This window comes from Actinomycetospora soli (assembly GCF_021026295.1).
Lineage (GTDB): Bacteria > Actinomycetota > Actinomycetes > Mycobacteriales > Pseudonocardiaceae > Actinomycetospora > Actinomycetospora soli.
In genome coordinates this window covers 55821-110726 of the sequence record NZ_JAJNDA010000010.1, presented here as the reverse complement: position 1 = coordinate 110726, position 54906 = coordinate 55821, and the positions used below count along the sequence as shown (strand labels likewise).

The following is a 54906-nucleotide window of genomic DNA, read 5'->3' as shown; positions in this document are numbered from 1 at the left end:
ACGGGCGCGGGACGTCGCGGCACGTGCACGACACGCTGCAGGTCGGCGACCGGGTCCGCCTGCGCGGGCCGCGCAACAACTTCCCGCTCGCGTGCTCGCGGCGCTTCCTGTTCATCGCGGGCGGCATCGGGATCACCGCCCTGCTGCCGATGATCGCCGCCGCGCACGCGTCCGGCGCGGACTGGCACCTCGTGTACGGGGGTCGGCAGCGCGCGTCGATGGCGTTCCTCGACGAGCTGTCGCGCTACGGGAACCGGGTGACGGTGGCCCCGCAGGACGAGGTCGGGCTACTCGACCTCGACACCCTGCTGGGGACACCCCGCGAGGACACGCTGGTCTACTGCTGCGGACCGGAGCCGCTGCTCGCGGCGGTCGAGGAGCGGTGCGCCGGCTGGCCGGAGGGCGCGCTGCACGTCGAGCGGTTCAGTCCGAAGCCGGTCGGCGACCCGCTGCGGACCGAGGCGTTCACCGTCGAGCTGGCGCGCACCGGCGTCACGCTCGAGGTGCCGCCGGAGCGGTCCGTGCTCGAGGTCGTCGAGGAGGCGGGCGCGACCGTCGTCTCGTCGTGCGCCGAGGGCACCTGCGGGACCTGTGAGACCCGCGTGCTCGACGGGGTGCCCGACCACCGCGACTCGGTGCTCGACGCGGCGGAGCGGTCGCGCAACGATTGCATGATGATCTGCGTGTCCCGCTCGTGCACCGCGTCGCTGCGCCTCGACCTCTGACCGTGGCCCGGCGCATCCGTCTGGAGGACGTCGCCGCCGAGGTCGGCCTGTCGCGGGCCTCGGTGTCGATGGTGATGCGTGGTGCGCCGGGGCCTTCGGCGGACACGGTGGAGCGGGTGCTCGCCGCCGCCGACCGGCTGGGCTATCGACCCGACCGCGCCGCGGCCGCGCTGGCGTCGCGCCGCAGCCGGATGATCGGCGTGGTGCTGGAGGTCCGGTCGACCTTCCACGCGGAGCTCGCCGAGGAGATGCTCGCCGCGGCCGACCGGATCGGCTACGACCTGCTCCTCGGCCCGCGGACCCCGCACCGCGACGAGGCGCGGGCCGTCGAGTCGCTGCTCGACTCGCGGTGCGAGGCGCTGGTCCTCATCGGCACCGAGGCTCCGGTCGAGCGGCTCGTGGCCCTCGACCGGCAGCTCCCGGTCGTCACGGTCGGGCGCCGGATTCCGGGCGCGGAACTCGACGTGGTGCGCCTCGACGACTACGCGGGGGTGTCCGAGCTGGTCGGACACCTCGTCGGGCTCGGCCATCGTCGGATCACCTATGTCCGAGGGCATGACGCGGTGATCGCCGCCGACCGCGAGGCCGGCTACCGGTCGGCCATGGCGGCGGCCGGGCTGGAGCCGCACGTCCTCGCCGGCGGCAAGGACGCCGACGACGGCGTGGCCAGCGCCCGCGTGATGCTCGCGGACGACCTGCCCACGGCCGTCCTGCTGTTCAACGACCAGGCGGCGATCGGCTTCATGTCCGAGCTCACCCGCGCCGGGGTCGACGTGCCCGCGCAGGTGTCGGTGGCGGGCTTCGACGACTCCCCGCTGGCACGCATGGGCCCCGTGGGCCTCACGACGATCCGCCAGGACGTGCCCGGCCTGACCCGACACACGCTCGACCTGATCGGCGAGCGCCTCGACGGCGGCCGGACGGCGCGCCGGGACGTGGTGATCCGACCGGAGGTCGTGATGCGGTCGTCGGTGGGCGCCGTGGCAGGAATCTGACGCTTCTCGTCGTTCCTGCCACTCGTTCTCGACGGCGGGTCCCGTCAGGCTGGATGGCATGCGGATCGAGATCGTGGTGTTCGACGGCTTCGACGACCTGGACGCGCTGGGACCGCACGAGGTGTTCTCGCACGCCTCGACGCGGCTGGACGGCTGGTCGTCGACGCTGGTCGCAGTGGATGCGCCGGGCACGGTGACCAGTGCGCACGGCATGGTGCTGACCGTGTCGGAGGTGCTCGGCGAGCCCGACCTCGTCGTCGTGCCGGGCGGCGGGTGGTTCGTGCCCGGCAGCGGCGCGCGGGCCCAGGCCGATCGAGGCGTGCTGCCTCGGCGGGTCAAGGAGCTGGCCGACTCGGGCACGCTCGTCGCCTCCGTCTGCACCGGCGCGATGATCCTGGCGACGGCGGGCCTGACGACCGGGCGACCCGCCGTCACGCACCCGAGCGCGATGGACGCGCTGGAGGAGTCGGGGGCCATCGTGCGGCGGGACGCCCGCGTGGTCGACGACGGCGACCTCGTGACGGGCGGCGGGGTGACCAGCGGCATCGACCTGGCGTTCCACCTGGTCGCCCGGGAGGCCGACCCGGAGACCGCCCACGCCGTCGCGGCGCACATGGTCTATCCGCTGCAGGTCGAGCTGCCGGTCTCCCGTTGAGCGAAGGGCCCCTTCGCTCGAATAGGCCAGCCGTGGGCGCCCACCGCCACCACCCGCCGTCGTGAACGAAGGGCACCCCCGGTCGGTCTATTCGACCGAAGGTGCCCTTCGTTCAGTAAGGGCCCGCCGGCGTGAGGGGAGGATCCGAGCGCTCTTGTGGCACCAGGGTTCCCCTCACGCCGAAGAGTGGGTCAGGCCAGGTCCACCCAGCCGCGCTTGTCCATCGACTGCGCGACCGCGTCGAGCACGCGCGCCGCGGCGAGGGCGTCGTCGATCGTCGCGCCAGGAGCGACCTCCCCACCGGCGACACCGCGCAGGAACGCGTTGGCCTCCGACACCTTGAGGTCGTCCAGCGACGTCGGGTTGCCTGCGCCGGGCTGGAACAGCGCGAAGTCGCCGTCGCCGGGAGCGGCCGCGACCACGGACGACGCCTGGTCCACGTAACCGTCACCGGACGACACGAGCAGCTCCCCCGGGCGCCGGAAGTCGAACGACACGAGGCCCTGCGTCCCGTGGATCTCGAACCCGTAGTCGTTCTGGTCCCCGACGGCGACGCGGCTCGCCTCGAGCTGCACGAGCACGTCGTCGGCGGTCCGCCCGAGCACCGAGACGTAGTCGAGGTTCTCGACGTCCCCGTACACGTCTCCCCCGCGCGAGTACTGGCTCGCACCCGCCGCCACGACCGGGCGGCGCGGGATGAAGCGCTCCCCGTCGGCGACGACCGTGCGGGGTTCCCCCACGAGGAAGCGGATCAGGTCGACACCGTGGACGGCGAGGTCGTTCAGCACCCCCGACCCGCCCTGCGCCCGCGTGAACCGCCAGCTCAACCCGCCGTCGGGATGGGCGGCGAAGTCGGTGAGCAGCCGGAAGCGCGCGTGCGTGAGCCGGCCGATCGCCCCCTCGGCGAGCAGTCGCCGCGCCCGCGCGATCGCGGGCACCATCCGGTAGTTGAAACCGATCGTCGAGGTGACGCCCGCGGCGTGCACGGCCTGCGCGACGGCGGCCGTGTCGGCCGAGGTCAGCCCGACCGGCTTCTCGATCCACAGGTGCTTGCCCGCCTGCGCGACCGCGACGCCGATCTCGCGGTGCAGCCCGTTCGGCGCGGCGACGCTGACCGCCTCGACGGCCGGGTCGTCGACCACCGACCGCCAGTCGGTGGTCGCCCGCCCGAAGCCGTAGCGCGCCACGAAGTCGTCGGCCGCCGCGGCGACCGCGTCGGCCACCGCGACCAGCCGCGGTCGGTCCGCGAGCGCCACGTGGTGCGGCAGCCGGGAGTACGCCCGGGCGTGGAGATGCCCCATCCACCCCGCACCGACGAGCCCGACCCCGGTCACGGCGTCTCCCACGCCACGGCGCCGAAGTGCTTCCCGACGAGGGCCGTGATCGTGTCCCGGTCGCGGGTCACCACGTCGAGCGCGCGCTCCTCCCACCCGAACACGCAGTGGGTGAGGGTGCCGTCGAAGCCCGCCGTCGCGAGCGCGGCGAACACCTCGTCGAAGTCGACCTCGCCCGCGCCCATCGGGGCGTGCTGGTGCACCCGGACCGTCGACCCCGGCGGGTTGACGATGTAGCGCAGGCCGCCGGACGCGGTGTGGTCGAGGGTGTCCGCGAGGTGCACGTTGGTCACACGGGACCCGGCGTGGGCGATGATCCCGGCCGCGTCGTTCCCCTGGTGGAACGTGTGCGGGGTGCAGTAGAGGAACGTGATCCAGTCCCGATCGAGCCCGGCGATCATGTCGACGGCCGCGTGGCCGTCCTCGATGAAGTCGTCGGGGTGCGGCTCGAGCACGAGCCTGATGCCCTCGCGCTCGAAGTCCGGGGCCAGCTCGTCGAACGAGCGCAGGAACATCGACTCCGCGTGCTCCGCCGCCTCCGGCCGGCCGTTGAACTCGGTGTTGATCGTGTCGACGCCGAGGTCGACGGTGATCCGGATGGCCCGCCGCCAGGCCCGCACGGCCGCCTGGCGGGCCTCCTCGGACGGCCCCGACCAGCGCAGCACCGGCAGCACCGACGAGATGCCCACGCCCGCGTCCGCCGCGCGGCGGCGCAGCGTCGCGACCGTGGCGGAGTCCACCCGCGGGTGTGCGAAGAACGGGATGAAGTCCTCCTTCGGGGAGAGCTCCATCCACTGGTAGCCGGCACGGGCGACGGCGTCGGGCAGGTCGACCACCGGCGTCGTCCGGTGGAACATCTGCGCGTCGAGGGCGAGCTTCACCGCTGCTCCATCCCCGTCTCCACCCGGACGTTCTTGACGACGGCCGCCACCCCGGCCTCGCAGATCGCCGCGGCCGCGTAGCCGTCCCAGCTGCCCGGGCCGTCGACCGCGTCCCCGCCGGAGGCGATCCCGGCGCGGGCGGCGTCGGCCCAGCGCTGCATCTGGTCGTCGTAGGCCTGCCCGAAGCGCTCGACGAAGCCCGGGGTGATCGTCCCGCCCCAGGTCCCGCCCGGACGCTTCACGACGACGTTCTGGTCCAGTCCGATCGTCGCCGACCCGCGCTCGCCGACGAGCTCGGTGCGCACCTCGTACGCGACCCCGGTGCGCACGAAGATCTCGATCGTGACGAGCGCGCCCGACTCCGCCTCGAACAGCACGAGCATCGGGTCCGACGTCCCGGCCGGCGCGGTCGAGGTCGGACGGCCCTTGACCACGCTGACCGCGGTGATCTCCTCGCCGAGCAGGAAGCGGGCGGTGTCGGCCTCGTGGACCACCGAGTCGCGGATCATGAACTGCGAGTCGAAGAAGTCCGGCACGTCGGGGTTGCGGTGCGTACAGTGCAGCATGAGCGGCGCGCCGAACTCGCCGGCGGCGGTCATCCGCTGCAGCTGCGCGTACTCGTGGTCGAACCGGCGCATGAACCCGACCTGGATGAGGCGGCGGCCCAGCTCCGACTCGCGGCGGTACACCTCGAGCGAGGTGGACGCCTCGACGGTGAGCGGCTTCTCGCAGAGCACGGGCTTGCCGGCCTCGAGGCAGGCGAGGACCTGCTCGTGGTGCGCGGCACCGGGGCTCGCGAGGACGACGGCGTCGACGTCGTCGGCGTGGATCGCCTCGAGCGGGTCGGCCACCACCCGGGCGCCGATCGGGTCGCCGACCCGGTGGGCCTGCTCGTCGACGAAGTCGCTGACGACGGTGACCCGGGCCCCGCGCGTGCGGTGCGTCAGGCTGTCGACGTGGAAGGCGCCCATCTTGCCGACGCCGAGGACGGCGACGCGGAGTTCGTCGGTCATGGCGTGGCTCCTAGGCGGTGGTGAGGGCGGCGGGGCCGACGGCGACCGCGCCGCCGCAGCCGGCGAGGTAGGTGCGGGTGCGCTTCGCGATCGGCAGCGGCTGGTCGGGCGGGCACGGGTACATGTCCTGCTCGACGATCGCGAAGACGTCCGGGTTCACGGGGAGGACGGCCTCCTCGACGGCGCGGAGCACGTCGGGCATCGACGGCACACCGTGCGGCGGCTCGATCATCGCGCCGGCGCGGACGGCGTCGGGGAACGGCAGGTCCTCGGCCTCGACGCGGGCGACGATCGCCGGGTCGACCTGCTTGAGGTGCAGGTAGCCGATGCGCTCCGGGTACTTCCGGATGATCGCGACGTTGTCGCCGCCGTAGTACGAGACGTGGCCGGTGTCGAGGCACAGGTTCACGTAGCGCGGGTCGGTCGACTCGACGAAGCGCTCGATCTCGCGCTGGTAGCCGACGTGCGAGTCGGCGTGCGAGTGGAACTGCACGCGCAGGCCGTACTCCTCGAGCACGCGGCGGCCGAGGGTGTCCATGCCCGTGGTCAGGCGGCCCCAGGACGCGGCGTCGAGCTCGCGGGGCTCCTTCGGCGCGCCGGTCTTGTGGTCGCGCCACGGCTCCGGGATCACGACGAGGTGCTCGCCGCCGACCGCGCGGGTCAGGGCCGCGACGTCGGCGACCTGGTCCCAGACGTGGTCCCACGAGTCGGGCTGGTGCAGGTGCTCGAACACGGTGCCGGCCGAGACGGACAGGCCGTGCTCACGCAGCGCGTCGGCCAGCGCGGTCGGGTCGGTGGGCAGGAACCCGTAGGGGCCGAGCTCGATCACGTCGTACCCCGCACCGGCCACCTCGGCGAGGAAGCGCTCGGGGGTGGTCTGCTCCGGGTCCTCGGGGAACCAGACGCCCCAGGAGTCGGGGGCGGAGCCCACGCGGATGCTGCTCACTGCGATCTCCTCGATGAGAGTGGGGCCGAACGGGGACAACGCTAGGCAGTCGCCCCGGCTTTGTACAGACATACCGTCAAGATATTTAGAGCGCTCTAGATGGGTGTCGGAGCCGCCCGGGCCGAGATCCACGTCAGGCAGACCCCGACGCTGCGGGGCCTGCCTGACGGACACCGGGCCGTGCTTCAGGCCGGCGGCTTGACCGCCAGGACCGGCACGGGCGACTCGAGCAGCAGGCGCTGGGAGATGCTGCCCAGCAGGGCCTTGCTCACGGGCGAGCGGCGGCGCACGCCGATCACGAGCCGTTGCACGTCACCGCGTTCGTCGATCTCGTCGAGCACGGCCTCGGAGGGGTCGCGGTCGCCCGCGCCGTGCCGTTCGACGACCTCCGCGCCGGTCGGCACGAGCGCCGGGTCGAGTGCCGACAACGACAGGTTCACGACGACGAGCTTCGCGTCCAGCAGGGCCGCCTCCGCGGCCCCCGCCGCCAGGGCGTGCGTGCCCTCCGTCCCTTCTCCGACCGCCACGAGCACACTCATCGGACACCTCCTGCGGATCGGAAGTCGGCCTCGAGCTCCTCGAGCGACCGCCCGCGGGTCTCGGGCACGTAGCGGTGGGTGAACACCAGGGCGACCAGGCCGAGCACGACGAAGATGAAGAACGTCGGCGCGATCCCGATCGCCTCGACCGTCGGCGGGAAGACCAGCGCGACCACGGCGTTCGCGATCCACAGCACGAACACGCTGATGCCGATCGCGAGGCTGCGGATCTTCAGCGGGAAGATCTCGGAGAGGATCAACCACACCAGGGGGCCGATCGTGCCCTGCATGCAGAACACGAACAGCACGACGAACACCAGGATGAAGTAGGCCTTCGCCGTCCCGTCGGGCAGCAGCAGCGCGGAGAGCCCGACGAGCAGGTGGAACGTCGTCGTCAGGGCGAAGCCGCCGAGCAGCATCGTGCGCCGGTCGATGCGGTTGATCAGCAGGATGCCGACGGTGATGCCGAGGACCGAGAACAGGCCGTTGAGGGTGTTCGCGATGATCGCGGCACTCGCGGAGAACCCGGCGTCGCCGAGAAGCTGGGTGCCGTAGTACATGATCGAGTTGATGCCGGTGAACTGCTGGAACACGCCCAGCCCGGCGCCGATCAGGATGAGCCGGCGGATCCAGCGCACCGACAGGTCGGACGCCCCGCCCGTGCGGGAGAGCTCCTCCTCCTCGGCGAGGCGGTGCACCTCGGCCATCTCGGCGCGCGCCCGCTCCGGGGTGCGGACCTGTTCGAGGACCGCGAGGGCCTCGTCGTCGCGCCCCTGCCCGACGAGCCAGCGCGGGCTCTCCGGCATGCGCAGCATCCCGATGAACAGCGCGATCGCCGGCAGCAGCGCGACGACGAGCATGACGCGCCAGATCGCGTCGATCTCGCCCCAGATGTTGAAGATGACCGCGTTGATGACGAACGCCGCGAACTGGCCCGAGACGATCATGACCTCGTTGCGGGTGACGAGCCCGCCGCGGCGCTCGGCCGGGGCGATCTCGGCGAGGTAGACCGGCACGGTGGCCGAGGCCCCGCCGACCGCGAGCCCGAGCACGAACCGGAAGAGCGCCAGGATCTCCCAGTTCGGGGAGACGACGCAGCCGATCGTGCCGACCATGAAGACGACCGCGAGCAGCAGGATGTTGTGCCGGCGGCCGTACCGGTCGGAGAGCCGACCGCCGACCATCGCGCCGATCGCGGCGCCGAAGATCAGGATGCTGACGACGATGCCCTCGGTGACCGACGTCAGGCCGAGGTCGCGGGTCAGGGGCTCCAGGGCGCCGTTGATGACGCCGGTGTCGTAGCCGAAGAGCAGGCCGCCGAACGTCGCGACGACGGCGATGAGGCCGAGCCGCGAGGAGTGCGGCCCCTTCGTGTCGGGCGGCAGATCCGGTGGTGCCGCGGAGTCGGTGCTCATGAGCGCTCCTCCCCGATGAGGGCGTCGTGGGGCGGCCCGACGGCGGACGTGGTGTCACCCGCCGTCGGGAAGGGGGGTCAGGCGTTGGTGGGGAACCCGAGGTTGAGTCCGGCGTGGGACGGGTCGAGCCAGCGGGTGGTGACGACCTTGCCGCGGGTGAAGAAGTGCACGCCCTCGGTGCCGTGGGCGTGGGTGTCGCCGAACAGCGAGTTCTTCCAGCCGCCGAAGGAGTAGTAGGCCATCGGCACGGGGACCGGCACGTTCACGCCGATCATCCCGACCTCGACCTCGTTCTGGAACCGCCGCGCCGCGCCGCCGTCGTTGGTGAAGATCGCGGTGCCGTTGCCGTACGGGTTGGCGTTGATGAGGTCCACGGCCTCGGCGTAGGTGTCCACGCGCACCACCGAGAGCACCGGGCCGAAGATCTCGTCGGTGTAGACCGACATGTCGGTGCCGACGTGGTCGAGCAGCGTCGGGCCGACGAAGAAGCCCTCGCCGTCGGCGTCGAAGTCACCCTGCCGGCCGTCGACCACGACGGTCGCGCCCTCGCGCTCGCCGGCGTCGACGTAGCCCGACACCCGCTCCTGCGCGGCCTTCGTGACCAGCGGGCCCATGTCGCACGACCGGCGCCCGTCGCCGGTGCGCAGCCCGCGGGCCCGCTCGGCGATCTTGTCGACGAGGGTGTCGGCGATGTCGCCGACCGCGACCAGCGCCGAGATCGCCATGCAGCGCTCGCCGGCGGAGCCGAACCCGGCGTTGATCGCCTGGTCGGCGGCGAGGTCGAGGTCGGCGTCGGGCAGCACGACGGCGTGGTTCTTCGCCCCGCCGAGGGCCTGCACGCGCTTGCCGTGCGCGGTGCCGGTCTCGTAGATGTAGCGCGCGATGGGCGTCGACCCGACGAACGAGATCGACTTGACGTCCGGGCTGGTCAGCAGCCCGTCCACGGCGACCTTGTCGCCGTTGACGACGTTGAACACGCCGTCGGGCAGGCCGGCCTCGCGCCACAGCTCGGCGATCCACAGCGCCGCGGAGGGCACCTTCTCGCTCGGCTTGAGCACCACGGTGTTGCCCGCCGCGATCGCGATCGGGAAGAACCACATCGGCACCATGGCCGGGAAGTTGAACGGCGAGATGATCCCGACGACGCCGAGCGGCTGACGCACCGAGTGCACGTCGACCCCGGTCGAGGCGTTCTCGGTGGCGCCGCCCTTGAGCAGGTGCGGCATGCCGCACGCGAACTCCACGACCTCCTGGCCGCGGGCGACCTCACCGGCCGCGTCGGAGAGGACCTTGCCGTGCTCGGCCGTGATCAGCTCGGCCAGCTCCGGCGCGCGGGCGTTGAGCAGCTCGCGGAACCGGAACAGGATCGTCGTCCGCTTCGACAGCGAGGTGTCCCGCCAGCCGGGGAAGGCGGCCTTCGCCGCGGCGACGGCGTCCAGGACCTCCTCGGCCGAGGCGAACGGGACGTGCTTGGTGACCTGGCCGGTCGCGGGGTCGGTGACGTCGCCGAAGGTGCCGCTCCCGCCCGGGGCGGCCTTGCCGCCGATCCAGTGGGTGAGCTCGGGAACGCCGCCCTCGGTGGGGGTGGTGGCGGTGTCGTCCAGCGTGCTGGTCATCTCGAATCTCCGGATCAGTGCTTCTCAGCGGGCGCGAGGAACGGGCGCTGCCTCGCCTTGTGGGCGTCGTAGGTGGCTCGGGCGGACTGCGTCGAGGCGAGGGTGGAGGTCTCGCTGACCGGCACGTCCCACCAGGACCGGGAGTCGGGTGCCCCGATTAGCGGGTCGGTCTCGACGTGGATCACCGACGCGTGGGCGTCGGCCTTCGCGGCGTGCACGGCCGCCGCGAAGTCCTCGGCGCTGCGCACCCGGCGGACGGGCACGCCGAGGGACTCGGCGTTGGCGGCCAGGTCGACCGGCAGGTGCGAGCCGTCCAGCCGACCGGACGAGGAGCGGTAGCGGTAGCTCGTGCCGAACCGCTGCGAACCGAGCGACTCCGACAGCGAGCCGATCGAGGCGAAGCCGTGGTTCTGCACGAGCACCACGATGACCTTGAGGCCCTCCTGGACCGCGGTGACGAGCTCGGTGGCCATCATCAGGTAGGAGCCGTCGCCGACCATGACGAACACGTCGCGGTCGGGCGAGCCGAGGGCGACGCCGAGACCGCCGGCGACCTCGTAGCCCATGCAGGAGTAGCCGTACTCGACGTGGTAGCCCTTCGGGTCCCGCGTCTGCCACAGCTTGTGCAGGTCACCGGGCATGGAGCCGGCCGCGCAGACCACGACGTCGCGTGGGTCGGACAGGTCGTTGACCATGCCCAGGACCTCGCCCTGGGTGAGCAGGCCGTCCGCGCCGCCGTTCGGGGTCGTCGGGTGGTAGGCGGCGTCGACCGTGGCGGCCCACTCGGCGTCGAGGGCGCGGTACTGCTCGACGTAGGACGCGTCCACCGCGTGCCCGTCGAGGGCGGCGGCCAGCGCCTCCAGCGTCTCGCGGGCGTCGGCGACGACCGAGACGCCCGAGTGCTTCACCGCGTCGATCGGGGCCACGTTGACGTTGACGAAGCGGACGTCGGGGTGCGCGAAGGCGGTGCGGCTCGCCGTCGTGAAGTCGGAGTACCGGGTGCCGATGCCGATCACGACGTCGGCCTCGGCGGCGACCGCGTTGGCGGCGGTGGTGCCGGTGGAGCCGATCGCGCCGAGGCACTGCGGGTGGTCCCATGCGAGCGTGCCCTTGCCGGCCTGCGACTGCCCGACCGGGATGCCGGTGGCCTCGCAGAACGCCGTGAGCGCCTCGACCGCGCCGCTGTAGTGCACGCCGCCGCCGGCGACCACCAGCGGGCGGCGCGCGGAGCGGATGACCTCGGCCGCCCGGGCGACCGCGGAGCGCTCCGGGAGCGGGCGGGCGACGTGCCAGGTGCGCTCGGCGAAGAGCTCGACCGGCCAGTCGTGCGCCTGCGCCTGCACGTCCTGCGGGAAGCAGACCGTGACCGCACCGGTCTCGACCGGGTCGGTGAGCACGCGCATCGCCGAGAGCAGGGCGGCGGGCAGCTGCTCGGGGCGCCACACACGGTCGAAGTACTTCGAGACGGGGCGGAAGCAGTCGTTGACGGTCACGTCGCCGGCGCTCGGGAGCTCGAGCTCCTGCAGCAGGGGCGAGGCCGAGCGGTCGGCGAACGTGTCGGCCGGGAGCAGCAGCACCGGCAGCCGGTTGATGGTGGCGAGGGCGGCGCCGGTGACCATGTTGGTGGCGCCGGGGCCGACGCTGGACGAGACGGCCCAGGTGCGCAGGCGGTCCTGCGTGCGGGCGTAGGCGACGGCGGTGTGCACCATCGCCTGCTCGTTGCGGCCGAGGACGTAGCGCAGCGCGTCGGGCTCCTCGAGCTCGGCCTGCAGCAGCGCCTGGCCCAGCCCCGCCACGTTGCCGTGGCCGAAGATCCCGAAGCACCCGGCGAACAGCTTCTGCCGCACGCCGTCGCGCTCCGAGTACTGCGCGGCGAGGAAGCGCACCGTCGCCTGCGCGACGGTGAGCCGGATCGTGTCGGCCATCATTGCCCTCCCAGACGAGCGTCGATGCTCTGGTCCGCCCAGGTCTCCCGCACCCATGCCTGCTCGGGGTGGTCGGTGATGCGCCAGGCGCGCTCCGGCCCGGGGCCGGCCATGACGTTGAGGTAGTACATGTCGTGCCCGGGGGCGGCCATGCACGGTCCGTGCCAGCCGAACGGGACGAGCACGGTGTCGCGGTCGCGGACCTCGACGAGCACGTCGATCTCCCCGGCCTCCGACGTGGAGGTGCGGTGGTAGCCGATCCCCGGGGTGCCGTGCGGCGAGGCCGCGATCTCGAAGTAGTAGATCTCCTCGAGCTCGGACTCGTGCGGGCCCGCGGTGTCGTGCTTGTGGGCCGGGTAGCTCGACCAGTTGCCGTTCGGCGTGATCACCTCGCAGGCGATCAGCGACGCGGTCTCGAACACCCCGACGGTGCCGAAGTTGCGCACCTGCCGGCTGGCCTGCCCGGCCCCGCGCAGCTCCACAGGGACGTCGGTGGCAGGGGCGTACCGGAACGGGAGCTGCTGGTCGGTGCGCGCGCCGGTCAGCGCGAAGCGGCCCTCGCCCCGCACGGTCACCTCGGCGTCCACGGGCAGGTAGACGACGTCGGTGGGGCCGGCGAACACGCCGGAGCGGCCGCGCAGCTCGAACGTCGTGCTCCCGAGGGTGACCGCGCCGGAGCCGGCGAGCGGGACGACGAACATCTCCTCACCCGCCGTCGGGACGGTCCGCTCCTCCCCCCGGCCGAGCGTGAAGGTGCGCAGCGAGGAGTGGCTCCAGCCCGCGACCTCGGGCGTGATCAGGGTGTCGAAGCCGTCGGCGGCGGTGCTCCCCGACGGCAGGTGGAGCTCGTCGCCGAGCACGGTGCGCGTCATGCCGCGGCCTCCTTCGGCGGGCGGACCAGCGATACGGCGGTGTCGACGGCGGCCGCGACGTCGTGGTCGGGCGGGTAGAGCAGGGACCGGCCGACGACGAGCCCGCGCACGCCGGGCAGGGCGAGCGCCTTGCCCCAGGACGCGTAGGTGTCGTCGGGGTGGCCCGCGGGGTCGCCGCCGAGCAGCAGCGTCGGCAGCGTCGTCGCCGCCATGACCCGCTCCATGTCGTCGATCACGGGCAGCTTGAGCCACGTGTGGGCGCTGGAGGCACCGAGACCCTGCCCGATGTGCACCGAGCGGATGACGGCCTCCGGGGAGAGGTCGTTGACCACGCGACCGTCGACGCGGCGGGAGATGAACGGCTCGACCATCGCGACGATCCCGGCGCGGTTGGCCTCGGTGACGACCTGCGCGCAGCTCTCGAGCGTGGCCACGGTCGCGGGGTCGGCGAGGTCGATGCGGGTGAGCATCTTGATGGCCTCGAAGCCCGCGTCGACGGTGGCGGCGACGTCGTAGCCGGTGAGCCGGTCGTCCATCTCGAACACCGAGCCCGCGAGCCCGCCGCGGTTCATCGAGGAGACCACGACCTTGTCCTCGAGCGCCCCGAGCAGCAGCAGGTCCTCGAGGACGTCGGCGGTGCCCAGGACCCCGTCGACGCCGGGCCGGGCGAGCGCGGTGACCAGCCGCTCGATCAGCTCCGGGCGGCTCTCCATGGCGTCGGGGTTGCCGCGCACCGACAGCGCGCCCCGGGCGGGGTGGTCCGCCGCGACCAGCATGAGCCGGCCGTCGGCGGGCAGGAACGGCTGACGCGACCGGGCGGCGAGCAGCGCGGCGACGCGGCCCGGGTCGTGGGCGCGGACGTCGCGGAGCTCCGCGAGGTCGGCCACGAAGTCAGGCATCGGACTCCCCGTTCTGGTTCGGGTCCCCGCCGGAGAGGAGGACGTCGATCTCGGCGGGCGTGGGCATGGCGGTGGAGCACTCCAGGCGGGAGGCGACGATCGCGCCCGCGGCGTTGGCGCGGTGCAGGACCTCGGCCAGCGGCCAGCCGGCGAGCAGGCCGTGCGCGAGCGAGCCGCCGAAGCTGTCGCCGGCGCCGAGGCCGTTGTAGGGGGTGATCTGCAGCGGCGGGGAGACGACCCGCTCGGTGCGGGTCTTCGCGAGCACGCCCTTCGGGCCCTGCTTCACGACGGCGAGCTCCACACCGGCGTCGAGCAGGGCGTCGGCCGCCCGGTCGGGGTCGGTCTCGTCGACGGCGACCTCGCACTCCTCGCGGTTGCCGACGGTCACGGTCACCTGCCCGAGGACCTTCTGGATCTCCGCGCGCGCCTGCTCCGGGGACTCCCAGAACATCGGCCGGTAGTCCAGGTCGAGCACCGTGCGCCCGGAGCCGCGGGCGGCGAGCGCCTCGTGGTGCGCCGAGCGTGACGGCTCCTCGGACAAGCCGGTGACCGAGAGCCACAGCAGGTCGGTGCCCGCGATGGCGTCGCGGTCGAGGTCGGCCGGGCGGACCTGCAGGTCCGGCGCGGTGGGCCGGCGGTAGAAGTACAGCGGGAAGTCGTCCGGCGGGAAGATCTCGCAGAACGTGACCGGGGTGGCGTACTCGGTGTTCGTGACGACGTAGCGGTCGTCGACCCCGAGGCGGTTCAGCTCCCGGCGCACGTAGCGACCGAACGGGTCGTCGCCCACGCCGGTGACGATCGCGGCGCGGCGACCCAGACGGGCCGCGGCGACGGCGACGTTCGCGGTGGTGCCGCCGAGGAACTTGCCGAACGTGGTGACGTCCTCCAGCCCGACCCCGACCTGCAGCGGGTAGATGTCCACCCCGGCCCGGCCGAACGTCAGGACCTCGGGGGGCGCGACGGAGGCGTTCATGGATGACCTCTCGGTGCTCGTGGGTTCCGGCGTCGTGCAGAACGGTAGGCGCGCCCACCGACAACGTCAATACTTTGTACAGACATGATGACAATAGGACGTGAGGCGGTACGCTGCCCCCATGGCCACCCGCTCCGAGGCCGTCCCGCTGGACGTGCGGCTCGACCGGACCAGTCCCGTGCCGCTCTACCACCAGCTCTCCCAGGCGATCGAGGGCAAGATCGCGTCCGGCGAGCTGCAGCCCGGGGACCGCATCGAGAACGAGCTCGCGCTCACCGAGCGGCTCGGCCTCGCCCGCCCCACGGCGCGGCAGGCGATCCAGGAGCTGGTCCGCAAGGGCATGCTCGTGCGCCGGCGCGGCCTCGGCACCCAGGTCACCCGGCCCGCGATCCACCGCGACGTCCGGCTCTCGTCCCTCCACGAGGACCTCACGACGGCGGGTCGCGCGCCCCGCACGCGGCTGCTCTCGACCGACACCGTGCCCGCGGCGTCGCTCGGGCTCGGCGAGGTGCTGTCCCCGGACGAGACGCTGCAGCGGATCCGACGGCTGCGCTCCGCCGACGACGAGCCGCTCGCCGTCATGACGAACTACCTGCCCGAGCGGTTGCGCCTGACCGACGACGACCTCGCCGAGCTCGCGAGCACCGGCCTCTACGACCTGCTGCGCGCCCGGGGCGTGCAGATCGCCATCGCCCGCCAGACCATCGGCGCGCGGCTCGCCACCGACGAGGAGGCGACGCTGCTCGAGCAGGAGACGCCGCTGGCCTGCGTCACCGCCGAGATGCTGGTGTACGACGACGCCGGCGCGCTCGTCGAGGTCGGGCGCCACCTCTACCGCGCCGACCGGTACACGGTGGAGACCTCGGTCGTCGTGTAGGCGGCTCGGCCCTGGTCCGGCGCTGGTTCGGTACCAAGGCCGCCGCGCGGGCGCCGAGATCTCATCGAGCCGAGCGATGTGCTCGCTCAGCGATCACATCGCGCGGCAGGTCGGGATCTTGCTCCCGGGAGCGGTCAGCGCACCGACAGGCGCTGGCCGGGACGGATCAGATCGGCGTCGGCGAGGTCGTTGCGGTCCGCGAGCGTGCTCACCTCGACGCGGTAGCGGGCTGCGATGGACGACAGCGTGTCCCCGGGACGGACGGTGTAGGAACCCACGCCGTCCTCGTCGGTCGCGAGCGACGCGCGGCTCGACGACCCCCACCCGCTCGTCACCGACGACACGAACGCGCCGAGGCTGCTCCCGGCCTCCCCGAGGGCACGTCCGCCCGATCGCACGGTGGCGGCGGAGTTCGCCGGCTCGGAGATGACGGCGACCAGCAGGACGACGAGGACCACCAGACCGACGATCCGCGCCAGGTTCATACCGAGATCCTCGCCCGCAGCCACGCCTCGTGCCGAGCCCGCGCTCGGAGATGGGCCGGACGCCGCAGCGTGGCAGGGCCGGGCGGTCGTGCCGGATCGCCCGGAGAGCCCCAACTTCTTGCGACCCGATCGAGCGCTCCGCACGATCGACCGACGATGGATCTCTTGCCGCTGGCCTTCGTCGTGCTGGTCGTGCTCTTCGTCCTCGTCCCGTTCCGGCGCCTCAAGGGCGGTCGTGGAGGAGGGTCGGAGAAGGCTCTCGTGGGCGCCGTCTGGGTCGTCATCGGCGTCGTGCTCGCGGTGATCATCGCCAGCCGCTGACCCCGCCCGCGAGCGCCAAGATCTCATCGAGCCGAGCGATGTGCTCGCTCAGCGATCACCTTGCTCGGCGGGTCGGGATCTTGCGCCCGGGAGCGGTCAGCGCACCGACAGGCGCTGGCCGGGCCGGATCAGATCGGCGTCGGCGAGGTCGTTGCGATCCGCGAGCGTGGCCGGGCTGACCGAGTACCGAGCCGCGATCGAGGAGAGCGTGTCACCCGGGCGCACGGTGTAGGTGCCCGACGAGGACGCCGACGACGAGGACCCCGACGACGACCCCGACCCGCCGCCCGGCGCCACGCCCCGCACGAACTGGATCAGGCTCGTCCCCGCCTCCTGCAGGGCGTCGCCGCCGTTGCGCACCGTCGCCGCCGAGGTCAGCGGCTGGGAGACGATCGCGTACAGCACGAGCGCCAGCACGAGGATTCCGACCACCCGCCCGAGGCTCACCCGTCCATGGTGCGAGCCCCGGAGAGCTCACGCGAGCAGGGAGAAGTCGATCCCTCAGTGGTCGGAACATCCGGCGCGGCCGGCCCCGGGGGTTGGGCTGTTCAGACCCGTTCGATGATCGTCGCGTTCGACTGGCCGCCGCCCTCGCACATCGTCTGCAGGCCCCGGGTGCCCCCGGTGCGACGGAGTTCGTGCACGAGCTTGGTGGCGAGCACGGCCCCGGTGGCACCCAGCGGGTGGCCCATCGCGATGGCGCCGCCGTTGACGTTGGTCCGCTCCAGCGGCGCGCCGGTCTCCTCGGCCCACGCGAGCACGACCGGCGCGAACGCCTCGTTGCACTCGAAGAGGTCGATGTCGTCGATCGTCAGGCCGGCCTTCTTCAGGACCGACCGGGTCGCCGGGATGGGCCCGGTGAGCATGAGGACCGGGTCCTCCCCGACGACGGCCATCGTCGAGACCTTCGCGATCGGCTCCAGGTCGTGCTCCCGCATCGCCTGCTCGGAGGCGATCAGCATGGCCGCCGACCCCACCGACACCTGCGACGACACGGCCGCGGTCAGCGCGTAGCCCTCCCGCAGCGGCGGGAGCGACGCCATCTTCTCCAGGTCGACGTTCGGCCGGATGCCCTCGTCGTGGGAGAGGAAGTTCAGCGGCGCGATCTGCCCGGTGAAGCGGCCCTCGTCGGTCGCGACCGCGGCCCGCCGGTGCGACTCGACGGCGAACTCCTCCATCCGCTCCCGCGTGATGCCCCACTTCTCGGCGATCAGCTGCGCACCGCGGAACTGGCTGATCTCCTGCTCGCCGTAGCGCTGGATCCACTTCGCGCCCTCGCGCCGGGTGCCCATGCGCTCCAGGACCGCGGCGTTCGCGTCGATCGGCACGATCGCCATGTTCTCGACGCCCGCCGCGACCACGAGGTCCTGCGTCCCGGACATGATGGCCTGCGCCGCGAAGTGCAGCGCCTGCTGCGACGAGCCGCAGGCGCGGTTGATCGTGGTGCCGGGGACGTGCTCGGGGAAGCCCGCGGAGAGCCAGGCCGTGCGGCCGATGACCCCGGCCTGCGGGCCGAGCTGGGTCACGCAGCCCATCAGCACGTCCTCGACGGCGCCCGGGTCGACGCCGGTCCGCTCCATGAGCGCCGTCAACGCGTGCGCCCCGAGGTCGGCGGGGTGGACGTCGGCGAGCTTGCCCTTGCGGGTCCCGACCGGCGAGCGGACGGCGTCGACGATGTACGCGTCGGCCACGGCGCCTCCTACGAGCGTGTGCGGTTCCTGACCGTCAGTGTCAGTCGTGGACCACGGCTGACGCCAGCGGCGTCGATCTCAGCCCTGCCGGGACGTCGTGGCCCGGTAGTTCGCGATCAGGTCCTTGGTGAGCTGACCGCGCGCCTTCACCTCGATGCCCTCGTCGATCGCCCAGGCGCGGATCCGCTCGCGCTCGGTCGCCGTCAGCCCGTCGCGGCCACGCTTCTCCTCGCCCGGCCCCGACGCGGCCGCCTCCGACGGCGCAGCCTCCGCCTCGGGAGCGGGCCGGGCGGGGGCCGCCTCGTCCGCGCGGGTCAGCAACGACGGGTCGCCGGCCTCGAACGCCTCGACCACCCAGCCCGGGAGCCGTCCACGGGCCGACAGCCCGGCACCGTGCTCGGTGGCCCAGGCGCGGATCTCCTGGTTGCGCTCGCGGGACGAGGACGACGGGGCGGTCGCGGGCGCCGGCGCGGGTGCCGCGGTGGCCGTCCGGCGGCCACCGCTGCGGCGGGCGGCCGCGACGTAGCGCTCCAGTGCCGCGCGCAGTTCCCCGGCGTTCGCGGCGGAGAGGTCGATCTCGTAGGACGCGCCGTCGAGTCCGAAGTCGACGGTCTCCTCGGCGGTGCCGCCGTCGAGGTCGTCGACCCACGTGACCGTGGTCCTGGTGGCCATGCCTGTACTCCTCGGGTCGGCCGGGGTGGGTGGGCTCGGAGGTCGCCGGTCCCCCCGGGCCCGCTCCCCGCGCTGGTCCTACCAGGTGACCCCGACGATCAGGGCCGGACACGGCCGCGATCACGCTCACACACCGCAGAGTCCGAGCAGCCGGTCGCGGGCCGAGCCCGACTCCGGGGGCCGTGCGGGCAGCAGGATGCCCACCTGTCGCCAGAGCTCCGCCCGCGGCTCGAGCCCGACGAGCACGGCCGTCGCGAGCTCGTCGTCGACCGGCGACGCCAGCCCCACGGCCCGTGCCAGCGCCTCGGCCCGAGGGCACGCGCGACGACGAGCTGCCAGAGGTACTCCTCGACGGTCTGGTCGCCGAAGGACGAGTGCACGGTCGCGCCGAGGTCGGTCACGGCGTCCGCGGCCTCGCGCGCCCGGCGGGCCAGGTCGGGGAACGGCCCGACGTCGGGCTCGCCCGCCTCCGCCATCGTCTCCCCCGCCAGCTGCGAGGGGATCCACGCCTCGTCCCGCGCGAGGTGCGCGACGGCGTCCCGCACCGGACGGCCGCCGAGCGGGTCGGAGGCGAAGACGGGCGCAGGGACCCGCTCCCACCCGTCGTCGGGAATGCTCTCGACGACGCCCTCGATCGCGCGGTCGGCCTGCCGGAACGTCTCCACCGGGTTCATGACGGCGAGCGTGGCGGGAGAGGCGGTCAGGTCCGGTCCGCCGTGCTCACGCCGTGCGCGCCACGACGGCCCGCTCGACGAGGCCCGCGAGCCAGTCGACCAGCAGCGCGAGCGCCGCCACGAGCGAGCCGGCGACGACGAGCACGGTGAGGCGGTTCAGCAGCAGCGCCTGCTGGATCAACGCCCCGAGCCCGCCCGCGCCGATGTAGGAGGCGAGCGTCGCGGTGCCGACGTTGAGCACGAGGGCCACCCGCACCCCGGCGACGATCACCGGCACCGCGAGCGGGATCTCGATCCGGAGCAGACACTGCGGGGCCGACATCCCCATGCCGCGGGCCGCCTCGACGAGCGTCTCGTCCACCTCCTGCAGGCCGACGATCGTGTTCCGCAGGACCGGGAGGAAGGCGGCCAGCGTCAGCCCGAGGACGGCGCTGGGCAGCCCGAAGCGCCAGAAGCCGAGCAGGATCAGGACCCCGAAGGCCGGCAGCGCCTGCGCGAACCCGCCGACCACGGCGACCGCCCGGGCCACGAGGACGAACCGGGGACGGCTCAGGACGAGCCCCAGCGGCACGGCGACGGCGAGCACGAGGGCGGTGGAGTACGCCGTGAGCACGAGGTGCTGGGAGAGCTGGCCGAGGACGTTCGCGGGGTCGAGGGCGCGCTGTTCGAGGGAGTCGAGCCGCCCCGCGTAGACGGTGCCGACGGCGACGAGCAGGCCTACGACGAGGAGGAGGGGCGTGGCCCAGAGGTCGGGGGTGGCGAGCAGGACGCGCCACGCGCGGCGGGCACGCTCCCCGGGGACCTCGACCGCCACGTCGATCATCGTGCTGGTCCGGACGCCGCCCGGCAGCACGACGCGATGGCGCACGACCGGTCGTCACGACGCGTGACACGGACGCCCGGACCGTGCCCGGGAACCGGTGCCGGCCGCATCGGTTCCCGCGGGCGGTCGGCCGGGGCAGGATGGCCGGATGGACCTCGCCGAGTTCGGTGCCCTCGCCGCCGAGGAGCGCGGCCTGGTGGTGGTGGCCACGGCCCGCGCGGACGGGTCGATCCAGTCCTCGGTGGTCAACGCCGGGGTGCTGGCGCACCCGGTGACCGGGCAGGACGTGCTCGCCTTCGTCACGTACGGCCGGGCGAAGCTCGGCAACCTCCGCCGGCGGCCGTGGACCGCGGTGACCGCGCGCTCGGGGTGGCGCTGGGGCACGGTCGAGGGGTCGGTGGAGATCGCCGGCCCCGACGACCCGCTGCCCGGGGTCGACGACGTGCCCGCGCTGCTGCGGGCCGTGTTCACCGCCGCCGGGGGCGCCCACGACGACTGGGACGCGTTCGACGCGACCATGGCCCGGGACCGGCGGGCGGCCGTGTTCGTGTCGCCGACCCGCGTGTACTCGAACTGACCGCGGAAGTGCGGGAGGGTGGGGGGATGGCCGACGAACCCCGCACCGACGACGAACTCGCCCGCGCGATCGACGAGAACGCCGAGGCCGAGCACGCCCTGCGCAGCGCCGCCCACGGCGGGCTCGACGACGCCGACGCGGACCGCCTGCGCGACCTGCAGATCGAGCGCGACCGCCTGTTCGACCTCAAGCGCCAGCGCCAGGCGCAGCGCGACGCCGGGCACGACCCGGGCGAGGCGCACGAGCGCGACGCCGGGACGGTCGAGGGCTACCGACAGTAGTCACCTAGAGTCGCCCTCATGCGGACAGGGGGGCACGGACCGGACATCCCGGTCCATCGCGTCCCGGTCGCGGCCGCCGTCGGCACCGCCCTCGCGCTCGCCGCCCATCTCGTGGGCGGTGGCGCCCGCCCGACGGGCATCGTCCTGACCGTCGTCGTCGCGGTGTCCGGCGTGGTCAGCCTGCTCGCGCTGCGCACCGGCCGGGTGTCCCGCGGGCCGTGGACGGCGCTCGCCGTGCTGCTGCTCGGCCAGGTGGCCCTCGAGGCCGTCCTGGCGGCGGCCGACCACCACGTCGTCACCGCGGTCGCCGCGCTCGGCGTGCACGGCGCGGCCGCGCTGGCCGCCGCGCTGCTCCTGCTCGGCGGCGCGCGCCTCGCCGACGACCTGCGCGACACCGCCGACCGCGTGCTGCCCCGACGCTGGTGGCGGCGCCCGACGGGGTCCCGCCGGGGCCCGGCGGTCGCCGCGACCCGTCGTCGGGAAGGGCTGGGCGTGGGCCGGGCGGTCGACGCGAGCGGGGCACGCGGCCCGCCGCTGCCGGCCTGACCCCGGGCCCCGCACACCCCGCTCCCCGAGGAGGTGTCGTCCTGCGCACCTCGCGCCGGCTCCGACCTCTCGTCCTGACCGCCATCGCGCTCGCCGTCCTGCTCGGCGTCAACCTGCCGCCCGCACTCGCCTACGTGCAGGACTGGCGCTACCAGCAGCTGATCAACTCGATCGAGTACCAGCGCCAGTTCGGGAAGTGGGACGTCCTCGAGCTGCCCGTCGACCAGCGCGTCAACGCCATCCACTCCGCCCTGCTGCCCTCCGGCAAGATCATGTTGATCGCCGGGTCGGGCAACAAGGAGGACATGTTCGCGACGAGGGCGCTCAAGAGCCTCCTCTACGACCCCGCCACCGGCGCCTCGAAGGTCATCCCCGTCCCCGACGACATGTTCTGCGCCGGCCAGACGCTGCTGCCCGACGGCCGCCTGCTCGTCGCCGGCGGCACGGCCCGCTACGAGAAGCTCGACGGTGCCGTGACCTACGCCGGCGGCGCGATGCGGGTGAAGAACGAGAATCCCGACGTCGGGCGCGACATCCCGGTCGGCACCGAGTTCGTCTCCCCCGAGGGCAAGGCCTACCGGACCATCCGGCCGAACGTGGTCCCGCCCGCGACGAAGGTCGCCACCCGCACCGGGGCCACCGTCACCGCGGCCGAGGAGCGGGTGTTCGTCGAAGCGGTGCAGCCCGGCCCGCAGGGCATCACGCTCCAGCCCGGCCTGCAGTTCGCCATCACCGGCCTGGACCCGGCCGCCGCGAAGGACGTCTACGGGCTCGGCGAGGCGCTGACCCTGGACAAGCAGAACTACCAGGGCACCGAGGCCGCGTACACGTTCGACCCGGTCGCCGAGACCTGGTCCCGCGTGGACGACATGGACTTCGCGCGCTGGTACCCGACGCTGACGCCGCTGCCCAACGGCGACGTGCTGACGCTGTCCGGACTGGACAACATCGGCAACGTCCTCAACGGCGAGACCGAGCACTTCGACCCGCGGACCAACCGCTTCGTCGAGGACAAGCAGCTCACCCAGTACTTCCCGACCTACCCCGCCGTCTTCGCCACCGAGCAGCCCAACCGGCTCTTCTACAGCGGGACGAACTCCGGCTACGGACCGGCCGAGGCCGGACGACTGCCGGGCTTCTGGGACCTCGACACCAACGTGCTCACCCCGGTCCCGGGTCTGCGCGACCCGAACCTCCTCGAGACGGCGGGCTCGGCCTGGCTCGGCCCGGTGCAGGACCAGCGGATGGTGGTCGTCGGGGGCGGCGGGATCGGGGAGAGCCCGCTGACCACGGCGCGCATCGACGAGATCGACCTCGACTCCCCCGAGCCGGCGTTCCGGCCCGGCCCGATGCTGCCCGACCCGGTGCGCTACCCCAACCTCACGACGCTGCCCGACGACTCGATGCTCATCAGTCACGGGTCGCGCGATTACCGCGGCAAGGGCGACTCCGACGTCCTCGACGCCCACCTGCTGCGTCCCGAGGGCGGGCCGGGCGGCACGCTGGTCGAGGCGGCGGACCCGGTGGTCGGGCGCAACTACCACGGCCAGGCGGTCCTGCTGCCCGACGGACGGGTCCTGACGGCGGGCTCGGACCCGCTCTTCGACGACGAGCGCAACACGATCCCGGGCACCTTCGAGCAGCGCCTCGAGATCTACACGCCGCCCTACCTGTTCCAGGGCGGGAAGCGTCCGGAGATCACGTCGGCCCCCGACGTCATGCGGCGCGGCACCACGGTGTCGGTGCAGACCCCGGACGCGGAGCGCATCCAGAAGGTGCGGCTGATGCGGCTGATGTCGTCCACGCACGTGACGGCGGTCGACCAGTTCTCGGTGGCCGTCGAGGCCCGGGCGACGGGGGCCGACTCGCTGGAGCTCACGCTCCCACGGGAGATCGAGACGATGCAGGTGGGCAACTACATGCTCGTCCTGGTCGACGACCGCGGGGTGCCGTCGGTCGGGTCGATGGTGCGGGTGCCGTAGGGGGTCGCCCCCTTCGTGGCAGGAAAGCGTCGTTGCTGTCACTGGCTGACAGCAACGACGCTTCGCTGCCGTGGGAGGCGGAGTCAGTCGGTCGATCCGGTGGCTCCGCGCGCGTACGCGGCAGGCTCACCGGGAGCGGCGGCCCGCTCCCGCTCGGCGGCGATCGTGGCGTCGATGGCCTGCTGCCACCGCTCGGGCGAGCGTCGCCGCGCGGCCCGCGTCCGACGGAGGCCCGCGACGGCCGGCCCGAGCAGGGCGTCGGCGAGCGGGGCGGGGCGGACGCGCAGGTCCTCGCTCGTCGCCGCTCCGTGGACGCGGCGGATGATGGCGTCGAGGGTGGGCCGGGACAACCGGGTCGGGATCCGGAGGAGGTCCCGGAGCAGGCTCGCGATCGAGTCGAGGGTGGCGGCGGCGAGGAGGGCGGAGTCGTCCGAGATCGGGCCGGTGACGGCCTGCAGGACGTCGTCGACACGGCGCGCGGCGTCGTGGCCGGTGATGCCCTCGACCAGCCGGCCGTCGACCCCGAGCAGGTGCCCGACGTACCACCAGTAGCGGTAGAGGCCGGCGAGCTCGCGGCCGGTGAGGTCGAACCCCAGCCGTTCCTCGGCGCGGTAGGAGGTCAGGGTGAAGTCCATCCAGGTCCGGGCGAGGTCGACCTGGTTGACCGGCGCGCCGTCCACGTCGGCGTCGTAGCCGCGGTCGAGGGCGAGCCGGCGCATGTGCGCGTGCAGCATGCGCACCTCGAGGGTCGCGACGTAGCCCGGTCGCCCCCGGCGCAGGTTGCCGGGCAGCATCGCCTGCGTCAGCCAGCTCCCGGTCTCGGTGAGACGCCGCTCGGCGCCGTCGACGAGTCGGCCGGTGGTGGAGAGCACCTTCGCGATCGACGGGGACTCGTAGACCCGGACCAGGGCCCCGGCACTCAGCGACACGATGTGGACCGGGGTGGGCGAGCTGAACCAGGCGCGCGGCAGGTCGTCGAGCAGCTCGTCGTCGACGTAGTCCGGCGGGCTCTCGGCCTGGCGCAGGAGGGCGGCGAGCGCGGGCGGCGGGTCGGCGAGGGAGTCGAGGCCGTCGCGGACTCCCTGTCGGAGCAGGGGCCGGGCGCGCGACATGCCCAGGTCGTGCATCTCGGCGACGACGGCGTCGGCGAGCGGGTCCCCGGTGGTCAGCGCCCACTGCATGAGGTCGGCGCGGCCCTCCCCGAACTGCGCGAGGACGGCGGTGCGGCTCGCCCGTCCGGTCGGCCACGTGGCGGTCGCGGTCATCGGTGCTCCTGGTCGACGAGGTCCGGTGCGGGGGTGGGGTCGGTGACGCCGAAGGCGTCGAAGAGCCGGGTGATGTCGGCGCGCACGGTGGCGGAGGGCGTCGCCGAGCCGCGGGCCATCTCGTGCAGGATCAGCCCGGAGAGCGCCCGGGCGAGCGTGCGGGCGCGGTCGGGATCGCCGATCCGCGTCGCGAACAGGTCGGCGAGTTCCTCGATGAACGTCTCGGCGACCGGTCGCAGCCGCGGGTTGTGGATGGCCGTGAGCGTCAGCTGGATGACGCCGTCCGCCGGGAGGCGGTCGCCGTGCGGGGTGCGCGCGACGACGGCCATGGCGGCGTCGACGACGCCGAGGCCCTGCTCGTCGGCCTCGCGGCCGAGCCGACGCATGTCGGCGATCGTCCGGGACGCCGTCAGCTCGAAGGCGGCGACGAGCAGATCCTCGGCGGTCCGGAAGTGGTAGGTCGTGGCCGCCAGGGACGTGTCGGCCCGTGCCGCCACCGCGCGCTGGGTGACGGCGGCGACGCCCCGGGTGCAGATGATCTCGATCGCGGCGTCGAGCAGTGCCCCGCGGGTCCGTGTGCTGCGGCTCCGGCGTCCGTCCACAATCCGTACGCTAGTACGGATTGATGCGGTCGCGGCCCGGTCGGACGCGGATCGCCCGACCGTGGCTGCCGGACGACGGGGCCGGTACGGTGTCGCGCCCCGCGGGGCCGCCCCCTTCGAGGCGCGCACGGGTTCCCGGGAGCGTCCGTCGGGCGGCAGCATGGATCTCGTGACCATCGTCGGCGACGCCCTCGTGCCCACCCTCGACGACGTCCGCGCCCGCGTCGACGACCTCCTGCCGCAGATCCGCGCCCGGGCCGCGGAGGCCGAACGGGAGCGCACTGTCCCGGCCGACCTCGCGGCGGCCCTGGAGGACGCCGGAGTGTTCCGGCTGCAGCGCGTCCGGGCGCTCGGCGGGCTCGAGGCCGACCCCGTCGCCATCCTCGACGTGATCGAGCGCCTGGCGCACGCCGACGCCTCCACGGCGTGGGCGGGCCTGATCGGCATGACGGCGTCGTCGTTCTTCGGCCGCCTCGACCCGGCCGTCGCGGCCGACCTGCTGGCCCCGCGCCCGGGGGCGGGTGCGAGCTGTGTGTTCGCCCCGACCGGCACGGCGACGCCCGAGGGCGACGGCTACCGGGTGACCGGGCGGTGGGAGTGGAACTCCGGGGTGAAGCACACGCCGTGGCACCAGGTCGGCGCCGTCGTCCCCGGCACGGACGACCCCGAGACGCGTGTGGTGTTCCTCGCCGACGACGAGGTCGGCGTGATCGACCACTGGGACACGATGGGCCTGCGTGGCACCGGCAGCCACGACGTGCAGGTGCAGGAGGTGTGGGTCCCGGCCGAGCGGACGTTCGCCGCCGGCCCCGGGGCCGTCAGCGCCCACGACGGGCCGTACGCGCGCTTCGGGATCGGCGACCTGGTCAACGTCGGAGTGGTCGCCTTCCCGCTCGGGGTCGCGCGTCGCGCCGTCGACGAGTTCGTGGAGCGGGCGCGGGACAAGACGCGCGGGCTGCAGTCGCGCTGGTCGGTGGCCGACGACGCGGAGGTGCAGGCCGCGATCGGCCGCGCCGAGTGCGCCCTGGCCGCCGCCCGGGTGTTCGCCGACACCGCGGCCGCCGACCTGTGGGAGTCCGTGCGCGCCGGGGCCCCCGATCCGCGCGCGCAGGGGCGGCTGGCGATGGCGACCGCCCACGCGCTGCGGACGGCGGTGGACGTCGTCGACGTCTGCTACCGCCACGCGGGCGCCTCGTCCATGCGCCTCGACGACCCGCTGCAGCGCTGCTTCCGTGACCTCCACGCGGTCGCCGGCCACGTCTTCTACTCCGCCGAGGCCGACCGGACCGTCGGTCGGCACCGACTGCGACCGCCCGAGAACTGACAACCGAGAGCACTGATCTTGCTTCCGGACGAAGCCCGTGCCATGTTGTGAGAGCAGTGCTCTCGACATGGAGGTGGGCGGGATGACGACGGTGCTCGTGACCGGGGCCAACGGCCGGATCGGCACGGAGCTCGTGCCGGACCTGGTGGCGCGCGGGGTGACGGTGCGCGCGATGGTCCGACGGGCGACGGGGCGGTCCGGTGAGGTGGTGGCCGACCTGGACGACCCGGCGTCGCTCGCCGCGGCCCTCGCCGGCGTGGACGCGGTCTTCCTCAACTCCCCGTCGTCGGAGCGGGCGGCGGAGCAGCAGATCCGGTGCGCCGATCTGGCCGTCGCGGCGGGGGTCCGACGGCTCGTCGTGCTGTCGCAGCTCGGGGCGCGGGCGGACTCGCCGGTGCGGTTCCTGCGGTGGCACGCGGAGGTCGAGGCCCACCTCGCGGCGTCGCCGCTCGAGGTGACGGTGCTGCGGCCGAACCTGTTCGTGCAGGCCGTGGCGGACGCGGCCCACGGCGGGGTGCTGGGCGCCCCGATCGGCGACGCCCGGGTCAGCGTGATCGACGTGCGCGACATCGCGGCCGTCGCCGCCGTCGTGCTCACCGGGGACGGGCACGCCGGCGCGACGTACACGCTGACCGGCCCGGCCGCCGTGAGCCACGCCGAGCTCGCCGCGGCGCTCGGGGTGGAGTTCGCCGACCTCGACCCCGACACGTTCCGCGGCCTGCTCGACGGGGTGCTCCCCGCCTGGCAGGCCGACGGACTCGTCGAGGACTACGCCCACTACCGCCGCGGGGAGGCCGGGCAGGTGGACCCGGCGGTGCCCACGCTGCTCGGCCGTCCCGCGCTCGGGCTCGACGTCCTCGCCCGCACCGCCCTCACGCGCTGAGGCGGGTGCCGACCCGACGGAACAGCCCGTCCGGGTCGACCCTCCCGGCCGTGGCGAGCAGCCGGGTCAGCGTCGCGTCGTCCCAGGCCCGGCCGATCACCCCGGCCTGCGCGGCGCCCAGGAAGTTCGGCAGCACGCCCGCCGACCAGGGCTTCAGCGCGTCGACGACGCCCTGCACGACGACGGGCACGACGCCGCCCAGCTCGGGCACCATCGGCCCGAGCGCATAGAGCCCGAACGGCGCGTCCCGGCCCGCGACCGAGTCCAGGTCCGGACGGCGGGTGATCGCCCCGCCGAACGCCCGCAGCTCGGCCATGATCAGCGGGGTCTCGACGCCGGGGCCCGCGACGGCGAGCAGGGCGTCGAGGGCGGCGTCGGGCAGCCCTCCGAGCAGCGTCGACGCGTCCCACACCGGCATGGGGTCGGTCGGGTCGGCGTGCACGGAGTCGATCGCGGCGAACGGCATCTCGCCGACCAGGTCCGCGATCGGCTCGACCTCCGGCGCGCGCAGCGGGGCGAGCAGCGCCTCGCCCTCCTCGGCAGGACCCGTCGTCGTGAAGCGCAGGTGCACGACGAAACGGCCCTGCAGCGGCGGCGGCAGCGCGGGGTCCGGCGGGAGCCGGAGCAGGGCGATCGAGCTGGAGGCGTGCTCGGGCAGCGTCGTGACCCAGTCCCGCCAGGCGGGCAGGACCTCCGGAGCGGCCTCGCCCGGGAGGAAGACGCCGCCGCCGTAGAGGCGGGCCACGGGGTGGAGGGCCACCTCGAGTTCGACGACCACGCCGAGGCCGGCCTTGCCGCCACGGAGGGCGGCGAGGAGGTCCGGGTCGTCGTCGGTGTCGACGAGCTCGCCGGTACCGGTGACGACGCGGGCCCGGCGCAGGTGGTCGGAGCCCACCCCGAACTCCCGCGACAGCGGTCCGTGCCCGCCGCCGAGGAGGAAGCCGGCGACGCCGACGCCGGAGGACGAGCCGCAGACCGGCGCGAGGCCGTGCGGGGTCGCGGCGGCGATGACCTGCGCCCACGTGGCGCCCCCGCCGACCACGGCGACCGCGCGGTCGGGGTCGACGTGGACGTCGTCGAGGTGTCGCGTGGAGATCAGCAGGGAGCCGGCCAGGTCGGAGGCGATGCCGTGGCCGGTGGCCTGGACCGTCACGGGCAGGCCCTCGGTCCGGGCGCGGCGGACCGCGGCGACCACGTCGTCGGGGCTGCGGGCCTCCACCACCAGGTCGGGTCGTGGCCGGTGCGCGGTGTTGAAGGTGGCGACCGCGACGTCGTAGCCGGGGTCAGACGAACGGATCGCGCGGAAGTCGGTCGAGGTGCTTGCGGCGGACATGAGGGGTCTCCTTCGAGGGGGTGTGGGTGCTGCGGGTCCGGACGACGGGAGCTCCCGGGCGGGGCTCCCGCACGAGCGCGTTCAGCGGCCCGCGGTGGCGTCGATCTCGACGCTCATGCCGGGCAGGGCGAGGCGGGAGACCTCGACGAGCGTCGCGGGCGGGGTGGCGCCGAGGGCGGCGAGCCGCTCGGTGAGGGCGCCGTAGGACGCGAGGGCGGCGTCCATGTCGGTCACGTACACGACGAGGCGGGTGACGTCGCGGAGGTCCATGCCGCCGCCGGCGAGCAGGGACTCGACGCCGCGCATGGCGAGCGCCATCTGCGCCGCCATGTCGTCGGCGTGCAGCAGGGCGCCGTCCTCGGCGATCGACCCCTGCCCGGCGACGGTGAGTAACCACTTCGGCGCCGGCCGGAGCTGGGCCTGGTCGTAGTGCAGCCCGACGTTCCAGGTGGTCGGGTTGATCCGAATAGTGCTGTCGAGCTCGGTGTTCGTCATGGCGAGAACTCTGGCGACCCGCCGTCGTCAGGCCCATCCCAGCGACCTGGGCACTCCCGCCCCCAGAAATCTGGGATACCTCGAACGCTCCAACGCGAGCTACTGTGCGTCACATGGTCGCCCTGAGCCCCGAGCGGGTCCGCGGACAGATCGACGCGCTCGCGGTCGCCGGGCTGGACTGGGAGACCTTCGGGCGGACCGCGGTGGAGACGCTGCACCGTGCGATGCCGTTCGCCGCGAGCTGCTTCGCCTCGGTCGACCCGGCCACCCACATCGTCACCGCGAACGTCAAGAGCGGTGGGCTGGACAACGACCACGACGTGGAGTGGTCGTTCCACGAGTACGAGGTCGACGACCTCTACGACTTCCGCTCCCTCTCCTGCGGCGGTGGCGGTGTCGTGACGCTGCAGTCCTCGACCGGCGGGGACCCGGCGCGGTCCCGGCGCTGGGCCGAGTTGTTCTCGCCGGTGTGGGACTTCTCCGACGAGCTGCGGGTGACGCTGAGCGTCGACGGCGTGACCTGGGGCGGGCTCGCCCTCTTCCACGAGGGCCGCGCGTTCACGGCCGCCGAGCAGGCGTTCGTCGCGTCGGTCTCCGAGGGACTCGCCCGGGGTCTGCGCAGCGGGCTCGTCGCGGCGGCCGCCGCCGGGGCCGACGAGGCGCGACCCGCGGTGTCCGGTCCGGCGGTGCTCGTGGTCGACGGCCGCGGGGAGGTGGCCTCGGCCAACCTCGGAGCGGCCGAGCGGCTCGCCGACCTCGGGTGCGCCGACCTCGGCGCCGCGCAGCTCCCCCAGATCGTCAAGGCCCTGGTCGCCGCCGCCCGCCGGATGAGCTCGACGCCCGGGGCGGCGACGCCGCGGGCGCGCATGCGCGCGGCGGGTGGCCGGTGGGTGGTCGCCCACGCGTCGCCGCTGGTCAGCCGGGACGGCGGCACCCCGGACGTCGTGGTCACCATCGACGACGCCCGACCGCCCGAGATCATCCCGCTGGTCGTCGCCTCCTACGGGCTGACCGACCGCGAGCGCGACGTCGTCGCCCGCGTGCTGCAGGGCGTCGACACCGCCGACATCGCACGGGCCCTGCACCTGTCGGCCTACACCGTCCAGGACCACCTCAAGCGCGTGTTCGCGAAGGTCGGGGTGCGGAGCCGGCGCGAACTCATCGCCCAGGTGTTCTCCGACCACTACGCGCCGCAGATGGCGAGCGGCGCGGGCCTGGCGCCCTCGGGCTGGTTCGCGGCCTCGTAGAGCTCCGAGGACGGCGCGGTGACCGTGTCGGTGCCGGCGCGCTCCGTCCCGGGCCGGGACCGACGACCGGCCCTACGCCACGAGCGTCGCCGCGTGCACCGTGTGGGTCGCGACGACGGCCTCGTCGAGCGTCCCGTGCTCCGGGGCGGTGGCGGTGTGCAGGTTCCGGCTCCGGCGCGGGAACGACGACCCGGCGATCTGCACGCGCAGGCGGTGGCCGGCCCGGAAGACGTGCGCGGTGTCGTGGAGTTCGACGGTCACCGCGACCTGCTCCCCGGGCGTCACGAGACGCCCGAGGACGTGGCGCAGCCGCACCGCCCCTTCCGCGACCGGCACCGCGTAGCCGTCCGGCTCCACGTCGACGAGCGTCGCGCAGACGTCGGCGTCCACGGCCGTCGTCGAGAAGTCCAGCTCCAGCCGCGGACGGCCGACGATCGTCCGGGGCTCGGTCAGCGGCCCGGTGACCAGCACGAGCACGTCGTCGCGACCGTCGAGCACCCGCTGGTCCTGGATGCCGTCCGGGCCGAGCGGCGGCGCGGACATCGCGCCACCCGTCGTCGGGACGGCGTGGCGGGGATCGGCGCGGAAGGAGCGGGCCCCGTCGAGCAGACCCAGGTCCTCGAACGACGACGGGGGCGGCCAGCTCGCCGCGCTCGTCCACCGGTTCTCGCCCCCGAGGTAGTAGTGCACGGGGTCGTCGGTGAGGAACCGGTGTCGGCCCTCGCCGCCGCGCAGGTGGCGGTCGAACCAGGCGGCGATCAGGGCTCCCCACGCGCCGACCCCGCCCGCCGTGTCCGGGAGCACCCGCGCCCCGGTGTGGCCGGTGTAGACGCCGCCGTGCGCCCACGGCCCGGCGACGAACCGGTGGGGCTCCCCCAACGCCTCGGCCAGCCGGAACATCGGTGGGGAGAGGAAGTCCCGGTAGGCCGCGACCTGCAGCACCGGCACCTCGACCAGGGACGGGTCGCGGTGGACGTTCGGGTGCCGGTACCACCAGGGGTCGCCCGGACCGTGGGCGAGCCGGTCGTGCCAGGCCGGCGCGATCGCCGGGTCGTCGAGCACCGGCAGAGCGGTCAGCGGCAGCGTCGACACCGTGCCGAGCGGGTCGGTCGCCGCGCTCTGGACGTCCGCGAGCCGGTCGAGCCGGCCGGTGCGCCGCAGCGTGTCGACGGTCTGACCGAGGGAGTAGAGCGCGAGGAAGCCCAGCTCGAACGTGCCGCCCGGCCAGGACGTGGCCTCCATGTCGGCGCCGCCGATCATCGCGAGCGCCGCCCTCAGGTGCGGCGGCCGCGCCGCGACGGCGTTCAGCGCCGCGATCGCGTGGTACGACGAGCCGTAGATCCCGACGTCGCCCGTGCTCCACGGCTGCGCGGCGGCCCACTCGACGGCGTCGTACCCGTCGTCGACCTCCTGCACGGCGAAGTCCGTGTCGCCGCCCGAGGCGAACCGCCCCCGCACGTCCTGCACCACCACCGCGAAGCCCTGCCGGGCCAGCCACAGCGGGTCCGCGACGATCGCGCTGACGAGGGTGGGGTCGGTGCGGTCGTAGGGCGTGCGGTGCAGCAGCGTCGGCCAGGCTCCCCCGGCCGCGGGGCGGTACACGTCGGCGACGAGCACCACGCCGTCGCGGGTGGTCATCTCGACGCCGCTGTCGATCACAGGGGACACGGCATGACCGTAGCCCCGCCGCTGAAGCAAAGAACTCTGCGTTGGCGTCGACCCACGCGCAGCTGGCAGATCGGTGACGTCGTCGTCCACCGGATCGACGAGGCGATCCTCCCGCCGCCGCCCGCCACGTGGCTGCTGCCCGACGTCACGCCCGAACAGGCCGCCGAGCTCGCGCCGACCTTCCGACACGACGACGGGTCCCTCCGCCTCGCCACGCACTCGTTCGCCGTGGAGTCGGAGGGGCGTCGCATCCTCGTCGACACCGCGGTGGGGAACCACAAGCAGCGCGCGAACCCGGCGTGGCACGACCTCGACACGGACTGGTTCGCCCACGCCGAGGCGGCCGGCTTCGGCCCGGGAGCGGTCGACCTCGTCGTCATGACCCATGTGCACGCCGACCACGTCGGGTGGAACACGACCCTGGTCGACGGCGCCTGGGTCCCGACCTTCCCCGGCGTCCGCCACCTCGCCCCGGCGGCCGAGTGGGTACTGGACGTCGGTCGAGCTCGAGCCGGCCCGGGCGCAGATGATCGCCGACTCGGTGCTGCCGGTCCGCGACGCCGGCCTGCTCGACACGCCGGACGTTCCCGATGACGGGCTCGCGCTCACCTCGGAGGTCCGCCTCGTCCCGACGCCGGGCCACACGCCCGGGCATGTGTCGGTCGAGCTGCGCTCGGGGGACGAGACCGCGCTGATCAGCGGCGACGCCGTGCACCACCCGGTGCAGTTGCGGCACCCGGAGATCGGCAGCTGCGTCGACGTCGACCCGGCGCAGGCCCGCCGGACGCGCGATCGGCTGCTGGCGTGGGTGCGGGAACACGACGCCCTCCTGCTCGGCACGCCCTTCCCGGAGCCGACCGGGATGCACCTCCCGACTCCCTAGGTCGACGAATGCCGTGTCTGGTGCACAGGATTGCCACGCACCACACACGGCCGTTCCAGACCTACGTGGTCAGGCCGGGCACCAGCACGACGAAGCCCGATCCCCCGGTCCGCGCCGCCAGGTCCACCGCCGCCGTCGGGTCGCCGAGGCCGACGACGCGCACCGGCAGCGATCCCAGGTCGAGCACCCCCGCCGCGGCCTGTCGCCACACCCGCAGCAGCGTCTCGCGGCGGAACATCCACGAGCCGAGCAGCCGCAACCGCCGCCGCATCAGCAACCCGTACGGGATCACCAGGTCCTCCCGCACCCCGCCGACCAGCACCATCGCCCCGCACGGACGTACCGCGTCGAGGCCCGCCAGCGTGGGCTCCGCGCTCGGCACCGGGCCGAGCGCGTCGAGCACGACGTCGACCTCGCCGATCGCCGCCGTCGTCGCCGCCCGGTCCGCGAGCCGCACCGCCCGCACCCGGGCGTCGAGGCCGGCCAGGCCCGCCAGCAGGTCGACGTCGCGCCCGACCGCCACCACCCGCGAGGCGCCCCGCGCCAGCGCCAGGTGCACGCCCGCCGTCCCGAGCTGGCCGGTCGCCCCGAGCACCGCGACCTCGTGTCCGGCCTGCAGCTCGGCCCGGTCGAGCGCCTCGGCCGCGACGGCGAACCAGCCCAGCAGCGCCTCGTGCGGTGCTCCCGTCGCGCCCGGCAGCCGCACCACGGCCGCCGCCGGGACGAGGACCCGCTCCGCGAAGGTCCCGTCGCGCCACCGGTCCTGCATCGCCGCGATCGTCGGGGTCCGCTCGCCGCGGCCGCCGATCCCGGTCCAGCCGGTGAGGAACTCCTCCGGCGCCACGACGTCGTCCGAGCCGAGCAGCCCGCTGTGCGCCACGACGTCGCCGATTGTCACGCCGAACACGTCCTCCCCGACCGCGACCACCCGGCCGACGCCGCCGACCCCGAGGACGAGCGGGGTCGGCACCCCGCCCCGCGGCCCGGCCTGGGTGACGACGTCGGTGTAGGCCGGGACGTGGACGGCGAGCACCTCGAGCAGCACTCCGTCGGGTCGCGGCGTCGGGTCCGGCACCTCGGCCAGGCGGAGGGCGGCCCCGGGTTCGTCGAGCATCCATGCGCGCATGTCCCCGACCCTGCGCCGCGACTAGCCTGGTATCCATCCGCCGCTCATCCTGGTACCGGAGGTACCCGTGACCGCCCAGCTGGGCGCCTTCCTGCGCCACCGTCGCGAGCGCCGCTCCCCCGACGAGCTCGGGCTCCCCGCCGGCGGGCGGCGCCGCACGCCCGGGCTGCGCCGGGAGGAGGTCGCGTTGGTCTCCGGCGTGAGCACCAGCTGGTACACGTTCCTCGAGCAGGGCCGCCCGGTCCGGCCGTCCGCCCAGGTGCTGGGCGCCATCGCCGGGACGCTCGGCCTCACCGACGACGAGCGCGACCACCTGTTCCGCCTCGCCGGGCTCGTCCCCGACGGCCCGCCCGCCGGGCCGGAGCGGGTCGACCCGGCCCTCGCCGACCTCGTCGACGCGCTCGACCCGCGCCCGGCCTACGTCACGGCCGCGAGCTTCGACGTGCTCGCCCTGAACGCGACGGCCCGGACGCTCTTCCGCGGCATGACGCCCAACGTCGCCCTGTGGGTGTTCACCGACCCGACGGCGGGCGAGGTGCTGCCCGACCGGGAGGAGGTCGAGCTCGGCGTCCTCGCCCGCCTGCGCGCCGCGAGCGCCCGCCATCCCGACGACGGGCGGATCGCCGAGGTCGTGACGCGGCTGCGGGAGACGTCGGCCGAGGCCGCCCGCTGGTGGGACCGCCAGGACGTGCGCGACGACCGCTCGGGCACCAAACGCGTCCGGCGTCCCGACGGGACGGTGGTCACGCTGACCCACACCGCCCTGCACCCCGCCGAGCGCCCCGACCTGACGCTCGTGGTCTACGGCCCGTCAGACCCCGAGTAGCAGCATCGCGGCCATCGCCACGCCCATCCCGGCCTGCCCGACGAGCTGCACCCGGCCGTGCGCGAGGACCCGGACCGGCCGCGCGGCGACGGCGACGGGGCCGTCGGTGGGCTCGAGCGGCGCGGCCTCGTGGCACGGCGCGCGGCGGACGACCACGACCGCCGTCGCGATCGCGTGCCCGACGAGGTAGAGCGCGAGCAGCCCCGCCACCACCGGCACCGGCGTGATCCCCGGCGCCGGCGTCTCCGGCACGGCCATGCCCGGCATCTCGTGCGTGCCGTGCGCGTGGCCACCGCCGGGCAGCATCGCCACGTACATCGCGACCATCGCGGCGTTCACCAGCAGCAGGTGCACCGGGTGGCCGGTGCAGCGGTCGCGCCCGATCACCGAGCCCAGCGGCTCGTCGAGCAGGCGCGCGGTGAGCAGCACCCCGAGCCAGCCCGCCGCGGCCACGCCGAAGACGAGGACGCCGACGCCCGGCACCACGAGGTCGGCGGTCAGCGGCGCCGCCATGAGGATCATCGCCACGCCCATGACGACGTGGTTCGCCTCCGCCGCGGCGAGGCGTCGGCTGCGCCGGGCGCCGTGGGCGCCGAGCGAGAGCCCGCACAGCGCCGTCGTCAGGACGAAGAGCGTCGCGATCGCGACTCCCGTCCAACCTTCCACCACGGCGGTCCTCCCAGCGGGTCGTGTCCCTGTGACCGTACGAGGCGTTCAGGTCCTCTCAGCTTCGCGGAGGCCCTCCGCGCTGTGAACCCCCGCGGCCCTGGTGGACACTGGTACGACAGGGTGTCGTACGAGGAGGTCGCCGGTCGTGGCACGTCGGTTCCTGACGACGGGTGCTGGGCTCGTCCTCGCCGTCGTCGCGGTGGTGCTCGTCGTCGGAGGGGTCGGGGACACACCGTTCCGTGCCCTCGGGGTGTCGACGCCGGACGAGGGCCTGCGGATCGCGACCCCGCTCGTGCGGATGGTCGTCGCCCTCGCCGCCGGGTTCACGCTGGGCGGGCTCGTCGCGGCCGTCGCGGTGCTCCCGGGCCGGGACGGCGGGGCGAAGCTGTCCGCGCACGCCTACGTCGCCGTGCGGCGGGTGGGCCTGGTCGCCGCCGTCTGGGCGGTGGCGGCGTCCGTCCTCGTCCCGCTGACGGTCATCGTCGGGACCGGCGGCGATCCGCGCGTCCTCTCGCTGCCCGACGCCTTCCTCGCCTCGCTGGGCGCCCTCGAGGAGCCCGCCGGGCTGCTGGTCAGCGCGGTCGCCGCGGCCGTCGTCGCCGTGATGTGCCGGGTGACGTTCTCCTGGCGCTCCGCGGTGGGGGCCCTCGCCCCGGCGGCGCTCGCGGTGGTCGCCCCGGTGGCCACCGGCGTCGTCGCGAGCGTCGGCGCGGGCCACGACATCGCGACCGACGCCGCCGTCCTCGCCGCCCTCGCCCTCGCGGTGTGGCTCGGGGTGGCGGCGACGGCCTCCGGGCACCTGGCGCAGGGCCACCCGTACGCCGACGTCGTGCGCCGACGCGCCCGCCGCGCGGGCCTGGTGTGCGGCCCGGTCGCGCTCGCCGGCCTGGCGATCGTCGCGGCGTACCTCGTCCGCGACGGCTGGACCACGCTCTACGGGTGGCTCGCGCTCGCCCAGCTCGTGCTGGTCGCCGCCGCGTTCCTGGTCCACCTCCGCGGCGCGTTCTTCCCGACGGCGGCCCTGGTCGCCGCGGGCACGGCCGTCACCGGCCTGCTCGCGGCCGGGCTGCCACCCGGGCTGCTGCGACCCGCCAGCGCCCAGGAGACGCTCATCGGGTTCGAGCTGCCCGGGCCCCCGACGGTGCTGACCCTGCTCGCGCCGGGCCGGTTCAGCGTGCTCCTCGACGTGCTGGCGCTGGCGCTCGCCGGGCTCTACGTCGCCGGTGTGCTGCGGTTGCGACGCCGCGGCGACACGTGGCCGCCGGGTCGCACCGCCGCCTGGCTCGGCGGCTGCGCGCTGCTCGTGTGGACGACGACGAGCGGCTTCGGCGAGTACGCGATGGCCCAGTTCAGCGTGCACATGGGCAGCCACATGCTGCTGTCGATGCTGGTGCCGATCCTGCTGGTGCTCGGCGGTCCGGTCACGCTCGCGCTGCGTGCCCTGCCCGCCGGGGAGGAGCCGCCGGGGCCGCGCGACTGGCTGCTCTCGCTCATCGCCTCACCGGTGTCGCGGGTCCTGACCCACCCCGTGGTCTCGCTGGTCGTGTTCGTCGGCTCGTTCTACGCGCTGTACTTCTCGCCGATCTACGAGGCCGCGCTGCCGTACCACTGGGCGCACCAGCTGATGTACCTGCACTTCATGGCCTCCGGCTACCTCTTCTTCTGGCCGATCATCGGGGTCGACCGCTCCCCGCGGCCGCTCCCGCACGTCGCCCGGCTGGCCCTGCTGCTCGCCTCGATGCCGTTCCACGCGTTCTTCGGGGTCGCCCTGCTGGGCGCCGACACCGTGATCGGGCAGCGGTTCTACGGCGACCTCGCCCTGCCCTGGGTGCCGGACCTGCTCCGCGACCAGTCCCTCGGCGGCGGCATCGCGTGGGCCGCGGGCGAGGTGCCGCTCGTCGTCGTGATCATCGCGCTGCTGATCCAGTGGTCGCGGCACGACCGGATCGAGGGCGAGCGGCACGACCGCCGCGCCGACCGGGACGGCGACGCCGAGCTCACCGCGTACAACGCGATGCTCGCGGACCTCGCGCGGGGACGTCGCTGAGCCGACGGTGAGCCGCCGCTGACCGCAGCGACCCGACCGCGCGTCGGACCCGCCGTCGGGAACCCCTCGGCCGACGGCCCCGCCCGGTCGTTGTCGCGCACATGAGCGAGCGCGCGGGGGTGTCGGAGCGGCGACGGTCGCGGACGCCGATGGTCGTCGGCATCGTCGTCGTGGCGGTGCTGGCCGTGGTGATCGGCGGCGTGGTGTTCACGCAGCGCACCGTCGGCACGGTGGACCCGGCGACCCCGGCCGGGTCGATCCCGATCTCCCGGGCGGGCGCACCGTTCCCGACGGTCGTGGACGAGGGCGTGGTCGTCGCGGGCCGCTCCGCGCCGCACACCCTCGACGTGTACGAGGACGCGCTGTGCCCGGCGTGCCAGTCGTTCGAGTCCCGGGGCGGCGCGCGGATCGCGAAGGTCGTCGCCGAGGGCAAGCTGCGCGTCCGCTACCACCTCGTGAACATGCTCGACCAGCGCTCGCAGCCCGCGGGCTACTCCACGCTCGGCGGCAACGCGCTGCTCTGCGGCGCGGAGAACGGGATCTTCCCCGACCTCCACGTCAGCCTCTACACCGCGCAGCCCGAGGAGGGCGGCACCGGCTACACCGCCGAGCAGCTCGTCGACCTCGGCACCCGGCTCGGCGCCGGCCCGGGCTACGCCGACTGCGTGCGCAGCGGGAAGCACGACGGACAGGTCGCCGCGAACTTCGCGAAGGCCGCCAAGGACCCCGACCTGCGCCACCAGAAGACCGGCAGCTTCGGCACGCCCGCCCTCGTGATGGACGGGACGATGCTGCAGCCGGGCGACGACCGCCTCGACGCGGTCGCGCCGCCGCTGTAGGTGCGCTTCGCGCTCGTGAGCATCGAGGGTCGCTCTAGCGACCTTCAGTGCTCACGAGCGAAGCGCCTCAGCCGCAGGCTGTTCCCGACGACGAAGATGCTCGACAGCCCCATCGCGGCGCCGGCGATCATCGGGTTGAGCAGGCCGAACACCGCGAGCGGCAGGGCCGCGACGTTGTAGACGAAGGCCCAGAAGAGGTTCCCGCGGATCGTCGCGAGCGTCCGGCGGGCCAGGCGCAGGGCGTCGGTGACCGACCGGAGGTCGTCCCCGACCAGCGTGAGGTCCCCGGCGTCCACGGCGAGCGCGGACCCGGTGCCCATCGCGAGGCCGAGATCGGCGCGGGCCAGGGCGGCGGCGTCGTTGACCCCGTCGCCGACCATCGCGACGACCCGCCCCTCGGCGCGGAGCCGGTCGATCACGTCGGCCTTGTCGGTCGGCAGCACGCCCGCGATCACGTCCTCGGGGGCGATCCCGACCTCGCGGGCCACGGCGTGCGCGGCCTCCGCGTTGTCGCCGGTGAGCAGCATCGGACGCAGCTTCATCGCCCGCATCCGGGCGACCGCCTCGACCGAGGTCTCCCGGACGGTGTCCCCGACGACGAGGACCGCGCGCGGCACGGGCGCGCCCTGCGGCGTGTCCGCCCAGGCCAGCACCACCGCGGTCGCGCCCGTGGCCTCGGCCTCGGTGAAGGCGGCGTCGAGGTCGGCCGGGAGCTCCCCGACGAGGCGGCGCCGCCCGATCACGGCGGGGGTGCCCTCGACCGTGCCGCGCACGCCGAGGCCGTCGAGCACCTCGACGTCGGTCGACGACGCGGCGTTCCTGCCACTGGATGACAGCAACGACGCGTCGCTGCCACGCAGGTGGGTGTGCGCGGCCTCGACCAGGGCGCGCGCCACGGGGTGGTCGACCTCGGCCTCGAGCGCCGCGACCCGGCGCCAGACCTCGGGAGCCGCGACACCCGCCGTCCGGACGTCCGAGCGGAGCGACATGCGGCCGGTGGTGACGGTGCCGGTCTTGTCGAGGACGACGGTGTCGATCCGCCGCGTCGTCTCGAGGACCTGCGGGCCGCGCAGCAGGATGCCGAGCCGGCGGCCGCGGCCCGAGGCGACGGCGAGGGCGGTCGGCGTGGCGAGCCCGAGCGCGCACGGGCAGGCGACGACGAGGACGGCCATGGCGGCGGCGACCGCGAAGGCCGGGTCGGCGTCGGCGAACCACCAGAAGCCGAGCGTGTACAGCGCCAGGACCATGACGACGGGGACGAAGCGGCCGGCGATCGAGTCGGCGAGGCGCTGCACCGAGGCCTTGCCGAGCTGGGCGTCCTGCACGCGGCGGGTGAGGCGGGCCCACTGGGTGTCCTCGCCGACGCTCGTGGCGCGGACCGCGAGCCGGCCGCTGACGACGACGGTGCCCGCGAGCACCCGGGTGCCGGGGCCAGCGTCGACGGGGACGGACTCGCCGGTCATGGCGGCGACGTCGAGGGTGGCGGTGCCGTGCTCGACGACGCCGTCGACCGGCACGGTCTCGCCCGGCAGCACGGCGACGTGGTCGCCGGTCGCGACGTTCCCGACCGGCACCCGCAGCGCCCGCTCCCCCACCAGCAGGCGGGCGTCGGGGGTGGCGTGCTCGTCGGCGCCGGCACCCCCGTCGGTGAGGGCCTTGCGGCGACCGCGCAGCTCGATCCAGCGCCCGATGAGCACGGCGGTGACGATCGCGACCGCCGTCTCCAGGTAGATCGTCCGCGTGCCGCCGAACGGGTCGGGGCCGGGGATGATCGAGATGCGGTGCCGTACGCCGCCGAGCCCCGCGTCGCCGAGGAACAGCGTGTAGACCGACCACCCGAACGCCGCGAGCACGCCGACCGACACGAGCGTGTCCATCGTCAGCGACCCGTGCCGCAGGTGCTTCGCGGCCGCCCGGTGGAAGCGCCAGCCGCCCCAGAACACGACCGGCGCGGCCAGGACGAGCGAGAACCACTGCCAGTACCGGAACTGCCAGGCGTAGTTCATGGCGACCGCGATGACCGGCACCGACAACGCCAGGCACACGAGGGCGCGCTGCTTGAGGTCGGTGAGCTCGGGGTCGTGGTCGCGGGCGTCGTCGTCGTCGGACTCCCGCCCGGTCGACCGAAGGGCACCTTCGGTCGGGTCTATCGAGCGGAGGGCCCCTTCGGTCGGGTCGGCGCCCACGGAGGCGGACTGATCAGGGGCGCCCACGGGCGGGTCTATCGAGCGAAGGTGCCCTTCGGTCGGGACGGGCGAGCCCACCACCGACGCGCCGAAGCCCAGCTTCTCGACCGTGCGCACCAGCACGTCCACGTCGCCGGGGTGCGTCACCCGGGCGCGGCCGGTCGCCAGGTTGACCTGCGCCTCGACGCCGGGGAGCTTGCCCAGGCGGCGCTCGATCCGGGCCACGCAGGCGCCACAGGTCATGCCGGTGACGGCGAGCTCGGTGGTGACGGGGGCGTCGGTGACGGTCACGCGGGAAAGCTAGACAGACCCGTCGTCGGGAACGCCGAGCCTGAGCCCTGCCCGACGGGAGCGCGATCACCGGGGGCGGCCCGACGACGAGCGGTCGGCGGACTCCTCCGGACGGAGCAGCAGCTCTCAGGCGAGCCCGACCATCGCTCCGAAGTAGGCGGGGAACGAGGCGACGACGGCCACGACGATCACCAGGTACCAGGCCGCGAGGCCCCACCCGTGCCGGCGGACGAGCACGGGCCCGCTCGGGTCACCGCCGAGGTTGCCCTCGCGCAGGTTGTGCATCGTGGTGAACCAGAAGATCGCGAGGACGGCGACCCAGGCGACCATGCAGTAGGGGCACAGGGCGTGGATGACGATCAGGGACTGCGCGATCAGCCAGTGCACGAACGCGACCCCGGCGAGCGCGCCGACCTGGAAGGCCTGCCAGTACCAGCGCGGCAGCTCGACCCTCGAGAGCACGAGCGCACCGGTCACGACGACGAGCGGGAACGTCACGAGCCCGATCACCGGGTTGGGGAAGCCGAGCAGCGATGCCTGCCAGGTCTTCATGATCGTGCCGCAGGACAGCACCGGGTCGATCGAGCAGCTCGGGACGTAGTCCGGGTTCGCGAGCAGGTCGAGCTTCTCGACGAGCAGCACGATCGACACGACGAGCCCGACCAGCCCGCCGACCAGCAGCACCCAGCCCGTCCCGCGGACCGGGCCGGCGCCGTCGTCGAACCCGTCGAACCCGTCGAACCCGTCGACCTCGGCGGCGTCCGCCGGGGGCGGCGCGGCGGCGCCGAGCGGCGTCGTCGGATCCGCCGTCGCGATGCTCCCGCGGTGCCTGCTGTGCTCGGCCATGCTCGTCCCCTCCACCTGACGCGATGCCTCCGACGGTCCGGTCGTCCGGCGTCCCGCGTCGGTTCCCATCCTCATCCTGACGTGTCCGACGCGGGTGAACGCGTCCGGCTCCCGCAGGATGACGCCGTGATCACGATCCGCCGGGCGGTCGCCGCGGACGCGGCGGCGGCCCGCGACGTGCGGCTCCGCGCCCTCACCGACGCCCCGGGCGCCTTCGCCACCACGCTCGCCCGCGAGGAGGCCGTTCCCGACGACGGGTGGGTCGAGCGGGTCACGACGGCCGCCTGGTTCCTCGCGTGGTCCCCGGCCGGTGTGGTCGGCGTGGCCGTCGGGATCGACGACCCGGACGACGCGGACGCCCGCCATCTCGTCGGGATGTGGGTGGAGCCGGCGCACCGCGGGGACGGGACGGCGGCGCGCCTGGTCGAGGCGGTGCTGGGCTGGGCGCGGGGGGACGGCGCGCGGGCGGTCGCGCTGTGGGTGGTCGACGGCAACGAGCGCGCCCGCCGGTTCTACGCCCGGCTCGGGTTCCGGGCGACCGGTGAGCGCGGACCGCTGCCGAGCGACCCGGCCGTCCTGGAGTCGCGGCTGCGTCGCGCGATCTGAGCGGAGAACCGGTGCCGTCGGCACCGGAGCTCCGGGACGTCTCCCGGGCCCGGGTCACCCGCGGTGATCGACGGGCACGGACCGCTACGCCTCGCCGGCCGGCACGGGGTCGCGCACGACGGGACCACGCCCGACGTCGGGAACGGGCCGCCGCGTGACCGCCGCGAGGACGAGCGCCGGCACCACGGCCACCCCGGCCGCCGAGACCAGCAGCCACCACCCGGCGCGGACCGCGCCGAACTCCGAGGGCAGCCCCGTCGTCGACACGCCGATCACCGACACCAGCAGCGCCACGCCCAGCACCGAGCCGACCTGCCGCGCGGTGTTGATCAACGACGAGCCCGAGCCCCACTGCGCCGCGGGCAGCGCCGAGCCGACCACCGACGAGAGCGTCGGCAGGATCAGCCCCACGCCGAGGCCGGTAAGCAGCTGGCCGGGCAGCATCCCGGCGGCGTAGTCGGGCGTCAGGCCGAGGTGGGTGAGCCACCACAGCGGCCCGGCGGCGAACGCCACCGCGCCGAGCGCCGCCGTCAGGCCGATCCCGATCCGCGCCGACAGGTGCCCGGCCAGCCGCGACACCACCACGACGACGGCGGGTCCGGGGCTCAGCGCGATCCCCGCGAGCGGCGCCGACCAGCCCCACGTCCCGGTCAGGTACAGCACGTTGACCACGAGCATCCCCGCGAAGGCCGTGGTGAACGCGACCATGGTCAGCGCCGCGAACCCGACCGCCGGGACCCGGACCACGGCGAGGTCGAGCGCCGGCACCGCGTGGCGCCGCGACCGCAGCACCACCGCGACGAGACCCGCCACGGCGACGACGAACCCCGCGACGACCGACGTCGAGGACCACCCGACCTCGGGCGCCCGCACCAGGGCGTAGGCCAGGGCGCCGACCCCGACGATGAGGGCGACCGCCCCGAGCAGGTCGGGGGTGCCGGTGCGGGCGACGTCGGACTCGCGCAGCACGCGCGCCCCCGCCACGAGGGCGACGAGGCCCACCGGCACGTTGACGAGGAACACCCAGTGCCACGACGCCTCGACGAGCAGCCCGCCCAGCGGCGGACCGAGCGCCGCCGCGACCGCCCCGATCGAGGCCCAGGCGCCGACCGCGTGGCTGCGGCGCTCCGCCGGGTAGGCCGCGAGCAGCAGCGACAGCGACGTCGGCATCACGAGCGCCGCGCCGACGGCCTGCACCGCCCGTGCGGCGACGAGCAGCCACACGGTCGGGGCCACCGCGCACGCCGCCGACGCCGCGGTGAACACGGCGAGACCGACGAGGAAGACGCGCTTGTGCCCGGAGCGGTCGGCGAGGCGCCCGGCGAGCGCCAGGAACGCCGCGAAGACGACCGTGTAGCCGTTGAGGATCCACGACATCTGCCCGAGGTCGGTGCCCGGGAAGTCGGCGCGGATGTCGGGGAACGCGATGTTGACGATGAACAGGTCCAGGCTCGACAGGAACGCCGCGGCCGAGGCGATCAGCAGGACGAGGCCGGGTCTCGGGGGCATCGCGGGTCCTCTCGGGGCAGGTCGCGGACCGATCGGTCCGGACGGTCGTGCGGCAGGGCGGACGGACACCGGTCAGCCGGAGACGAGCCGGCGGGCGAGCGCGACCGCGGCCTCGGCACCGCGCCGCCGCTCGTCCCGGTCGCGGTAGGCGCCCTGGACGTAGAGGCCGTCGACCAGCAGCCAGAGCTGCTCGGCGAGCCCGGCCGGGTCGTCGACGCCGAGCTCGCCCACCAGCCGCTCGATCGTCGCGCGGCTCTCCGCGAGCTGCTCGCGCGCGACGGCGGCCGGCGCCGACCCGCCGTCGGGGACCTCGGCGAGGTAGTTGCGGAAGGCGCACCCGCGGAAGTCCGGCCGGTCGGCGATCCGGGCGACCTCGGCGACGATCGCGACGAGCTGCTCCCGCGGGTCGTCACCCGCCCCGGCGAGGGCGCGCCGGGCCGACTCCGCCCGCCAGGCGCGCGTCCGGTCGAGGTACGCGGCGACGAGGTCGTCCTTGGTCGGGAAGTGCGCGTAGAGCAGGTTCTTGCCGGTCCCCGCCTCGGTGATGATCCGGTTCATCCCGACGCCGCGGACCCCGTGCGCGTAGAAGAGCCGGGAGGCGGTGCCCAGGATGCGTTCCCGGGTGCCCGGTGCGGGGGGACGAGGCATGCCACGACCGTAGCGGACCGATCGGTCCGAGTCACCCCGTCCCTCGAGGCGGTTCCGATCACGAGGTGACCATGGTCACCATGGAGCGCGGTCGACGAGAGGATCCGAGATGACGGAACTGACGGTCCCCGAGCACGCGCGCTGGGCGGCGGTACGCGAGCGGGCGCGCGCGGCGGCGCCGGAGGCGTTCGCCGACGACGGCCCGGCGAACCTCATCGACGGCGAGTGGCGCGCGGTGGGCACCGCCGCCGCGCAGACCACGCCGGTCGACGGCACCACCCTCGGCACGATGCTCAAGGTCGATCCGGGGACCGCGCAGGACGCGGTCCGGCGGTCGGCGCGGGCCCACCGGGAGTGGGGCGCGGTCGACCTCGACGAGCGCCGGCGGCGGGTGAGCGCGGCGATCGACGGGATGGAGGCGGTGCGTGACGACCTCGCCCTGCTGCTCGCCTGGGAGATCGGCAAGCCGTGGAAGGCCGCGTGCGCCGACGTCGACCGCTGCCTGGAGGGCGGCCGCTGGTACGTCGAGCAGGTCGAGGGGATGCTCGCGCGGGACAGCGACGGTCGCGCGGCGTCCCGGACCCAGCTCGAGGGGCCGGTCAGCAACATCGCCAGCTGGAACTACCCCATGAGCGTGCTCGTGCACGCCGAGCTGGTGCAGCTCCTGGCGGGCAACGCGGTCGTCGCGAAGACCCCGACCCAGGGCGGCGCGGTCTGCCTGACCGTGGCCCACGCGATCATGGCCCGCGAGGGGCTGCCGGTGACGCTGCTCTCCGGCGACGGGTCGTCGTTGTCCGACGCCCTCATCCGCTCGCCCGAGATCGGGGCGCTCGCCTTCGTCGGCGGCCGCTCCAACGGCGGCAAGGTCGCCGCGCAGCTCGCCGACACCGGCAAGCGGCACATGCTCGAGCAGGAGGGCCTCAACACCTTCGGCATCTGGGAGTTCTCCGACTGGGAGACCCTCGCCGGGCTGCTCAAGAAGGGCTTCGAGTACGCCAAGCAGCGCTGCACCGCCTACCCGCGGTTCGTGGTGCAGCGCGAGCTGGTCGACTCGTTCCTCGCCACCTACCTCCCGGTGGTGCAGGGCATCCGCTTCGGCCACCCGCTCGCCTCCTCCGACGGCGAGCTGCCCGGCCTCGACTTCGGGCCGCTCATCTCCGCCGCCAAGGCCAAGGAGCTCGACGACTCGGTGAACGAGGCCCTGCGCCACGGCGCGATCCCGCTCTACCGGGGCGGCCTGTCCGGCGGCGAGTTCCTGCCCGAGCAGGACACCTCGGCCTACCACGGCCCGGTGACCCTGCTGGCGCCGCCGGGCGCGTCCCGGCTCATGCACGAGGAGCCGTTCGGGCCGATCGACTCGATCACGGTCGTGGACACCGAGGCCGAACTGCTCGCGCAGATGAACGCCTCGAACGGGGCCCTCGTGGCCTCGATCGCCTGCGACGACACCGACTCCGCCGCGCGCATGGCCGAGCAGGTCCAGGCGTTCAAGGTCGGGATCAACAAGCTCCGCTCGCGCGGGGACAAGGACGAGCCGTTCGGCGGCCGGGGCGCGTCGTGGAAGGGCGCCTTCGTCGGCGGCGAGCTGTTGGTCCACGCCGTGTCGGTCGGCCCGGAGGGCGAGTCGCTCTACGGCAACTTCCCGGGCTACAGCCGCTACCCCGAGGTGTAGGCCGCCCGGCGAACCGGGTCTCGACGGCGGGCGCAGAAACAGTCAGGATGGACCGCAAGCACCCGCCGTCGGGAAGGACCCCGCATGCCCGTCACGCTCACCGAGGAGCAGACCGCGTTCGCCGGCGCGATCGCCGAGTTCGCCCGACGCGAGGTGCCGGACAAGGCCGCCCTGGACCGGCTCACCGTCGAGGGCCCGCACTCGGACGAGGTCTACCGCAAGATCGCCGACCTGGGCTGGCTCGGGATCTCGCTGCCCGAGGAGTACGGCGGCGCGGACGGCTCCATGACCGACCTGCTCGTCTTCCTCGAGGAGACCAGCTACCACCGCCTCCCGATCGGCGGCTTCGGCACCACGATCATCACGGCCGCGGCGATCCAGAAGTTCGGCTCCGACGAGCAGAAGCGGACGCTGCTCGGCGGCACCTCGCGCGGTGACGTGCTGGCGATCTCGATGTCCGAGCCGGGCGCGGGCTCCGACGTCGGCGGCCTGACCTGCAAGGCCACGAAGACCGAGGACGGCTGGCTCATCGAGGGCCAGAAGACCTGGTGCTCGAACGCGCACATCGCCTCGCACATCCTGCTCGTCGCGCGCACCTCCACCGAGGGCGGCAAGCACGACGGCCTGACGATGTTCGTGGTGCCGACCGACGTCGACGGCCTCGAGATCCACGGCATCGAGACGATGGGCGGCAAGGAGGTCAACGACCTCTACTTCACGAACTGCCACCTGCCCGCCGACGCGGTGGTCGGCACCGAGGGCCAGGGCTGGCGCCAGCTCATGGCCGGCCTGAACCTGGAGCGGATGATCCTCGCCGGGCTCATGCTCGGGCTCGCGCGGCGCGCGTTCGACGACACGCTCGCCTACGTCAAGGAGCGCCGGCAGTTCGGCCGGCCGGTCGGCAGCTTCCAGGCCCTGCGCCACCGGATCGCCGACAACGCCACCGAGCTGGCCGCGACGAAGCTGCTGGTGCACGACACCGCGGCGACGATCGACGCGAACCCGACGGCGCTGTTCCCGAAGGAGGCGTCGATGGCGAAGCTCAAGGCCACGGAGCTCGCCAAGCACCTCTCGCTCGAGGGCATGCAGATGCTCGGCGGGTACGGCTACGCCACCGAGTACGGCATGGAGCGGCTGCTCCGCCTCTCGGTGGTCTCGACGGTGTACGGCGGGACGAGCGAGATCCAGCGCGACATCATCGGGAAGACCCTCGGCCTCTGAGCGCCCCGAGCTCGACGACGGCGGCCACCTCGCCGCCCTGCTCGTGCAGGGCGGCGCGGTGGCGGCGCAGGGAGGCCAGGGCCGCGGCGTTGTCGGCGGTCGTGTCGGCGAGCAGGCGCTCGGCCCCGGCGTCGGCCGCGCGCTCGGCGAGCAGGCCCAGCACGGCCGTCCCGATCCCACGCCCCCGCGCGGACCGGGCGAGCCACACGCCGGTCTCCGCGCCCGCGGCCTCGTGGCGCAGCCGGGCCACCCCGAGGACCGACACACCCTCGACGACCAGGTACGACGTCTCCTCCGGCGGACGCGACCGCAGGAAGCGCGCGTAGGCCCGCTCCCGCGCGACCGTCCACTCGTCGGGCTCCGGGGCGTCGTCGGGCGGCATGACGTCACGGGGCAGCGCGCCGTGCACCGCGGCGGCGACGAGCGCGGCGACGTCGGCGGCGTCGGCGGGGTCGAGCACCCGCAGGGTGACTCGGGGGCGCGGTGGGCCGGTCATGGGCGCAGCGTGCGCCGGTCGACCGGCGGGGGCCAGCACATTTCGGACGTTCACACACCCTGTGTGACGGCCGATCGCGCAGTGTGCACAACAGTCCGGCGGATGCACTGTGATCCGCACCTCACCACTTCGGCGAACCCGACGACCGGCGTGACCACGAAACGGGTCGATCACGACGAGGACGACTGCCCGTTCGGGTCGGGCGCCGTCACCGGTCGACGGACCCCGCTGACACTGCGTTTCGAGATACGGTCGTAGCCGGACCGTGACCTGCCCCCGGAGGGGTGGGCGGTACCAGGGGTTCCTATTACCCTCCGTCCGCAGATCGTCAGGATGCCGAACGATGTCGGGGTCGGGAGGCATCCGTCCGAGACCGAGGCCGACGACCCCAGGAGATGCCGCCGTGGACGACCACGCGCCCGACCGCCTCCGCGACTCCGTGTCCACCGTGCACGACCTCGTGGCGGACGTGCTCGCCGACCAGGAGGCGCTCGAGGACCGCCTCGACGCCTGCGACGCCTACGTGGTGCTCGTCGCCGACCCCGCGACCGGCGCGCTCGACTCCTACGGCCCCTTCGACGGGCCGACCGCGTTGATCGACGCCGAGCGTCGTCGACGCGACCTCGACGACGGGGACCTCGACGACGTGACCGTCGCCGTCGTGCGCCACCACATCCCCGACGCCCACGCCCCGGGACGGCACGCGATCGCGTCCTGACGTCGCGCACCGCCGCGGATGACGGAATCGCACGTGATCGGCAACGATCCGGTCACACCGGTTTCGGGACTTTCCGCAGGAATGGTTCCACCGCCGCACGGGGAATGCCTGGAGAACAGGGAGACACATTCTCGGGGAGATGATCGTCGTGAGCGGCTGGAGCGCTGACCGGAGCAGGACCGCCCGCTGGAGTGCCCGTCTCGGGGTCACCGCCGCCGCCTGCCTCGCGGCGGCCGGACTCGGGCTGGGCACCGCCGAGGCGGCCCCGGCCGCCCCGGCCACCACCCCGGGTACCCCCTGCGCGACCACGGTGAAGGCCTGCATGGACCTCTCCGGCCGCCAGGCGTGGCTCACCGACGGCGCGGGCCACGTGACGGCCGGGCCCTTCGCCGCCCGCGGCGGGAAGTCCGGCGCGGCGACGCCGACGGGCACCTTCACCGTGCAGGACAAGGTGAAGAACTACTGGAGCAAGGCATTCGACGCGCCCATGCCCAATTCGGTCTTCTTCAAGCCCGGGTACGCGTTCCACGCGGGCAGTCCGTCGGTCGCGTCGAACGGCTGCATCCACCTGAACCGCGGGGCCTCGCAGCAGTTCTTCGCGGCGCTCCGACCCGGCGACCGCGTGCAGATCGTGGCGTGACTCAGTCGCGCAGCGCGGCGGTGACGGCGTCGGTCATCGCCTCGAGGTAGCGGCGCACCGTCGCGAGCTCCGCGTCGTCGAACGTGTCCATCACCGCGTCCGACAGCGTGCCGATCGGTCCGAAGAACTCCGCGGCCACCGCCCGGGCGTCGGGGGCGTGGAAGAGCAGCACCCGGCGCCGGTCGTCCTCGTCGCGCCGGCGCTCGACGTGTCCGGCCGCGACGAGCCGGTCGACCACCCCGGTCACCGACCCGGAGGTGAGGGACAGGGCCTCACCGAGGGCGCCCGCCGTCAGCGGCGTGCCCTCGGTCTCGCCCTGCATGACGTGCAGCAGCGCCTCGAGGTCGGTCGGGTGCAGGCCCTGCCGCGCGGCGAACGCGTCGGCGAGGTGGCGCGACGACGCCGTCAGCCGCTGCAGGGCCCGCACGATCGCCGCGCGCTCTTCGGTGGATGCCACCCCTACATCGTGTCGTGCCCGTACATCCGCCCCAGCGGGTCGTGGATGAACTCGATGCGGGCGCCGTCCGGGTCGAAGGTGTAGATCGAGGTGCCCGACTCGAGCATGTACTCGATGCCGCGCTCGTCGAGCCGGCCCTTGATCTCGTGCCAGTGCTCCTCGGAGACCGACAGGCACAGGTGGTGCAGCCCGCCGAGGACCTCCTGGTAGGGCCCCGGGTCCACCCCCGGCAGGTCGAAGAACGCCAGGTGGTTGCCGTTCCCCACGTCGAAGAAGAAGTGGGTCGAGCCCGCGAGGTCGCGGTTCTCGAACAGCACGGTGACCGGGAAGCCCGCGACGTTCTGGTACCACTCGGTGGTGGTCCGCACGTCGCGGCAGATCAGCGCGACGTGGTGGACGCCCTGGCCGTAGCTCCGGGGCCGCTTCTCCTTGGAGAACAGGAACTCCGCGCGGACCCGGTCCCGGATCTCCTCGAGCTCGCGGCGCTGCTCGGCGCTGATCAGCGAGGCCTTGTCCTGGCGGTCGTACTCGTCGCGGGTCGGCTCGGGGGTCTGGGGCTCGGTCGTGCTCATCGGTCTGCTCCCATGAGGTCGGAGTGCATCTCCCACACCAGGACCTCGGCGTCGGTGCGGGCGTACAGGGGCGTCGCCGGGGGTTCGACGATGCGGACGGTGTCGCCGGGGTGCAGGTCCGCCCCGGCGAGGGCGACCTCCCCCCGCGCGACGAGGACGTGCAGCCAGGGGGCCGCGGGCAGCGCCAGCTCGCGCCCGGCGGGCGGCTGCGCGACGTGCAGGACGGCGTCGGCGATCCCGAGGCCGGCCCCGGCGGAGCGGCCGGCGGCGCCCGCGACCGGCACCCACCCGCCGTCGTGCAGGGCGGCGGAGACGTCGACGACCTCGTGGACCGGCTCGACGCCGGCCTCGTCGGGCAGCAGCCAGGACTGCACGAGGTGCAGCTCGTCGTCGCCCGCGTTCCGCTCGCGGTGGACCACCCCGCGTCCCGCGGACAGGCGCTGCACCGACCCCGGACGCACGAGGGCGTGGCGCCCGGCGTCGTCGTCGTGGACGAGCGTCCCGGCCAGTACCCACGTCACGATCTCGGTGTCGCGGTGCGGGTGGTCGTCGTAGCCGGCGCCGGGCGCGATGCGGTCCTCGTGGTGGGCGAGCAGCACGCCGTGGTGGGTGTTGCCGGGCTCGAGATGGGCGCCGAAGGAGAACGAGTGGCGCGAGTCGACGCCCGGCACCCCGGGCAGCGCGCCGCGATCGGCGGCCCGACGCACCTCGACCGTCCCGACCATGGCCCCCCGTTCGTTGAACCTGCAACGTAGCGCCTGAGCCGCGCCGTTGCCATCCGCGGAGCGGGTCAGACGAACACGTCGTCCACGTGCACCGTGACGTCGACCGGCTCCAGCCCGGTGGCGTCGCGGACGCCGCGGGCCACCGCCGCCCGGATGCGCTCGCCGAGCGCCTGCAGGTCCTGGCCGTAGGCGGCGGCGAGCGTGATCCGCACGGCCGTCGAGCCCCCGGTCACCCCGGCCTCGACGTCGGGCACCACCTCGCCGCCGGGACGGTGGCCGTCGGCGACGAGCCCGCCCAGCGCCACCTCCACGCCCGGCACCTGCGCGGCGAGGTGCCGGGCCAGCGCGACCACCACCCGCGCCGCGACCCGGGTGTGGCCCTGCGGGGACTCGATCCGGCCGTACTCGGTGTCGTCACCACGTCCGCGCACCGTGCGCAGCGCCGCCTCCACCAGCGACGGCGGCGCCTTCGGGCGCTCGGCGGTGACCGCCGCGACCGGAGCCCACAGCCGCGCGTACTCGCCGAGCGCCGCCCGGCAGTGCGGGCACTGCCGCTGGTGGGCGTCGAGGTCGTCGGCGCGTCCCTCCGCGACCTGCTCGACGAGCGGGGCGGTCGGGCGTCCGCACGGCAGGGTCGCGGGCGTCTCGGTCATGACCAGCTCCTCATCTCGGCGAGCAGGGTGGCGCGGGCGCGGGCGAGACGGCCGCGCACGGTCGCCTCGGAGGTCTTGGTGATCGCGGCGGCCTGGGCGTAGGACAGCCCCTCGATCTGGCAGAGCACGAGCGGCACGCGCTGGGTCTCGGGCAGCCGGGCGATCGCCTCGAGACCTGCCCGCACCTCCTCGCCCGCCACCACCGAGCGCTCCGGCCCGGCGACCGGCGCGAGGTCGGTCTCCCGCGGCTCCGGGCCGGCCCGGTGCCGGCGCCGGTGGTCGAGGCTGCGGTTGACCACGACGCGGTAGAGCCAGGTGGTGAACGCCGACGTCCCGGCGAAGCCGGCGAGCGCCGTCCAGAGCTGGATGACGACCTCCTGCGTGACGTCGTCCGCGTCCGCCGGGTTCCCGGTGATCCGCAGCGCGATCCGGTAGATGCGGTCGCGGTGGCGGCGGATCAGCTCCTCGTAGGCCTGCGGGTCGCCCTCCCGCGCCTTCCCGACGAGCCACCGGTCGATCTGCGCGCCCCGGTCGCGCTCGTCGTCGGCGTCCACGTCCTGCCACTACCCCCGACGTGCCAGTCGCACCCGCGTCGCGGCTCTGCGAGCGTCGACCGGGTGACCACCTCCGCCCCCGTCGCGTTCCCGCACGTGCCGACGCCGCACCCCACCCCCGACGCCCAACGCGCCGGTCTGCTCGCCGACCCCGGCTTCGGCAGGGTGTTCACCGACCACGTGGCCTCGGCGACCTGGACGGCGGAGCTCGGGTGGCACGACACCGGGGTGCGCGCGTCGGAGCCGCTGTCGCTGCACCCCGCGGCGGCCGTCCTGCACTACGCCCAGGAGATCTTCGAGGGGCTCAAGGCGTACCGGCAGCCCGACGGGTCGGTGGCCCTGTTCCGGCCCGCGCTCAACGCCGCCCGCTTCGCCCGCTCGGCCCGGCGGCTGGCGCTGCCGGAGCTGCCCGAGCAGGCGTTCGTCGACGCCGTCGCCGGGCTCGTCCGCGCCGACGCGGCGTGGGTGCCCGAGCCGCCGGCGTCGCTCTACCTGCGCCCCTTCACCGTCGCCACCGAGGCGTTCCTCGGGGTCCGGGCCGCCGAGGAGGCGCGCTTCCTCGTCACCGCCTCGCCCGCCGGCCCGCTGTTCGCCGGCCGCGACGCGGGCCTGACGCTGTGGATCTCCGAGGAGCTCTCCCGCGCCGCCCCGGGCGGGACCGGCGACGCGAAGTGCGGCGGGAACTACGCGGCCGGGCTCGCCGCCCAGTCGCTCGCCCGGGCGCACGACTGCGACCAGGTCCTCTTCCTCGACGCCCGCGAGCACCGGTGGCTCGAGGAGTCGGGGACGATGAACGTCCTGCTCGTCACCGCCGACGGCGAGCTCGTGACCCCGCCGCTCGGCACGATCCTCGACGGCGTCACCCGCCGCAGCGTCCTCGAGCTCGTCGCCGACCACGGCCTCACCGCGGTGGAGCGACCGGTGTCGGTGGAGGAGCTGCGCGCCGGGTGCGCCGACGGCTCGATCACCGAGGTCTTCGCGACGGGGACCGCGGCCGTCATCAGCCCGATCGTCGCCTTCCGCTCCGCGACCGGGGCGTTCACCGTCGGCGCGGGCACGCCGGGTCCGCACACCCTGGCCCTGCGCACGGAGCTGCTGGACATCCAGTTCGGCCGGGTCCCCGACCCGCGCGGCTGGCGTGTGCCGGTGGCGCTCACGTGAGGTCTCATTAGCCCGAACAGCCGATCGTGTGAGGTCACTTGACGTAACGGAACGCGGCTGAACGGCGACATACGGTCACGATCCCCGAGGACCGGAGGCCGACCGTGACGATCGCCCCCGACGCGCTGCGCCGTCAGCTCGACGACGCGGCCGCCGCTCGCCCGCACACCCCCGCCGTCGTGACGGCGGGTCTCGTCCTGGCCGTGGCCGTGGTGGCGGGGACCGACCTCTCCCTCCCCGCCACCGCGGCGGCCCTCCTCGCCGCCGCCGTCGCGGCGGTCGTGGCGCGCCGGCGGGACCGCGCGCGGCGCACGGTCGTCGCGACCGACGGGCCGGAGGCGGCCGGGCGCCACGTCCGCCACGAGCAGCTGGTCGCCACCTGGGAGCGGCTGCGCTGCGCGGCCACGTCCTGGGAGCCCGCCGTCTGGGAGGTCGCGCCCCACGGGGTGCACGCGCCCGTGGCACGGCGCCTCGACGGTCCGCGGCACCTGCGCGCCGCGGACCCCGTCCCCACCTTCGCCGGGACGCGACGCGAGATCGCGTTCCTCCCCGACGCGGTCGTGCTGCGCGACGGCCGGTTCCACACGGTCGTCGGCTACGACGCGCTCGAGGTCGACGCGAGCGTCCACGAGCGGGCCGGCGGCGGGCGTCTCGGCCGGCTGACGGTCCGCGCCGCGGGCGTCACGAGCGTCTACGACCTCGCGTCCGTCGACGCGGCCTGCGCCACCGCCGCGGCCCTGCGCGGCCTGACCGACGCCCACGTCCGGCGGGCGCCCGAGGCCGAGCGCCCGGCCCGCGTCGCGGCGCGGCGTGCGTCCCGGGCCCGCGCGGTCGGCGAAACCCGGGCCCGGCTCGCGGCCGTCCCGTCGCCGCGTCAGCCCAGCGACGCCACCGGGAGGTCGTGCGCCTCGCCCACGGCGGCGCTGTAGAGCTGCCCGGCGTGGGTCGCGAGGCCCGCCGCGAGCCCGGCGTCCTCGGCGACGGCCCGCTCCCAGCCGCGGTCGGCCAGCGCGAGCACGAACGGTGT

The 54906-nt window shown here is 74.3% G+C and carries 59 protein-coding genes and 1 pseudogene (2 of these 60 running past the window's edge); 24 read left to right on the top strand and 36 right to left on the bottom strand.

Annotated elements, in window-relative coordinates:
- The 3 genes in view from LN037_RS17645 to LN037_RS17635 are tightly spaced (at most 58 nt apart) and all read left to right on the top strand, a layout consistent with a single transcriptional unit that may run on beyond the window.
- Nucleotides 1-725, top strand: partial view of a cytochrome P450 gene (locus tag LN037_RS17645; protein ID WP_230754928.1) — the end only. 1489 nt of this gene lie to the left of the window's left edge; only the last 725 of its 2214 coding nucleotides appear in the window; its start codon lies beyond the left edge, outside the window; the stop codon is at nucleotides 723-725.
- A gap of 2 nt (nucleotides 726-727) precedes the next feature.
- Nucleotides 728-1720, top strand: a complete 993-nt coding sequence (locus LN037_RS17640) for a LacI family DNA-binding transcriptional regulator (RefSeq protein WP_230754927.1) — start codon at nucleotides 728-730, stop codon at nucleotides 1718-1720.
- Nucleotides 1721-1778: 58 nt separating this feature from the next.
- A complete protein-coding gene (locus tag LN037_RS17635) occupies nucleotides 1779-2375 on the top strand; it encodes a DJ-1/PfpI family protein (protein WP_230754925.1) in 597 nt (198 codons plus the stop codon).
- Nucleotides 2376-2566: 191 nt separating this feature from the next.
- Here the strand turns inward: LN037_RS17635 and LN037_RS17630 are convergent, their stop codons facing one another.
- The 11 genes from LN037_RS17630 to iolC all read right to left on the bottom strand — a co-directional run bounded on the left by LN037_RS17630 (nucleotide 2567) and on the right by iolC (nucleotide 14788).
- Entirely contained in the window at nucleotides 2567-3709 is a 1143-nt protein-coding gene (locus LN037_RS17630) for a Gfo/Idh/MocA family protein (protein WP_230754923.1), read from the bottom strand.
- Complete coding sequence (locus LN037_RS17625; protein ID WP_230754921.1) at nucleotides 3706-4590, bottom strand: sugar phosphate isomerase/epimerase family protein; 885 nt, start codon at nucleotides 4588-4590, stop codon at nucleotides 3706-3708. Before LN037_RS17625 ends, LN037_RS17630 begins: the two co-directional genes overlap by 4 nt.
- Nucleotides 4587-5603 carry a Gfo/Idh/MocA family protein gene (locus tag LN037_RS17620; protein WP_230754919.1) on the bottom strand — a complete coding sequence of 339 codons (1017 nt, stop codon included), beginning with the start codon at nucleotides 5601-5603 and terminating at the stop codon, nucleotides 4587-4589. Before LN037_RS17620 ends, LN037_RS17625 begins: the two co-directional genes overlap by 4 nt.
- Before the next feature lie 10 nt (nucleotides 5604-5613).
- Nucleotides 5614-6549 (bottom strand): sugar phosphate isomerase/epimerase family protein, encoded by a 936-nt coding sequence (locus LN037_RS17615; RefSeq protein WP_230754918.1) that lies wholly within the window; start codon nucleotides 6547-6549, stop codon nucleotides 5614-5616.
- A gap of 185 nt (nucleotides 6550-6734) precedes the next feature.
- Entirely contained in the window at nucleotides 6735-7088 is a 354-nt protein-coding gene (locus tag LN037_RS17610) for a universal stress protein (RefSeq protein WP_230754916.1), read from the bottom strand.
- A complete protein-coding gene (locus LN037_RS17605; RefSeq protein ID WP_230754914.1) occupies nucleotides 7085-8503 on the bottom strand; it encodes a sugar porter family MFS transporter in 1419 nt (472 codons plus the stop codon). The genes LN037_RS17610 and LN037_RS17605 overlap by 4 nt, the downstream gene beginning before the upstream one ends.
- Before the next feature lie 77 nt (nucleotides 8504-8580).
- Nucleotides 8581-10119 carry a CoA-acylating methylmalonate-semialdehyde dehydrogenase gene (locus tag LN037_RS17600; protein WP_230754912.1) on the bottom strand — a complete coding sequence of 513 codons (1539 nt, stop codon included), beginning with the start codon at nucleotides 10117-10119 and terminating at the stop codon, nucleotides 8581-8583.
- A gap of 14 nt (nucleotides 10120-10133) precedes the next feature.
- Entirely contained in the window at nucleotides 10134-12044 is a 1911-nt protein-coding gene (iolD, locus tag LN037_RS17595; RefSeq protein ID WP_230754910.1) for a 3D-(3,5/4)-trihydroxycyclohexane-1,2-dione acylhydrolase (decyclizing), read from the bottom strand.
- Complete coding sequence (gene iolB, locus LN037_RS17590) at nucleotides 12044-12916, bottom strand: 5-deoxy-glucuronate isomerase (protein ID WP_230754908.1); 873 nt, start codon at nucleotides 12914-12916, stop codon at nucleotides 12044-12046. The genes iolD and iolB overlap by 1 nt, the downstream gene beginning before the upstream one ends.
- A complete protein-coding gene (locus LN037_RS17585; RefSeq protein ID WP_230754906.1) occupies nucleotides 12913-13815 on the bottom strand; it encodes a class I fructose-bisphosphate aldolase in 903 nt (300 codons plus the stop codon). Before LN037_RS17585 ends, iolB begins: the two co-directional genes overlap by 4 nt.
- Entirely contained in the window at nucleotides 13808-14788 is a 981-nt protein-coding gene (gene iolC / locus LN037_RS17580; protein WP_230754904.1) for a 5-dehydro-2-deoxygluconokinase, read from the bottom strand. The genes LN037_RS17585 and iolC overlap by 8 nt, the downstream gene beginning before the upstream one ends.
- A 121-nt stretch (nucleotides 14789-14909) precedes the next feature.
- Here iolC and LN037_RS17575 point away from each other — a divergent pair, with 121 nt between their 5' ends.
- A complete protein-coding gene (locus LN037_RS17575; protein ID WP_230754902.1) occupies nucleotides 14910-15665 on the top strand; it encodes a GntR family transcriptional regulator in 756 nt (251 codons plus the stop codon).
- 134 nt (nucleotides 15666-15799) lie between these two features.
- On the opposite strand, the gene LN037_RS33180 is transcribed toward LN037_RS17575, so the two are convergent.
- Entirely contained in the window at nucleotides 15800-16150 is a 351-nt protein-coding gene (locus LN037_RS33180) for a LysM peptidoglycan-binding domain-containing protein (RefSeq protein ID WP_305058797.1), read from the bottom strand.
- Nucleotides 16151-16306: 156 nt separating this feature from the next.
- Here LN037_RS33180 and LN037_RS17560 point away from each other — a divergent pair, with 156 nt between their 5' ends.
- A complete protein-coding gene (locus LN037_RS17560; protein ID WP_230754900.1) occupies nucleotides 16307-16471 on the top strand; it encodes a hypothetical protein in 165 nt (54 codons plus the stop codon).
- Nucleotides 16472-16567: 96 nt separating this feature from the next.
- Here LN037_RS17560 and LN037_RS33725 read toward each other — a convergent pair whose 3' ends face one another.
- The 6 genes and pseudogenes from LN037_RS33725 to LN037_RS17535 form a co-directional block, all read right to left on the bottom strand.
- Nucleotides 16568-16918, bottom strand: a complete 351-nt coding sequence (locus LN037_RS33725; protein ID WP_230754898.1) for a LysM peptidoglycan-binding domain-containing protein — start codon at nucleotides 16916-16918, stop codon at nucleotides 16568-16570.
- Between the two features lie 101 nt (nucleotides 16919-17019).
- Nucleotides 17020-18162, bottom strand: a complete 1143-nt coding sequence (locus tag LN037_RS17550) for an acetyl-CoA C-acetyltransferase (RefSeq protein ID WP_230754896.1) — start codon at nucleotides 18160-18162, stop codon at nucleotides 17020-17022.
- A 78-nt stretch (nucleotides 18163-18240) separates the two neighbouring features.
- Complete coding sequence (locus LN037_RS34155) at nucleotides 18241-18516, bottom strand: Lsr2 family DNA-binding protein (protein ID WP_504756056.1); 276 nt, start codon at nucleotides 18514-18516, stop codon at nucleotides 18241-18243.
- Nucleotides 18502-18834 (bottom strand): annotated as a pseudogene (locus tag LN037_RS17545) (histone-like nucleoid-structuring protein Lsr2); the annotation flags it as partial. The gene LN037_RS34155 and the pseudogene LN037_RS17545, both read right to left, overlap by 15 nt.
- Before the next feature lie 98 nt (nucleotides 18835-18932).
- Complete coding sequence (locus LN037_RS17540) at nucleotides 18933-19508, bottom strand: hypothetical protein (protein WP_230754895.1); 576 nt, start codon at nucleotides 19506-19508, stop codon at nucleotides 18933-18935.
- A 46-nt stretch (nucleotides 19509-19554) separates the two neighbouring features.
- On the bottom strand, nucleotides 19555-20376 hold the full coding sequence (locus LN037_RS17535) for an ABC transporter permease (RefSeq protein ID WP_230754893.1): 822 nt from the start codon (nucleotides 20374-20376) through the stop codon (nucleotides 19555-19557).
- Between the two features lie 103 nt (nucleotides 20377-20479).
- Between LN037_RS17535 and LN037_RS17530 the strand changes: the two genes are divergently transcribed.
- The 4 genes from LN037_RS17530 to glxA are packed head-to-tail and all read left to right on the top strand — an operon-like array spanning nucleotide 20480 to nucleotide 23717.
- Complete coding sequence (locus tag LN037_RS17530) at nucleotides 20480-20908, top strand: TIGR03618 family F420-dependent PPOX class oxidoreductase (RefSeq protein WP_230754891.1); 429 nt, start codon at nucleotides 20480-20482, stop codon at nucleotides 20906-20908.
- Between the two features lie 26 nt (nucleotides 20909-20934).
- Nucleotides 20935-21189 carry a DUF2630 family protein gene (locus LN037_RS17525; RefSeq protein ID WP_230754889.1) on the top strand — a complete coding sequence of 85 codons (255 nt, stop codon included), beginning with the start codon at nucleotides 20935-20937 and terminating at the stop codon, nucleotides 21187-21189.
- An 18-nt stretch (nucleotides 21190-21207) separates the two neighbouring features.
- Nucleotides 21208-21735 (top strand): hypothetical protein, encoded by a 528-nt coding sequence (locus LN037_RS17520; protein ID WP_230754887.1) that lies wholly within the window; start codon nucleotides 21208-21210, stop codon nucleotides 21733-21735.
- Nucleotides 21732-23717 carry a radical copper oxidase GlxA gene (glxA, locus tag LN037_RS17515; RefSeq protein ID WP_504756054.1) on the top strand — a complete coding sequence of 662 codons (1986 nt, stop codon included), beginning with the start codon at nucleotides 21732-21734 and terminating at the stop codon, nucleotides 23715-23717. The genes LN037_RS17520 and glxA overlap by 4 nt, the downstream gene beginning before the upstream one ends.
- An 83-nt stretch (nucleotides 23718-23800) precedes the next feature.
- Here glxA and LN037_RS17510 read toward each other — a convergent pair whose 3' ends face one another.
- Nucleotides 23801-24982 (bottom strand): oxygenase MpaB family protein, encoded by a 1182-nt coding sequence (locus LN037_RS17510; protein ID WP_230754884.1) that lies wholly within the window; start codon nucleotides 24980-24982, stop codon nucleotides 23801-23803.
- Nucleotides 24979-25584: a TetR/AcrR family transcriptional regulator gene (locus tag LN037_RS17505; RefSeq protein ID WP_230754882.1), complete on the bottom strand. Its 606-nt coding sequence runs from the start codon at nucleotides 25582-25584 to the stop codon at nucleotides 24979-24981. Before LN037_RS17505 ends, LN037_RS17510 begins: the two co-directional genes overlap by 4 nt.
- Nucleotides 25585-25753: 169 nt before the next feature.
- Here LN037_RS17505 and LN037_RS17500 point away from each other — a divergent pair, with 169 nt between their 5' ends.
- Complete coding sequence (locus LN037_RS17500; protein ID WP_230754880.1) at nucleotides 25754-26908, top strand: acyl-CoA dehydrogenase family protein; 1155 nt, start codon at nucleotides 25754-25756, stop codon at nucleotides 26906-26908.
- 82 nt (nucleotides 26909-26990) lie between these two features.
- The gene (locus LN037_RS17495) at nucleotides 26991-27791 is read left to right on the top strand and encodes an NAD(P)H-binding protein (RefSeq protein ID WP_230754878.1); all 801 of its coding nucleotides are present in this window, start codon (nucleotides 26991-26993) and stop codon (nucleotides 27789-27791) included.
- Here LN037_RS17495 and LN037_RS17490 read toward each other — a convergent pair.
- The gene (locus LN037_RS17490) at nucleotides 27781-29124 is read right to left on the bottom strand and encodes an FAD-binding oxidoreductase (RefSeq protein ID WP_230754876.1); all 1344 of its coding nucleotides are present in this window, start codon (nucleotides 29122-29124) and stop codon (nucleotides 27781-27783) included. The genes LN037_RS17495 and LN037_RS17490 overlap by 11 nt on opposite strands.
- A gap of 81 nt (nucleotides 29125-29205) precedes the next feature.
- Nucleotides 29206-29619 carry a RidA family protein gene (locus tag LN037_RS17485; RefSeq protein WP_230754874.1) on the bottom strand — a complete coding sequence of 138 codons (414 nt, stop codon included), beginning with the start codon at nucleotides 29617-29619 and terminating at the stop codon, nucleotides 29206-29208.
- 113 nt (nucleotides 29620-29732) lie between these two features.
- Between LN037_RS17485 and LN037_RS17480 the strand changes: the two genes are divergently transcribed.
- Entirely contained in the window at nucleotides 29733-30866 is a 1134-nt protein-coding gene (locus tag LN037_RS17480) for a response regulator transcription factor (RefSeq protein WP_230754872.1), read from the top strand.
- A gap of 72 nt (nucleotides 30867-30938) precedes the next feature.
- Here LN037_RS17480 and LN037_RS17475 read toward each other — a convergent pair whose 3' ends face one another.
- Entirely contained in the window at nucleotides 30939-32534 is a 1596-nt protein-coding gene (locus LN037_RS17475; RefSeq protein WP_230754870.1) for a CocE/NonD family hydrolase, read from the bottom strand.
- A gap of 3 nt (nucleotides 32535-32537) precedes the next feature.
- Between LN037_RS17475 and LN037_RS17470 the strand changes: the two genes are divergently transcribed.
- Both LN037_RS17470 and LN037_RS32715 read left to right on the top strand, forming a co-directional pair.
- Nucleotides 32538-33128, top strand: a complete 591-nt coding sequence (locus LN037_RS17470; protein ID WP_255694358.1) for an MBL fold metallo-hydrolase — start codon at nucleotides 32538-32540, stop codon at nucleotides 33126-33128.
- A complete protein-coding gene (locus tag LN037_RS32715; protein ID WP_308286156.1) occupies nucleotides 33076-33417 on the top strand; it encodes an MBL fold metallo-hydrolase in 342 nt (113 codons plus the stop codon). Before LN037_RS17470 ends, LN037_RS32715 begins: the two co-directional genes overlap by 53 nt.
- A gap of 61 nt (nucleotides 33418-33478) precedes the next feature.
- Here the strand turns inward: LN037_RS32715 and LN037_RS17465 are convergent, their stop codons facing one another.
- Nucleotides 33479-34543 (bottom strand): zinc-binding dehydrogenase, encoded by a 1065-nt coding sequence (locus LN037_RS17465; RefSeq protein ID WP_230754869.1) that lies wholly within the window; start codon nucleotides 34541-34543, stop codon nucleotides 33479-33481.
- 67 nt (nucleotides 34544-34610) lie between these two features.
- Between LN037_RS17465 and LN037_RS17460 the strand changes: the two genes are divergently transcribed.
- Nucleotides 34611-35369 carry a helix-turn-helix transcriptional regulator gene (locus tag LN037_RS17460; protein ID WP_230754866.1) on the top strand — a complete coding sequence of 253 codons (759 nt, stop codon included), beginning with the start codon at nucleotides 34611-34613 and terminating at the stop codon, nucleotides 35367-35369.
- On the opposite strand, the gene LN037_RS17455 is transcribed toward LN037_RS17460, so the two are convergent.
- Nucleotides 35355-36035, bottom strand: a complete 681-nt coding sequence (locus tag LN037_RS17455; protein ID WP_230754865.1) for a DUF5134 domain-containing protein — start codon at nucleotides 36033-36035, stop codon at nucleotides 35355-35357. The genes LN037_RS17460 and LN037_RS17455 overlap by 15 nt on opposite strands.
- A 148-nt stretch (nucleotides 36036-36183) precedes the next feature.
- Here LN037_RS17455 and LN037_RS17450 point away from each other — a divergent pair, with 148 nt between their 5' ends.
- Nucleotides 36184-38085, top strand: a complete 1902-nt coding sequence (locus LN037_RS17450; RefSeq protein ID WP_230754864.1) for a cytochrome c oxidase assembly protein — start codon at nucleotides 36184-36186, stop codon at nucleotides 38083-38085.
- Nucleotides 38086-38186: 101 nt separating this feature from the next.
- Nucleotides 38187-38924, top strand: a complete 738-nt coding sequence (locus LN037_RS17445) for a DsbA family protein (RefSeq protein ID WP_230754862.1) — start codon at nucleotides 38187-38189, stop codon at nucleotides 38922-38924.
- 44 nt (nucleotides 38925-38968) lie between these two features.
- Here LN037_RS17445 and LN037_RS17440 read toward each other — a convergent pair whose 3' ends face one another.
- On the bottom strand, nucleotides 38969-41401 hold the full coding sequence (locus tag LN037_RS17440; protein ID WP_230754860.1) for a heavy metal translocating P-type ATPase: 2433 nt from the start codon (nucleotides 41399-41401) through the stop codon (nucleotides 38969-38971).
- 126 nt (nucleotides 41402-41527) lie between these two features.
- On the bottom strand, nucleotides 41528-42247 hold the full coding sequence (locus LN037_RS17435; RefSeq protein WP_230754857.1) for a vitamin K epoxide reductase family protein: 720 nt from the start codon (nucleotides 42245-42247) through the stop codon (nucleotides 41528-41530).
- Nucleotides 42248-42373: 126 nt separating this feature from the next.
- Here LN037_RS17435 and LN037_RS17430 point away from each other — a divergent pair, with 126 nt between their 5' ends.
- On the top strand, nucleotides 42374-42853 hold the full coding sequence (locus LN037_RS17430) for a GNAT family N-acetyltransferase (RefSeq protein ID WP_230754855.1): 480 nt from the start codon (nucleotides 42374-42376) through the stop codon (nucleotides 42851-42853).
- Nucleotides 42854-42937: 84 nt separating this feature from the next.
- On the opposite strand, the gene LN037_RS17425 is transcribed toward LN037_RS17430, so the two are convergent.
- Nucleotides 42938-44362, bottom strand: coding sequence for an MFS transporter (locus LN037_RS17425; protein ID WP_230754853.1), 1425 nt, complete (start codon nucleotides 44360-44362; stop codon nucleotides 42938-42940).
- A 72-nt stretch (nucleotides 44363-44434) separates the two neighbouring features.
- Nucleotides 44435-45010, bottom strand: a complete 576-nt coding sequence (locus tag LN037_RS17420) for a TetR/AcrR family transcriptional regulator (RefSeq protein ID WP_230754851.1) — start codon at nucleotides 45008-45010, stop codon at nucleotides 44435-44437.
- A 109-nt stretch (nucleotides 45011-45119) separates the two neighbouring features.
- Here LN037_RS17420 and LN037_RS17415 point away from each other — a divergent pair, with 109 nt between their 5' ends.
- Nucleotides 45120-46682, top strand: a complete 1563-nt coding sequence (locus tag LN037_RS17415) for an aldehyde dehydrogenase family protein (RefSeq protein ID WP_230754849.1) — start codon at nucleotides 45120-45122, stop codon at nucleotides 46680-46682.
- 84 nt (nucleotides 46683-46766) lie between these two features.
- Nucleotides 46767-47903: an acyl-CoA dehydrogenase family protein gene (locus LN037_RS17410; protein ID WP_230754847.1), complete on the top strand. Its 1137-nt coding sequence runs from the start codon at nucleotides 46767-46769 to the stop codon at nucleotides 47901-47903.
- Here the strand turns inward: LN037_RS17410 and LN037_RS17405 are convergent.
- A complete protein-coding gene (locus LN037_RS17405) occupies nucleotides 47878-48399 on the bottom strand; it encodes a GNAT family N-acetyltransferase (RefSeq protein ID WP_230754845.1) in 522 nt (173 codons plus the stop codon). The two genes, LN037_RS17410 and LN037_RS17405, sit on opposite strands and share 26 nt — an antisense overlap.
- 403 nt (nucleotides 48400-48802) lie before the next feature.
- Between LN037_RS17405 and LN037_RS17400 the strand changes: the two genes are divergently transcribed.
- On the top strand, nucleotides 48803-49117 hold the full coding sequence (locus LN037_RS17400; RefSeq protein WP_230754844.1) for a hypothetical protein: 315 nt from the start codon (nucleotides 48803-48805) through the stop codon (nucleotides 49115-49117).
- A 139-nt stretch (nucleotides 49118-49256) separates the two neighbouring features.
- Nucleotides 49257-49757: a L,D-transpeptidase gene (locus LN037_RS17395; RefSeq protein WP_230754842.1), complete on the top strand. Its 501-nt coding sequence runs from the start codon at nucleotides 49257-49259 to the stop codon at nucleotides 49755-49757.
- A gap of 1 nt (nucleotide 49758) precedes the next feature.
- Here LN037_RS17395 and LN037_RS17390 read toward each other — a convergent pair whose 3' ends face one another.
- The 5 genes from LN037_RS17390 to LN037_RS17370 all read right to left on the bottom strand — a co-directional run bounded on the left by LN037_RS17390 (nucleotide 49759) and on the right by LN037_RS17370 (nucleotide 52718).
- Entirely contained in the window at nucleotides 49759-50214 is a 456-nt protein-coding gene (locus LN037_RS17390) for a MarR family winged helix-turn-helix transcriptional regulator (RefSeq protein WP_230754840.1), read from the bottom strand.
- Nucleotides 50215-50216: 2 nt separating this feature from the next.
- A complete protein-coding gene (locus tag LN037_RS17385; protein WP_230754838.1) occupies nucleotides 50217-50786 on the bottom strand; it encodes a VOC family protein in 570 nt (189 codons plus the stop codon).
- Nucleotides 50783-51511, bottom strand: coding sequence for a pirin family protein (locus LN037_RS17380; protein ID WP_230754837.1), 729 nt, complete (start codon nucleotides 51509-51511; stop codon nucleotides 50783-50785). The genes LN037_RS17385 and LN037_RS17380 overlap by 4 nt, the downstream gene beginning before the upstream one ends.
- Before the next feature lie 65 nt (nucleotides 51512-51576).
- Entirely contained in the window at nucleotides 51577-52164 is a 588-nt protein-coding gene (locus LN037_RS17375; RefSeq protein WP_230754835.1) for an Asp23/Gls24 family envelope stress response protein, read from the bottom strand.
- Complete coding sequence (locus LN037_RS17370; protein WP_230754833.1) at nucleotides 52161-52718, bottom strand: RNA polymerase sigma factor; 558 nt, start codon at nucleotides 52716-52718, stop codon at nucleotides 52161-52163. Before LN037_RS17370 ends, LN037_RS17375 begins: the two co-directional genes overlap by 4 nt.
- Before the next feature lie 63 nt (nucleotides 52719-52781).
- On the opposite strand from LN037_RS17370, the gene LN037_RS17365 reads away from it, so the two are divergent.
- Together LN037_RS17365 and LN037_RS17360 are read left to right on the top strand one after the other, a co-directional pair.
- Nucleotides 52782-53879, top strand: a complete 1098-nt coding sequence (locus LN037_RS17365; RefSeq protein ID WP_230754831.1) for a branched-chain amino acid aminotransferase — start codon at nucleotides 52782-52784, stop codon at nucleotides 53877-53879.
- Between the two features lie 104 nt (nucleotides 53880-53983).
- Nucleotides 53984-54808, top strand: coding sequence for a hypothetical protein (locus tag LN037_RS17360; protein WP_230754830.1), 825 nt, complete (start codon nucleotides 53984-53986; stop codon nucleotides 54806-54808).
- Here the strand turns inward: LN037_RS17360 and ald are convergent.
- Nucleotides 54754-54906, bottom strand: partial view of an alanine dehydrogenase gene (gene ald / locus LN037_RS17355; protein WP_230754828.1) — the final stretch only. It continues 948 nt past the right edge of the window; only the last 153 of its 1101 coding nucleotides appear in the window; its start codon lies beyond the right edge, outside the window; its stop codon occupies nucleotides 54754-54756. The genes LN037_RS17360 and ald overlap by 55 nt on opposite strands.

Excerpts from the sequence above, each read along its gene's own strand:
- LN037_RS17635 (WP_230754925.1), top strand. The coding sequence starts at position 1,779 with ATGCGGATCGAGATCGTGGTGTTCGACGGCTTCGACGACCTGGACGCG.
- iolB (WP_230754908.1), bottom strand. The coding sequence starts at position 12,916 with ATGACGCGCACCGTGCTCGGCGACGAGCTCCACCTGCCGTCGGGGAGC.
- iolC (WP_230754904.1), bottom strand. The coding sequence starts at position 14,788 with ATGAACGCCTCCGTCGCGCCCCCCGAGGTCCTGACGTTCGGCCGGGCC.
- LN037_RS17605 (WP_230754914.1), bottom strand. The coding sequence starts at position 8,503 with ATGAGCACCGACTCCGCGGCACCACCGGATCTGCCGCCCGACACGAAG.
- iolD (WP_230754910.1), bottom strand. The coding sequence starts at position 12,044 with ATGGCCGACACGATCCGGCTCACCGTCGCGCAGGCGACGGTGCGCTTC.
- LN037_RS17585 (WP_230754906.1), bottom strand. The coding sequence starts at position 13,815 with ATGCCTGACTTCGTGGCCGACCTCGCGGAGCTCCGCGACGTCCGCGCC.
- LN037_RS17435 (WP_230754857.1), bottom strand. The coding sequence starts at position 42,247 with ATGGCCGAGCACAGCAGGCACCGCGGGAGCATCGCGACGGCGGATCCG.
- LN037_RS17560 (WP_230754900.1), top strand. The coding sequence starts at position 16,307 with ATGGATCTCTTGCCGCTGGCCTTCGTCGTGCTGGTCGTGCTCTTCGTC.
- LN037_RS17385 (WP_230754838.1), bottom strand. The coding sequence starts at position 50,786 with ATGAGCACGACCGAGCCCCAGACCCCCGAGCCGACCCGCGACGAGTAC.
- LN037_RS17410 (WP_230754847.1), top strand. The coding sequence starts at position 46,767 with ATGCCCGTCACGCTCACCGAGGAGCAGACCGCGTTCGCCGGCGCGATC.
- LN037_RS17530 (WP_230754891.1), top strand. The coding sequence starts at position 20,480 with ATGGACCTCGCCGAGTTCGGTGCCCTCGCCGCCGAGGAGCGCGGCCTG.
- LN037_RS17380 (WP_230754837.1), bottom strand. The coding sequence starts at position 51,511 with ATGGTCGGGACGGTCGAGGTGCGTCGGGCCGCCGATCGCGGCGCGCTG.
- LN037_RS17405 (WP_230754845.1), bottom strand. The coding sequence starts at position 48,399 with ATGACCGGCCCACCGCGCCCCCGAGTCACCCTGCGGGTGCTCGACCCC.
- LN037_RS17395 (WP_230754842.1), top strand. The coding sequence starts at position 49,257 with ATGATCGTCGTGAGCGGCTGGAGCGCTGACCGGAGCAGGACCGCCCGC.
- LN037_RS17525 (WP_230754889.1), top strand. The coding sequence starts at position 20,935 with ATGGCCGACGAACCCCGCACCGACGACGAACTCGCCCGCGCGATCGAC.
- LN037_RS17425 (WP_230754853.1), bottom strand. The coding sequence starts at position 44,362 with ATGCCCCCGAGACCCGGCCTCGTCCTGCTGATCGCCTCGGCCGCGGCG.
- LN037_RS17445 (WP_230754862.1), top strand. The coding sequence starts at position 38,187 with ATGAGCGAGCGCGCGGGGGTGTCGGAGCGGCGACGGTCGCGGACGCCG.
- LN037_RS17465 (WP_230754869.1), bottom strand. The coding sequence starts at position 34,543 with ATGCGCGCATGGATGCTCGACGAACCCGGGGCCGCCCTCCGCCTGGCC.
- LN037_RS17510 (WP_230754884.1), bottom strand. The coding sequence starts at position 24,982 with ATGACCGCGACCGCCACGTGGCCGACCGGACGGGCGAGCCGCACCGCC.
- LN037_RS17575 (WP_230754902.1), top strand. The coding sequence starts at position 14,910 with ATGGCCACCCGCTCCGAGGCCGTCCCGCTGGACGTGCGGCTCGACCGG.
- LN037_RS17470 (WP_255694358.1), top strand. The coding sequence starts at position 32,538 with ATGACCGTAGCCCCGCCGCTGAAGCAAAGAACTCTGCGTTGGCGTCGA.
- LN037_RS17520 (WP_230754887.1), top strand. The coding sequence starts at position 21,208 with ATGCGGACAGGGGGGCACGGACCGGACATCCCGGTCCATCGCGTCCCG.
- LN037_RS17495 (WP_230754878.1), top strand. The coding sequence starts at position 26,991 with ATGACGACGGTGCTCGTGACCGGGGCCAACGGCCGGATCGGCACGGAG.
- LN037_RS17420 (WP_230754851.1), bottom strand. The coding sequence starts at position 45,010 with ATGCCTCGTCCCCCCGCACCGGGCACCCGGGAACGCATCCTGGGCACC.
- LN037_RS17415 (WP_230754849.1), top strand. The coding sequence starts at position 45,120 with ATGACGGAACTGACGGTCCCCGAGCACGCGCGCTGGGCGGCGGTACGC.
- LN037_RS17600 (WP_230754912.1), bottom strand. The coding sequence starts at position 10,119 with ATGACCAGCACGCTGGACGACACCGCCACCACCCCCACCGAGGGCGGC.
- LN037_RS17610 (WP_230754916.1), bottom strand. The coding sequence starts at position 7,088 with ATGAGTGTGCTCGTGGCGGTCGGAGAAGGGACGGAGGGCACGCACGCC.
- LN037_RS17485 (WP_230754874.1), bottom strand. The coding sequence starts at position 29,619 with ATGACGAACACCGAGCTCGACAGCACTATTCGGATCAACCCGACCACC.
- LN037_RS33180 (WP_305058797.1), bottom strand. The coding sequence starts at position 16,150 with ATGAACCTGGCGCGGATCGTCGGTCTGGTGGTCCTCGTCGTCCTGCTG.
- LN037_RS17540 (WP_230754895.1), bottom strand. The coding sequence starts at position 19,508 with ATGAACCCGGTGGAGACGTTCCGGCAGGCCGACCGCGCGATCGAGGGC.
- LN037_RS17490 (WP_230754876.1), bottom strand. The coding sequence starts at position 29,124 with ATGTCCGCCGCAAGCACCTCGACCGACTTCCGCGCGATCCGTTCGTCT.
- LN037_RS17375 (WP_230754835.1), bottom strand. The coding sequence starts at position 52,164 with ATGACCGAGACGCCCGCGACCCTGCCGTGCGGACGCCCGACCGCCCCG.
- LN037_RS17620 (WP_230754919.1), bottom strand. The coding sequence starts at position 5,603 with ATGACCGACGAACTCCGCGTCGCCGTCCTCGGCGTCGGCAAGATGGGC.
- LN037_RS17480 (WP_230754872.1), top strand. The coding sequence starts at position 29,733 with ATGGTCGCCCTGAGCCCCGAGCGGGTCCGCGGACAGATCGACGCGCTC.